Source organism: Arthrobacter sp. AOP29-A2-19, assembly GCF_058138025.1.
Genome location: NZ_CM176894.1, coordinates 1,182,949 through 1,236,420, shown reverse-complemented (window position 1 = coordinate 1,236,420; position 53,472 = coordinate 1,182,949). Strand labels below are relative to the sequence as shown.

59 protein-coding genes and 1 pseudogene (2 of these 60 cut by a window edge) are annotated in these 53,472 nt (G+C 66.2%); 37 read left to right on the top strand and 23 right to left on the bottom strand.

All coding sequences use genetic code 11. From position 1 onward, the window contains the following. The 4 genes from AC3ZJJ_RS05675 to AC3ZJJ_RS05660 form a co-directional block, all read right to left on the bottom strand. On the bottom strand, positions 1-546 hold the 5' portion of the coding sequence (locus AC3ZJJ_RS05675; RefSeq protein ID WP_489894367.1) for an AAA family ATPase. The gene continues 267 nt to the left of window position 1, outside the view; the window shows 546 of its 813 coding nt (coding positions 1-546); the start codon lies at positions 544-546; the stop codon falls past the left edge of the window. Further along, positions 543-1,949, bottom strand: a complete 1,407-nt coding sequence (locus tag AC3ZJJ_RS05670) for a transposase (protein ID WP_489894365.1) — start codon at positions 1,947-1,949, stop codon at positions 543-545. Before AC3ZJJ_RS05670 ends, AC3ZJJ_RS05675 begins: the two co-directional genes overlap by 4 nt. Before the next feature lie 62 nt (positions 1,950-2,011). Further along, positions 2,012-2,626: a recombinase family protein gene (locus AC3ZJJ_RS05665; RefSeq protein ID WP_489894364.1), complete on the bottom strand. Its 615-nt coding sequence runs from the start codon at positions 2,624-2,626 to the stop codon at positions 2,012-2,014. Positions 2,627-2,773: 147 nt separating this feature from the next. Then, positions 2,774-3,946: a glycosyltransferase gene (locus tag AC3ZJJ_RS05660; protein ID WP_489894362.1), complete on the bottom strand. Its 1,173-nt coding sequence runs from the start codon at positions 3,944-3,946 to the stop codon at positions 2,774-2,776. Positions 3,947-4,098: 152 nt separating this feature from the next. On the opposite strand from AC3ZJJ_RS05660, the gene AC3ZJJ_RS05655 reads away from it, so the two are divergent. The 8 genes from AC3ZJJ_RS05655 (at position 4,099) to AC3ZJJ_RS05620 (ending at position 12,057) form a co-directional block, all read left to right on the top strand. After that, positions 4,099-4,809, top strand: coding sequence for a TetR/AcrR family transcriptional regulator C-terminal domain-containing protein (locus AC3ZJJ_RS05655; RefSeq protein ID WP_489894360.1), 711 nt, complete (start codon positions 4,099-4,101; stop codon positions 4,807-4,809). A gap of 141 nt (positions 4,810-4,950) precedes the next feature. Then, positions 4,951-5,514, top strand: coding sequence for a recombinase family protein (locus AC3ZJJ_RS05650; protein ID WP_489894358.1), 564 nt, complete (start codon positions 4,951-4,953; stop codon positions 5,512-5,514). Positions 5,515-5,846: 332 nt separating this feature from the next. Further along, on the top strand, positions 5,847-6,464 hold the full coding sequence (locus AC3ZJJ_RS05645) for a recombinase family protein (protein WP_489894356.1): 618 nt from the start codon (positions 5,847-5,849) through the stop codon (positions 6,462-6,464). Between the two features lie 62 nt (positions 6,465-6,526). Next, positions 6,527-7,867 (top strand): hypothetical protein, encoded by a 1,341-nt coding sequence (locus AC3ZJJ_RS05640; RefSeq protein WP_489894354.1) that lies wholly within the window; start codon positions 6,527-6,529, stop codon positions 7,865-7,867. Positions 7,868-8,980: 1,113 nt separating this feature from the next. Further along, the gene (locus AC3ZJJ_RS05635) at positions 8,981-9,550 is read left to right on the top strand and encodes a DapH/DapD/GlmU-related protein (RefSeq protein WP_489894352.1); all 570 of its coding nucleotides are present in this window, start codon (positions 8,981-8,983) and stop codon (positions 9,548-9,550) included. A 189-nt stretch (positions 9,551-9,739) separates the two neighbouring features. Further along, entirely contained in the window at positions 9,740-10,471 is a 732-nt protein-coding gene (locus AC3ZJJ_RS05630) for a DUF72 domain-containing protein (protein WP_489894350.1), read from the top strand. A 337-nt stretch (positions 10,472-10,808) separates the two neighbouring features. Next, entirely contained in the window at positions 10,809-11,555 is a 747-nt protein-coding gene (locus AC3ZJJ_RS05625; RefSeq protein ID WP_489894348.1) for an AfsR/SARP family transcriptional regulator, read from the top strand. Positions 11,556-11,763: 208 nt separating this feature from the next. Then, on the top strand, positions 11,764-12,057 hold the full coding sequence (locus AC3ZJJ_RS05620; protein WP_489894346.1) for a hypothetical protein: 294 nt from the start codon (positions 11,764-11,766) through the stop codon (positions 12,055-12,057). Positions 12,058-12,205: 148 nt separating this feature from the next. Here the strand turns inward: AC3ZJJ_RS05620 and AC3ZJJ_RS05615 are convergent, their stop codons facing one another. Continuing rightward, entirely contained in the window at positions 12,206-13,144 is a 939-nt protein-coding gene (locus AC3ZJJ_RS05615; protein WP_489894344.1) for an Fpg/Nei family DNA glycosylase, read from the bottom strand. 549 nt (positions 13,145-13,693) lie between these two features. Between AC3ZJJ_RS05615 and AC3ZJJ_RS05610 the strand changes: the two genes are divergently transcribed. Continuing rightward, positions 13,694-14,437: a GAF domain-containing protein gene (locus AC3ZJJ_RS05610; protein ID WP_489894342.1), complete on the top strand. Its 744-nt coding sequence runs from the start codon at positions 13,694-13,696 to the stop codon at positions 14,435-14,437. A 225-nt stretch (positions 14,438-14,662) separates the two neighbouring features. Beyond that, positions 14,663-14,950 carry a hypothetical protein gene (locus AC3ZJJ_RS05605; RefSeq protein WP_489894340.1) on the top strand — a complete coding sequence of 96 codons (288 nt, stop codon included), beginning with the start codon at positions 14,663-14,665 and terminating at the stop codon, positions 14,948-14,950. A 481-nt stretch (positions 14,951-15,431) separates the two neighbouring features. On the opposite strand, the gene AC3ZJJ_RS05600 is transcribed toward AC3ZJJ_RS05605, so the two are convergent. After that, on the bottom strand, positions 15,432-15,668 hold the full coding sequence (locus AC3ZJJ_RS05600; protein ID WP_489894338.1) for a hypothetical protein: 237 nt from the start codon (positions 15,666-15,668) through the stop codon (positions 15,432-15,434). Between the two features lie 779 nt (positions 15,669-16,447). On the opposite strand from AC3ZJJ_RS05600, the gene AC3ZJJ_RS05595 reads away from it, so the two are divergent. Continuing rightward, positions 16,448-16,672: a helix-turn-helix domain-containing protein gene (locus tag AC3ZJJ_RS05595; protein WP_489894336.1), complete on the top strand. Its 225-nt coding sequence runs from the start codon at positions 16,448-16,450 to the stop codon at positions 16,670-16,672. A gap of 242 nt (positions 16,673-16,914) precedes the next feature. Beyond that, positions 16,915-17,208, top strand: a complete 294-nt coding sequence (locus AC3ZJJ_RS05590; protein WP_489894334.1) for a hypothetical protein — start codon at positions 16,915-16,917, stop codon at positions 17,206-17,208. A 385-nt stretch (positions 17,209-17,593) separates the two neighbouring features. On the opposite strand, the gene AC3ZJJ_RS05585 is transcribed toward AC3ZJJ_RS05590, so the two are convergent. Beyond that, positions 17,594-18,682 (bottom strand): MBL fold metallo-hydrolase, encoded by a 1,089-nt coding sequence (locus tag AC3ZJJ_RS05585; RefSeq protein ID WP_489894332.1) that lies wholly within the window; start codon positions 18,680-18,682, stop codon positions 17,594-17,596. A gap of 301 nt (positions 18,683-18,983) precedes the next feature. On the opposite strand from AC3ZJJ_RS05585, the pseudogene AC3ZJJ_RS05580 reads away from it, so the two are divergent. After that, a pseudogene (locus tag AC3ZJJ_RS05580) lies at positions 18,984-19,136 on the top strand (L-ribulose-5-phosphate 4-epimerase); the annotation flags it as partial. Positions 19,137-19,455: 319 nt separating this feature from the next. On the opposite strand, the gene AC3ZJJ_RS05575 reads toward AC3ZJJ_RS05580, so the two are convergent. Then, entirely contained in the window at positions 19,456-20,247 is a 792-nt protein-coding gene (locus AC3ZJJ_RS05575) for a CPBP family intramembrane glutamic endopeptidase (protein WP_489894330.1), read from the bottom strand. Positions 20,248-20,578: 331 nt separating this feature from the next. Between AC3ZJJ_RS05575 and AC3ZJJ_RS05570 the strand changes: the two genes are divergently transcribed. The 7 genes from AC3ZJJ_RS05570 (at position 20,579) to chcB2 (ending at position 28,364) form a co-directional block, all read left to right on the top strand. Beyond that, on the top strand, positions 20,579-21,364 hold the full coding sequence (locus AC3ZJJ_RS05570; protein ID WP_489894328.1) for an IclR family transcriptional regulator: 786 nt from the start codon (positions 20,579-20,581) through the stop codon (positions 21,362-21,364). Positions 21,365-21,468: 104 nt separating this feature from the next. Beyond that, the gene (locus AC3ZJJ_RS05565; RefSeq protein ID WP_489894326.1) at positions 21,469-22,230 is read left to right on the top strand and encodes an SDR family NAD(P)-dependent oxidoreductase; all 762 of its coding nucleotides are present in this window, start codon (positions 21,469-21,471) and stop codon (positions 22,228-22,230) included. Positions 22,231-22,308: 78 nt separating this feature from the next. After that, entirely contained in the window at positions 22,309-23,985 is a 1,677-nt protein-coding gene (gene chcC1 / locus AC3ZJJ_RS05560) for a 4-oxocyclohexanecarboxylate 2-dehydrogenase (protein ID WP_489894324.1), read from the top strand. Continuing rightward, positions 23,982-24,311, top strand: coding sequence for a Dabb family protein (locus AC3ZJJ_RS05555; protein WP_489894322.1), 330 nt, complete (start codon positions 23,982-23,984; stop codon positions 24,309-24,311). Before chcC1 ends, AC3ZJJ_RS05555 begins: the two co-directional genes overlap by 4 nt. 9 nt (positions 24,312-24,320) lie before the next feature. Further along, a complete protein-coding gene (locus AC3ZJJ_RS05550; RefSeq protein WP_489894320.1) occupies positions 24,321-25,697 on the top strand; it encodes an MFS transporter in 1,377 nt (458 codons plus the stop codon). A 113-nt stretch (positions 25,698-25,810) separates the two neighbouring features. Next, entirely contained in the window at positions 25,811-27,559 is a 1,749-nt protein-coding gene (chcC2, locus tag AC3ZJJ_RS05545) for a 4-oxocyclohex-2-ene-1-carboxylate 5-dehydrogenase (protein ID WP_489894318.1), read from the top strand. 61 nt (positions 27,560-27,620) lie between these two features. Next, complete coding sequence (chcB2, locus tag AC3ZJJ_RS05540) at positions 27,621-28,364, top strand: cis-4-hydroxycyclohexanecarboxylate dehydrogenase (RefSeq protein ID WP_489894316.1); 744 nt, start codon at positions 27,621-27,623, stop codon at positions 28,362-28,364. 107 nt (positions 28,365-28,471) lie between these two features. On the opposite strand, the gene AC3ZJJ_RS05535 is transcribed toward chcB2, so the two are convergent. From AC3ZJJ_RS05535 to AC3ZJJ_RS05520, 4 genes are all read right to left on the bottom strand, one after another. Beyond that, positions 28,472-28,798, bottom strand: coding sequence for a 2Fe-2S iron-sulfur cluster-binding protein (locus AC3ZJJ_RS05535; RefSeq protein ID WP_489894314.1), 327 nt, complete (start codon positions 28,796-28,798; stop codon positions 28,472-28,474). Positions 28,799-28,828: 30 nt separating this feature from the next. Next, on the bottom strand, positions 28,829-30,106 hold the full coding sequence (locus AC3ZJJ_RS05530; RefSeq protein WP_489894312.1) for an NAD(P)/FAD-dependent oxidoreductase: 1,278 nt from the start codon (positions 30,104-30,106) through the stop codon (positions 28,829-28,831). Then, positions 30,099-31,364 carry a cytochrome P450 gene (locus AC3ZJJ_RS05525; RefSeq protein WP_489894310.1) on the bottom strand — a complete coding sequence of 422 codons (1,266 nt, stop codon included), beginning with the start codon at positions 31,362-31,364 and terminating at the stop codon, positions 30,099-30,101. Before AC3ZJJ_RS05525 ends, AC3ZJJ_RS05530 begins: the two co-directional genes overlap by 8 nt. A gap of 218 nt (positions 31,365-31,582) precedes the next feature. Beyond that, positions 31,583-32,362, bottom strand: coding sequence for an IclR family transcriptional regulator (locus AC3ZJJ_RS05520; protein WP_489894308.1), 780 nt, complete (start codon positions 32,360-32,362; stop codon positions 31,583-31,585). 265 nt (positions 32,363-32,627) lie between these two features. Between AC3ZJJ_RS05520 and AC3ZJJ_RS05515 the strand changes: the two genes are divergently transcribed. Both AC3ZJJ_RS05515 and AC3ZJJ_RS05510 read left to right on the top strand, forming a co-directional pair. After that, positions 32,628-33,899 carry a 4-hydroxybenzoate 3-monooxygenase gene (locus tag AC3ZJJ_RS05515; protein WP_489894306.1) on the top strand — a complete coding sequence of 424 codons (1,272 nt, stop codon included), beginning with the start codon at positions 32,628-32,630 and terminating at the stop codon, positions 33,897-33,899. A gap of 634 nt (positions 33,900-34,533) precedes the next feature. Then, positions 34,534-34,926 carry a nuclear transport factor 2 family protein gene (locus tag AC3ZJJ_RS05510; RefSeq protein ID WP_489894304.1) on the top strand — a complete coding sequence of 131 codons (393 nt, stop codon included), beginning with the start codon at positions 34,534-34,536 and terminating at the stop codon, positions 34,924-34,926. Between the two features lie 29 nt (positions 34,927-34,955). Here the strand turns inward: AC3ZJJ_RS05510 and AC3ZJJ_RS05505 are convergent, their stop codons facing one another. Beyond that, positions 34,956-35,357 carry a phosphotransferase gene (locus AC3ZJJ_RS05505; protein WP_489894302.1) on the bottom strand — a complete coding sequence of 134 codons (402 nt, stop codon included), beginning with the start codon at positions 35,355-35,357 and terminating at the stop codon, positions 34,956-34,958. Between the two features lie 451 nt (positions 35,358-35,808). Between AC3ZJJ_RS05505 and AC3ZJJ_RS05500 the strand changes: the two genes are divergently transcribed. Together AC3ZJJ_RS05500 and AC3ZJJ_RS05495 are read left to right on the top strand one after the other, a co-directional pair. Then, on the top strand, positions 35,809-36,333 hold the full coding sequence (locus tag AC3ZJJ_RS05500; RefSeq protein ID WP_489894300.1) for a tetratricopeptide repeat protein: 525 nt from the start codon (positions 35,809-35,811) through the stop codon (positions 36,331-36,333). Positions 36,334-36,469: 136 nt separating this feature from the next. Then, positions 36,470-36,802, top strand: a complete 333-nt coding sequence (locus AC3ZJJ_RS05495) for a hypothetical protein (RefSeq protein WP_489894299.1) — start codon at positions 36,470-36,472, stop codon at positions 36,800-36,802. 142 nt (positions 36,803-36,944) lie between these two features. On the opposite strand, the gene AC3ZJJ_RS05490 is transcribed toward AC3ZJJ_RS05495, so the two are convergent. Continuing rightward, on the bottom strand, positions 36,945-37,253 hold the full coding sequence (locus AC3ZJJ_RS05490; protein WP_489894297.1) for a hypothetical protein: 309 nt from the start codon (positions 37,251-37,253) through the stop codon (positions 36,945-36,947). Between the two features lie 262 nt (positions 37,254-37,515). Between AC3ZJJ_RS05490 and AC3ZJJ_RS05485 the strand changes: the two genes are divergently transcribed. Next, positions 37,516-37,878 carry an iron chaperone gene (locus tag AC3ZJJ_RS05485; RefSeq protein ID WP_489894295.1) on the top strand — a complete coding sequence of 121 codons (363 nt, stop codon included), beginning with the start codon at positions 37,516-37,518 and terminating at the stop codon, positions 37,876-37,878. 1,077 nt (positions 37,879-38,955) lie between these two features. On the opposite strand, the gene AC3ZJJ_RS05480 is transcribed toward AC3ZJJ_RS05485, so the two are convergent. Beyond that, on the bottom strand, positions 38,956-39,309 hold the full coding sequence (locus AC3ZJJ_RS05480; protein ID WP_489894293.1) for a transglycosylase family protein: 354 nt from the start codon (positions 39,307-39,309) through the stop codon (positions 38,956-38,958). Between the two features lie 442 nt (positions 39,310-39,751). Here AC3ZJJ_RS05480 and AC3ZJJ_RS05475 point away from each other — a divergent pair, with 442 nt between their 5' ends. The 5 genes from AC3ZJJ_RS05475 to AC3ZJJ_RS05455 all read left to right on the top strand — a co-directional run bounded on the left by AC3ZJJ_RS05475 (position 39,752) and on the right by AC3ZJJ_RS05455 (position 43,665). Continuing rightward, entirely contained in the window at positions 39,752-40,351 is a 600-nt protein-coding gene (locus AC3ZJJ_RS05475; RefSeq protein WP_489894291.1) for a hypothetical protein, read from the top strand. Positions 40,352-40,440: 89 nt separating this feature from the next. Next, positions 40,441-40,989: a GNAT family N-acetyltransferase gene (locus tag AC3ZJJ_RS05470; protein ID WP_489894289.1), complete on the top strand. Its 549-nt coding sequence runs from the start codon at positions 40,441-40,443 to the stop codon at positions 40,987-40,989. A 243-nt stretch (positions 40,990-41,232) separates the two neighbouring features. Next, positions 41,233-41,757: a pyridoxine/pyridoxamine 5'-phosphate oxidase gene (locus tag AC3ZJJ_RS05465; protein WP_489894287.1), complete on the top strand. Its 525-nt coding sequence runs from the start codon at positions 41,233-41,235 to the stop codon at positions 41,755-41,757. Between the two features lie 69 nt (positions 41,758-41,826). After that, the gene (locus tag AC3ZJJ_RS05460) at positions 41,827-43,023 is read left to right on the top strand and encodes an ArsB/NhaD family transporter (RefSeq protein WP_489894285.1); all 1,197 of its coding nucleotides are present in this window, start codon (positions 41,827-41,829) and stop codon (positions 43,021-43,023) included. Positions 43,024-43,110: 87 nt separating this feature from the next. After that, entirely contained in the window at positions 43,111-43,665 is a 555-nt protein-coding gene (locus tag AC3ZJJ_RS05455; RefSeq protein ID WP_489894283.1) for a hypothetical protein, read from the top strand. Between the two features lie 350 nt (positions 43,666-44,015). On the opposite strand, the gene AC3ZJJ_RS05450 is transcribed toward AC3ZJJ_RS05455, so the two are convergent. Beyond that, entirely contained in the window at positions 44,016-44,429 is a 414-nt protein-coding gene (locus AC3ZJJ_RS05450; protein WP_489894281.1) for a hypothetical protein, read from the bottom strand. 135 nt (positions 44,430-44,564) lie between these two features. Beyond that, positions 44,565-45,803 carry a glutaminase gene (locus AC3ZJJ_RS05445; protein ID WP_489894279.1) on the bottom strand — a complete coding sequence of 413 codons (1,239 nt, stop codon included), beginning with the start codon at positions 45,801-45,803 and terminating at the stop codon, positions 44,565-44,567. Between the two features lie 367 nt (positions 45,804-46,170). Between AC3ZJJ_RS05445 and AC3ZJJ_RS05440 the strand changes: the two genes are divergently transcribed. Further along, a complete protein-coding gene (locus AC3ZJJ_RS05440; protein WP_489894277.1) occupies positions 46,171-46,413 on the top strand; it encodes a hypothetical protein in 243 nt (80 codons plus the stop codon). Between the two features lie 78 nt (positions 46,414-46,491). Here the strand turns inward: AC3ZJJ_RS05440 and AC3ZJJ_RS05435 are convergent, their stop codons facing one another. Beyond that, positions 46,492-46,614, bottom strand: coding sequence for a hypothetical protein (locus AC3ZJJ_RS05435; protein ID WP_489894275.1), 123 nt, complete (start codon positions 46,612-46,614; stop codon positions 46,492-46,494). A gap of 288 nt (positions 46,615-46,902) precedes the next feature. On the opposite strand from AC3ZJJ_RS05435, the gene AC3ZJJ_RS05430 reads away from it, so the two are divergent. Together AC3ZJJ_RS05430 and AC3ZJJ_RS05425 are read left to right on the top strand one after the other, a co-directional pair. After that, complete coding sequence (locus tag AC3ZJJ_RS05430) at positions 46,903-47,376, top strand: AAA family ATPase (protein ID WP_489894273.1); 474 nt, start codon at positions 46,903-46,905, stop codon at positions 47,374-47,376. 125 nt (positions 47,377-47,501) lie between these two features. Further along, on the top strand, positions 47,502-47,849 hold the full coding sequence (locus AC3ZJJ_RS05425; protein ID WP_489894271.1) for a hypothetical protein: 348 nt from the start codon (positions 47,502-47,504) through the stop codon (positions 47,847-47,849). A 118-nt stretch (positions 47,850-47,967) separates the two neighbouring features. Here the strand turns inward: AC3ZJJ_RS05425 and AC3ZJJ_RS05420 are convergent, their stop codons facing one another. Next, positions 47,968-49,467: an APC family permease gene (locus AC3ZJJ_RS05420; RefSeq protein WP_489894269.1), complete on the bottom strand. Its 1,500-nt coding sequence runs from the start codon at positions 49,465-49,467 to the stop codon at positions 47,968-47,970. Positions 49,468-49,714: 247 nt separating this feature from the next. On the opposite strand from AC3ZJJ_RS05420, the gene AC3ZJJ_RS05415 reads away from it, so the two are divergent. The 3 genes from AC3ZJJ_RS05415 (at position 49,715) to AC3ZJJ_RS05405 (ending at position 51,103) form a co-directional block, all read left to right on the top strand. Further along, positions 49,715-50,410 carry a class I SAM-dependent methyltransferase gene (locus tag AC3ZJJ_RS05415; RefSeq protein WP_489894267.1) on the top strand — a complete coding sequence of 232 codons (696 nt, stop codon included), beginning with the start codon at positions 49,715-49,717 and terminating at the stop codon, positions 50,408-50,410. A gap of 70 nt (positions 50,411-50,480) precedes the next feature. After that, positions 50,481-50,633 (top strand): hypothetical protein, encoded by a 153-nt coding sequence (locus tag AC3ZJJ_RS05410; protein ID WP_489894265.1) that lies wholly within the window; start codon positions 50,481-50,483, stop codon positions 50,631-50,633. Between the two features lie 191 nt (positions 50,634-50,824). Continuing rightward, the gene (locus AC3ZJJ_RS05405) at positions 50,825-51,103 is read left to right on the top strand and encodes a hypothetical protein (RefSeq protein WP_489894263.1); all 279 of its coding nucleotides are present in this window, start codon (positions 50,825-50,827) and stop codon (positions 51,101-51,103) included. Here the strand turns inward: AC3ZJJ_RS05405 and AC3ZJJ_RS05400 are convergent. The 4 genes from AC3ZJJ_RS05400 to AC3ZJJ_RS05385 form a co-directional block, all read right to left on the bottom strand. Further along, positions 51,100-51,393, bottom strand: a complete 294-nt coding sequence (locus AC3ZJJ_RS05400) for a hypothetical protein (protein WP_489894261.1) — start codon at positions 51,391-51,393, stop codon at positions 51,100-51,102. The genes AC3ZJJ_RS05405 and AC3ZJJ_RS05400 overlap by 4 nt on opposite strands. Positions 51,394-51,631: 238 nt before the next feature. Beyond that, complete coding sequence (locus AC3ZJJ_RS05395) at positions 51,632-51,820, bottom strand: hypothetical protein (protein WP_489894259.1); 189 nt, start codon at positions 51,818-51,820, stop codon at positions 51,632-51,634. 32 nt (positions 51,821-51,852) lie between these two features. After that, a complete protein-coding gene (locus tag AC3ZJJ_RS05390; RefSeq protein WP_489894257.1) occupies positions 51,853-52,428 on the bottom strand; it encodes a Clp protease N-terminal domain-containing protein in 576 nt (191 codons plus the stop codon). A 4-nt stretch (positions 52,429-52,432) separates the two neighbouring features. Then, positions 52,433-52,648, bottom strand: a complete 216-nt coding sequence (locus AC3ZJJ_RS05385; protein WP_489894255.1) for a helix-turn-helix domain-containing protein — start codon at positions 52,646-52,648, stop codon at positions 52,433-52,435. Positions 52,649-52,837: 189 nt separating this feature from the next. On the opposite strand from AC3ZJJ_RS05385, the gene AC3ZJJ_RS05380 reads away from it, so the two are divergent. Further along, on the top strand, positions 52,838-53,472 hold the 5' portion of the coding sequence (locus AC3ZJJ_RS05380) for a hypothetical protein (RefSeq protein ID WP_489894253.1). Its footprint extends 442 nt past the window's final position; the window shows 635 of its 1,077 coding nt (coding positions 1-635); it begins with the start codon at positions 52,838-52,840; the stop codon falls past the right edge of the window.

Here is a 53,472-nt window from a genome sequence, read left to right as displayed (position 1 = left end):
GAAGCCGACCCTGCTGTAGAGCTGCGCGTAGCGGCTGAACCATTTTTCGATTCCTGGCATGCCGATGAGGATCAGGGCTATGTTGTCCCGGTCGTAGCGGTCACGCAGGAGTTCCAGCGCCGTGGCGTTTAGCCGCTCGGATTCGTCAATGATGAGCAGCTCCACATGCTTGCCGGTGCGGGTGGGTGGTCCTGTCTTCTTGCCGATCTTTTCCAGATGCTGGTCAACGCAGATCGATACGCGGGTGCTGATGTGCTCGAGTTCGGCTTGGATCTGTTTGGGCGAGGTGAGCACGGCAGGGGTGTAGAAGACGGTGCGTGCCCGGGCCAGCGCTGCGTAGATCTGGTAGTCAGAGTCGTCCCGGGGACCCCACTGTTCCAGGAGGTTCTCTGCCTTGTGCCAGTTTGCGTAGCGCCTGGCGGAGAGGGTCTTGCCGATTCCGGCCTGGCCGTAGCAGATGCCGATGGTGTGCTGGCGGCGCACCGCGTCCGCGAACTCCGCGAACCGGCGGTGCTCTTTCGTGGCGATCAAAATCGGTGCAGTCATTGGCCGTCCTCCAGGTAGGTGCGTAGCTTTGGGCGCTTCTTGGGTTGATCAACAGCGTCCGGGGCGGGGGTCGGTTTCGCTGATGCCAGGTCCGGCAGGTGCCGGGCCACGACGGCGATGCGCTGGTTGATTTGTCCGCGCAGTTCCCGGCGGCGGGCCGATCGCGCGGCCTGGATGTCTTTCAAAGTGAGAGTGGAGGTTTCGTGGTCAGGGTCCACGGCCCTGCAGATGAACTGGTTCTTGTGGAAGACGCGGATCTCGGTGATGTCCCGCGGGTCGTAGCGGACAACGACGGGTTCCCGGACGTAGGCGGCCAGGAGTGGCGAGACGTATCTGAGCCCCTGGAAGTGCACGCCGTCGCGGTGGACGATCCGGGGTTTGGCCACGGTCAGCAGCAATAGATTCAGTTCGTCCATGGTTGCCGGGAGCCGGGGCAGCCAGCCGTCGCCTACCCAGGCATGATGCGGGGTGTCTTTGATCTCGGGGTGCTCGCGTTGGTGGTAGTTCTCCGTGATGAAATGGCAGATGGCCGTGTCTAGCTCTTTGAGGGTCAGCACCGGTGCCGGAGGCGGGTGTCCGCGGGTCAGGTGTCCGGGCAGTTCGGTCAACAGCTCGGTATTCACGCTGCCGAAGAACCGTTCGATCTTGCCCCGCCCCTGGGGTCTGGCAATGGTTGAGTAGATGATTTCGAAGTGCAGGTCCTTCGCCGTCTGGGCCAGATGGTTGCTGGTGAAATCCGACCCATGGTCGACGTAGAGGGTGTCGGGGATCCCGCACATGGGCCACTCTGCCCGGGCTTTGGGCCAGATGGCCTGTCGCAGTGCCAGCGCGGTGTTCATGGCTGACGGTGCTCCGAGGAAGAGCATGTAGCCGCAGACTGCGCGGGAGTAGTCGTCAAGGATCGTGGTGAGCCACGGGCGGCCGGGCTTCAGGTTCGCGTCCAGGACGAGGATGTCCAGTTCGGTGTGGTCTGCCTGCCAGATGGCGTTGGCGCGTTTAGCTCGGTGCCGCCAGGCCAGTTCATAGGTGTCCCGGTAGGCGACCGCTCCCTGCTGCGCGAGTGTCTTCATGCCGGGGTCAAGGCCCGTGGCGATTGAACGGACCGTGCTGTATGAGAGCGGCGGCCAGTCGTGGTCGGCGGCGACGCGGTTGGCCTTGCGGGCGATGGTGGCCAGGGGCAGGCGCGGTTTCAGGAGAGCCAGACCTTCGACAAGTGCGACCAGCTCGGGAGTGCTCCTGCGTTGGGTGGTCCCGCGGTTTGCTGTGGCGAGTCCGGCGATGCCGCCGCGTTTGTGCGCGGCGTGCCAGCGCTGCAGTGTCCTCAGTCCTATGCCTTTGAGTGCGGCGAGGGTCGTCAACGGCACACCGTCTTCGATATGCCGGCACAGGATTTGCCAGCGCATCAATGCCGTCTGCTCAGGCGTGGAGGCAGCATCCCCCGTCGGGGTACTGCTGCCTCCGACAGTCACCGGACCGTGTTCTCTGTTGCGGGTGACCGCCGCCGCCGCGGCGCAGCAGGGACCGGCTCGCGCCGGAGCGCGCGGTACACGGTGGCGCGGCTGACGCCGAGGACCTCACCGATCTTCTCAACCGTCATCTCCTGCTGCTCGTAAAGCCGTCGTGCAGTCCGGAGTTTGTCCTTGGTCAGCAGTGCGGGCCTGCCGCCGGAGCGCCCGCGTGCCCGTGCTGCCTGAAGGCCCGCGTTGGTCCGTTCACGGATCAGATCCCGTTCGAACTCTGCCAGTGCGGCGAATACGTGGAAGACGAGCCGCCCACCTGACGACGTGGTATCGATCGCTTCCTGCAGTGAGCGAAATCCGATGCCGCGTTCCTGCAGGCCACCCAGCTGGTCAATCAAGTGCCGGATGGATCGGCCGAGGCGATCCAGCCTCCATACGACCAGCGTGTCCCCGGGCCGGAGCTGGTCCAGGACCTTCGTCAATTCCGGGCGGGACTCCAGGGAGCCGGACGCCGTGTCCGTGAAGATGCGGTAGCAGCCGGCCGCCTTCAACGCGTCCTGCTGGAGGGCCGCGTCCTGGTCCGCGGTCGATACCCGGGCGTAGCCCAACAGATGTCCCATGCGCGCAAATGTACCAATACCCGTCAACCATGGGAAGAACCGCAACATAGAAACCGACACTGGGTTTCGCTACAAAATTCGGGAGTGCACCGAATCTTTTGAACGCGCTTGGTTGTTTGTAGCAGAAACGGTCGTTTTTGGAACGCGCTACATCTGCTTCGCGGCGGTCCGCAGCGCTGTCGCGACGGGCGCGGTTCCGTCTTCCGTTGCGAGCATTGCTGCCAGTTGGCGTGCTCGTGCGGCGTAGGTCGGCGTCGTGGTGGCCTGCGTGATGGCGTCGGCCAGCCGTTCGGTGGTGAGTTCCTTGTAGGGGACCGGTTGCGGGCCCCCGCCGAGGGACGTGATCCGTGCGGCCCAGAACGGTTGGTCCGTATATATCGGCACGCTGACCGTCGGCACGCCGGCGCGCAGCCCCGCCGCGGCGGTCCCCGCTCCGGCGTGGTGGACGACAGCGGCCATCTGGGGGAACAGCCATTCGTGCGGAACAGCACCGATGCTGATGGCATCGGGCCCGGCGACACCCTGTACGCCCTGCAGTACCGCGCGAACCCCGGCACGGTGCGCGGCGTCGAGCATGAATTCTGCATCCAGGGCCGCACTGCTACCAAAGCCGATGAACACCGGGGGCGGTCCATCCGCGAGGAATTCGACCAGCTCCGCAGGTGGCTGCCAGCCCGGCTCAACTTCCGACCACCAGTAGCCGGTCATGGTGAGCCCGGATCGCCAGTCCGCCGGGCGCGGGAATACGGTGGGGCTGATGCCGTGGAGAACGGGACTGTTGGTTTTCCTTCGGGTACGGTCGGATGCGGACCGGGCCTTTTTGGGTAGGCCGAGCATCTGGCGGATGCGGGCGCTCGGGGCGTCATAGGGTGCTTTCCCAGCGGATATTAGAGACCCGAGCAGTTTGTTTCCGACCGAGCCGAGGCTGCGGGCCGATCCCAGGGTCACGGGCGGATAGGCGGTGCTTGGTTCGATCGGCTGCAGGTGGGCACCGATGGCGGGGACACCGACGGCCTCCGCAACATCGTAGGCATAGGGGGCGATCGCGTTGGCCAGGATCACGTCGGTGCCGGCCTCGGCCGCGGCAAGGGTGCCGGTCGCGGCCAGGTCCATGTAGTCACCGAGTTCGCGCATATACCTGCGCAGATCCGCGCCCGTGGCCTTCTTCCCCGGCGCGGCGGGGCTGACCAAGTGGCTCATATCTCCGGGTAATTCGCGGTGCTCACACCCGGCTGCGGTGACCAGCGGGGCATACGCGGCATTCGCCGCGATTGCGACGTCATAGCCCAGGGCTTGAAGTCTGCTGCCGAGCCCGGCCATCGGGGCGACATCCCCTCGGGTCCCTGGCGTAATCATTAGTACCCGCATAACATTCCTCATTCCGCTTGACTGCGATCACCGTTCGCAATCAAGAATATAGTGGAATAGGTACGGAACCTAACCCAGGCAGCTAGACGAAAGGCGGAACAGGTATGCCCTCTCATGACCGCGTTGATATCTGGCTGCGGCCGGAGCGTTCCGGTGTCGGGCCGAAACCGGAGCACTCACGCGCGGGGATTGCCGCGGCGGCGATCGATATCGCCGACCGGGACGGCCTGACGGCGGTGTCCATCCGACGAGTGGCCGCCGGCATCGGAGCCGGCGGGGCGTCCTTGTACCGGTATCTGAAATCCCACGACGAGCTCATCGAACTCATCGTTGACACGGTCAGTAGTGAATACGACCTTGACCCCTCCGATGAACCACCACCGATGCAGCTGCTGAATCTGGCACGGCAAGGCCGGGCCATTATGCACCGGCACCCGTGGCTGGCTCCGCTGCTGCTGACCCGGCCTTCAATGGGCCCCAATGCTCTCCGATATCTGGAGCGTGCCTTGTCGGCAATGGAGCCGGTGGACATGCCAGGGCCCGCCAAGCTGCAGACCGTGGCCATGATGACGGCCATCACCTCCGCATTTGTACAAAATGAGCTGGCATCAGCCGACAGCTCCGGGACGGGCCTCGACGGGGCGAACGCGCGCCTGCAGTACCTCTCCGATGTAGTCCAGTCCGGGAATTACCCGTTCCTGGCGGGCGCACTCACCGGGCAACACGACCCCGAGAGACCAGAAGAAGTGTTCAACAGCGTCATCACCAATTACCTGGCGGGCGTGGGCCTTCCAGCCGCCGTCGGTTCCGGCTGAGGGCACCTGAACCGCCAAACCGAGCTGTGGAAGAACCGCCATTCTGAATCAACAGTCACATGATTGGATGGGCGCGTCGTGTTCCATAGGCCGTGTCCGAGAGCTATGTGCAGTCACGGACGTTCGAGGTACAGTTTCGGCATGGCATCTGTCGGTTACGCCCGCGTCTCGACGCGGGAGCAGAATCTCGATGGTCAGACCGACGCGCTCAAGGCCGCGGGCTGCGAGAAACTCTTCATCGAGCACGCCTCCGGTGTCCTGGCGAAACGGCCGGCGCTTGACGACGCACTGGACTACCTGCGCGCCGGGGACACACTGGTGGTGACGAAGCTCGACCGGCTCGGCCGCTCCGTGCGGAACCTGAAGGAAGTCGTCGACGGGCTCGAGCGGCAGGGCATCGGCCTGAAGGCGCTCTCGCAGGGCATTGATACGACGACCCCGGGCGGGCGGTTGTTCTTCCACATGCTTGCGGCGATCGCGGAGTTCGAACACGACCTCATCGTGGAGCGCACGAAGGACGGACTGGCCGCGGCCCGGGCCCGCGGCCGCAAGGGCGGGGGCCGGTTCAAGATGACCCCCACGAAAGCCCGGCAGGCGCGGGCGATGTATGACGAGAAGACCTACACGGTGCAGCAGATCGCCGAAACGTTCGGGGTCTCCCGCGGCACCATCTACCGCCATCTCGGCGAAGACGCCAAGGCCTAGAGACGACCGAGCGGAGTGCGGCGCAACGTCAAGGACAAGGTCGACACACTTACTCCAGAACCCGTCGACGCCGCCCTGGAAACACTCCTCACCGGACACTAACCGCTGCCAGAAGAACGCCACTTATCGTGGCGACTCACAACTGAAGCGCGACGCCAGTCAAGCTTTCTCGAATGTCGGGATAACAACAGCTTTTTGAGACACGCTCTCCGGGCTGGTCGCGTCGAGGATCCGTGCCGGAAAGACGGGGTTGACACTGTCTCGGAAAATCGTCTCGCCGCAAATTGTCTCAACCACACCCATCCAGGGGTTTTTCGAGGCAGAATGGCGGGATGAGGCAATTGGGATACACGCGCGTGAGTACGTCAACCCAGGACGCGCAGCTGCAGCTCGACGCACTGCTCAAGGTCGGTGTGCAGAAGCGCGACGTGTTCGCGGACGTGACCTCCGGGAGCAAGACGGCGATCGACCGCCCGGGCATGAAGAAGCTCCTGGACTACGCCCAGGCGGGCGACACCGTTGTCGTGTGGCGGGTGGACCGGCTGGGCCGTTCCCTGATCGACGTGTTGAACACCGTGAACCTTTTGCGCGAGTGTGGGGTGCAGGTCAGGTCCATATCGGACGGGATTGACCCGGCGACCTCGACCGGGCGGTTGATGCTGAACATGCTGGCCACCCTGGCGGAGTACGAGCGCGAGTTGATTGTCGAGCGCGTCAATGCCGGGATCGCCGCCGCCCGTCACGGTGGCACGCGCTTTGGCCGGCCGCTCTCGGATCCGGCGGTGATCGCCGACAAGCTTGTGGTCGTCGCGGAGGCCCGCGCGAAGGGACGCACCGCCGAGGACGCGGCCCGCCTCGTGGGATGGAGCCGGGCGACGCTCTACCGCCACCAACAAGCCCTCACCGGCCGCGACCGCGAAGCAGCCTCCATCAGTCAGGATGAAACCTAAGGCCCCACACCAGACAACGAGCGAAGACAGTCGGAAGCAGATCATCACCGAAGATGGGACTCATGGACATCAACCATCCGCCCATAGGCGAACGCCAGCGTAGATCCATCCTGGAAGCCATAAGAGCTGGTGGCGATACTACTGAGAAGCACTATCTTGAGGTCAAGAGCACGCTTGACCTCACATCCAAACAGGATTGTGCCAAAGTGGCCAAGTTCATTCTTGGCGCGGCTAATCGATCCCCTGAGATGGCCGCTAGAGCATTCGGTGGGTATGCCGTTATGGTGATCGGCGCTCAACAAGGCTTGCATACGGGCGTTCGCAAAGGCGTTGAAATCCTTGAGCTCGAACACAAGATCACCAAATACCTTGGCCAAGACGGGCCCGTTTGGGATCTAGAGCGTGAACAGGCGGACGAGGAAGCCAACGAAGTGCTGTTCCTCTTGGTATATCCCCCAGAGGAAGGCCATCCTCCTTTCGCTTGTCGAGCGGAATTCCAAGGCACCAACCCTTCTGGATCTCTAGGCGACGGGGACATTTATGTGCGTTCCCAAGGGCAAACGAGGAAGGCGAGATCGGCAGACATTGACGCTTTGACCAAACGGGTTCTACAAAAGGGTCTTCCTGCGCCGGATTTCGGGATCAGCATTTCGGGAAACGCCTTTCATATCGAGCCGTCGAAAGCCCATCTAGAAAGGGTAATAACCCACCAAATTGAACAGGCGCGCGAAAAATATGTTCACCCCCCGGAAGCTACCTCCGAATTTGGTGACGCCTTTGATGCACACGTCCTTCTGCGCTCGATTTATAAAGGTCCCACCGGTGGACTCTCCGTCGAAGCATTCGAGCGAGCAGCCGCCCGATGGACCAGCAATTTTAGAAGCTCCTGGCCGAGCATCTTGAATACCTTGGCGGGAGGGGTGCTCCCCTGCGTCACCATAGACGTTGTGAATGCTGAGTCTGTTTTCCTCGAAGCAGTGCGAGTCGACTTAACGTTTGAGAATGCGATTGGCTTGGATCCTACCGATTCCGAAAGCTTGAGCCTCTCCGATCTGATTCCACCGGTAATAAAGAAAGCACGGGACCCGTTCAGTCTCGAAATCCCAACCTTCATCCCGCCCCCACTCCTGAATCGGGGCACGTATCCACTGTCGTGGGAAAACGGTCAAAACGAAGTCCGAGTCACCGTTGAATTGGAACATCTTCGTCCAGGTACCCCGTGGGTCAGCGACGGTGATGACTTCGTTGTTCTAGCTAGATCAACCGCGGTACCTGTGAAGTGGCGCGCAACCGCTCGCGGCTTTCATCGAGCGTTTGAAGGTGAATTGCTAGTATCAGTCGACGAGACACATGACTTTCAGTCGCTGCTTCGGCTCCTTCCGAATGAGAAACGCCGGCGGTAGCAAACACATTTGATCTATAGCACGTCGACAAGCTCAGAGGCGTTTCCGTCCGCACCTTGTGGCGTCTCTTTTGACCCTCGTTTTGGGACGAAAGCTCCATACAGGCCAAAGTTCCTCAAACACTCCGTTGCGGAGTGTTCCAGCCTCGAGAGACTGGGACGTCCCCACTTCGACGGCAGTAAGCAGGGAAATTTCTCCCGGTTTTCAGGACCACGTTGTGGCCTACCCAGCGTCTAGTCGGCCTGATCCCTTACCGCAGAGACCTCACTCGCGATTGATTGTTGACCTCAACAACTAGACTCAACCAGCAGTGAGGCACATCAAACAGGGGGCTCAATACAGTGGTTACTGCAGTCAATCTGGAGGAGGACAAGAACGAGTTCTTAGGGGCTGTTCAAAACGTTCTCCATAACAGGTCAGCGGCAACTGAGGCCGACCTTGTAGGTGCGGCAGCATGCCAGCACCTTCGCCAGGGCCCGGCTTCTCTGGAGGAAGTACAGCTAGCGGTCAAGAAGACATGGCCGCGGTGTGCTGCATCCAGCGAACAAGTACTGGCAGCTCTCGAGGTAAGCCGTGACCTAGGACTCGTGGCTCAGGACGAAGGGCAAGGGTGGGTTCTCACCGCCAAAGGTCTGGAAGACATCACGCGACATGACGAATGGGTGTTTGGACTACGTGAAAGGACAGCAGCGGATATCCGTGTCCGAGCGCGACAGGGCCTCGGGGTCGAGCCCGACGCTGACGAAGCCAATCTATGGCTAGATGCCTTGGTAGCGGCGCTCGTTCCCTCCATTGAACAGTCGATTCAGGACCACCTCGGTTCTGCAAAATCCCTCATCGAGGGAAGCGTCATGCCCCGTCCTGCTAATACTGGTCCGGTACTCCAACGGCTCGAGGGCGTCAGCCCTAGGGTAGAAGTCGTTAAACTCCTCCAAGCGCTTGCCGTAAACGCATTGGACCCCTTGGACACATTCGGACTAGAGCTCGTCACTCACATCACTACGGGTAGCATCCTGCACTCATATGTTGCCGCAAGCCGCGCGTCCCGGGGCGCCTTGGATCTTTCTTCCCGGGCGCCGATGCTAGTAGACAGCCAACAAGAGAAAGGGCCCCATGGACCTCGACAATCTCCTGGAGGCGCTGAATACCGGCCAGACCATCACCGGGGACTCAGCGTTGCACCAGGTCATGCACCTCACCAGCCAGGACGCCCTGCGCATCACCGGCGAGCTCAACAGCGGATACCAGGAACCTGCCCGCGTGCGGGACCTGTTGGCCCGGCTCACGGGCAAGCCCGTCGACGAGACCGTGACGGTTTTCCCGCCCTTCTACTCCGACTTCGGGAAAAACATCTCCCTCGGCAAGCGCGTCTTCATTAACTCCGGATGCAAGTTCCAGGACCAGGGCGGAGTAGTGATCGGGGACGACTGCCTGATCGGGCACAACACCGTGCTGGCCACCCTCAACCACGACCTCGATCCATCCCACCGCGCGGACATGCACCCCGCCCCCATCACCATCGGACGCAACGTGTGGATCGGGGCCAACGCCATCGTCCTGCCGGGCGTGACCATCGGTGACAACGCCGTGGTGGCGGCCGCGTCCGTCGTGACGAAGGACGTTCCAGCCAATGCGATCGTCGTGGGCTCGCCAGCGCGAGTGTTGCGCTCCCTCTCCGGCTGAACCATATGTGCGCTCCTGCATGTCGCTGGAACCATCGAAGGATTGCGCAACAACGCCGATAATCGCGCATATGGCATTTGAGGTAAGGCCGCGATCGCTGCGGGTGGGCGACCAGATGGAATACTTCGGGGAGGGACACCGCATTGCCGGCAGCCGCTTCGTCCCAACACGGTTGGAGGTCGCGGTAAATTGAGCATCCGGATTGGCACGTCGGGTTGGAGTTACGCCCACTGGAACGACGTGCTCTACCCCGACGGCACTCCGGACCGGGACCGGCTCGGCCACTATGTCCGCCGTTTTGACACCGTCGAGCTGAACGCAAGCTTCTACCGCTGGCCCCGGGACCAGGTGTTCGCCGGATGGAGCCGCCGACTGCCCGACGATTTCGCCCTGTCCGTAAGGGCCCCGCGCGGGCTGACCCACGCAAAAAAGCTCTACGCGCCGGAGGCCTGGATCAAGCGAATCAAGTCGTCCTGGCACGCGTTGGCGGACAAGCGTGCCATCCTGCTTGTCCAGCTGCCGCCGGGCATGAAACGCGACGATGCCCGGCTCGGCTACTTCCTCGACCGGCTGCCCGAATGGATCCGGGTGGCGGTCGAGTTCCGCCACCCCAGCTGGGACCACCCCGACGTGTATTCCCTGCTCCGACACCATCGGGCCGCGTACTGCATCATGAGCGGCGCCAACCTGCCGTGCGTGCTCGCCCCCACCGCGCACTTCGTCTACGTGCGCATGCACGGACCAGACCACAACCACCTGTACGCGGGATCGTACTCGGATGCCGACCTGCACTGGTGGGCCGACAGGGCACGCGAATGGCAGGCGGACGGGAAGGACGTTTTCGTTTACTTCAACAACGACGGAGACGGCCACGCCGTGCGCAACGCCAGCACATTGCGCCGCCTGCTCGGCCAGGGCTGACGCGTGCAGCCCACCGCGATGACCATCCTCTTGCGTGATCCTGGTCCGTTCCAGCAGTCCTGGCCGCGAACGCGGCGTTGTTGGATCGATCGCCGATAACCGCGCATATGGAATGTGAATGCTCAGCAGCTGGGTTGACCTGAGCCGTGGGCGGGCGCAGGCCCCATCCCGGGCCGTGCAGCCAAGATCCGTAGTGGAGGGAGCACCTTAGGCAGGCGCGAGCGGTAATGTGCGTTTCCTAGGCCTACCTTCATGCCCGTGCCATGCTGAAAGTGGGAGCGGTCCGGGGCACGGCGCACGCCAGCGGCTGGCGCACTGCTCTTGCCTGGAGGCAATCGTGGTCGATATTCATTCGTGGCAACTGCAACTGCTGGGCTTCTGGCGGCTCGACGGCCGGGACGGCGCCGTGACGGTCACCTCCCGGCAGCAGCGCCTGATCGCCCTGCTGGCGCTGCAGGGCGACCTGCCGCGCGCCGCGCTGGCCGGGATCCTGTGGCCGGGAAGTTCCGAACGACGGGCCTCCGGCAGCCTCAGGGAAACCCTCTGGACGATCAACCACCAGCTCCCCGGACTGCTGGAGGAAAACGGCCGGACCGTGGCACTCGCCGCGGGCGTCGCGGTCGATGTCCACGAAATCCAACGGCAGACCGCCCAGCCAGGTCCGGAACGACCGGCAACGCACCGGGTCCGGCTCCTGGGCCTGCTGCGCGACGCCATCCTCCTTCCCGGCTGGTACGAGGAATGGGCGCTGACCGAACAGGACAGCCTCACCCGCCTGCGGATCGGCCTGCTCGAGGACCTCGCCGAGGAACTCCTCAAGGCCGAGGAGACCGCCCTCGCCACGGACGCCGCGCAGGGCGCCGTGGACCTTGACCCCTGGCGCGAACACGCCCTGGGCCTCTTGCTCCGCGCACACCGGGCCAACGGGGAGCACACCCGGGTCCTCCAACTGTACGAGGAGTTTTCCGCGCGACTGCGCGGCGAGTTCGGCGTCGACCCCTCGCAGGCACTCACGCGGCTCGCGAGACGATCCCGCGACGACGGACGCCTGGGAACCGACACACGGCGGCCCGCGGGGCGGTGAAGCCATGCCGTCCGGCACCGCACGCAGGGGACCGGTTCCGCCCCTGGGCCCGGGCCCCGCGCCCGGAGGCACGAGCCAGGCGGCACGAGCCGCGCACAGGGGATTTCCGTTCGCTCCATGCCTGTCCACCAGGCTCGTCCGAGACGCACACTGGCCCCGGGAGAACACGCATCCCGGTACCGGCTCCAAGAGGCAGGGGGCGTGTGCGATGGACGACACGGAGAGGTGGCAGCGCAAGACGCTGCTGCGCGCCCTCTACGGAGCGTTCATCGGCTACGGCGACCCGTGGACCGCCTACCGGGATCTGGGCGGAACCGTGGGCGAGCGGGAGGTCGAAGCGCACATCTACGGGCTGTTCTCCCTCCCGACCCCGGAGCGGGACCTCCTGGCCGAGGCCGCGAACGGACTCGTCGACGCGCTTCCGTCGCTACCCCGCGCGGCCTACAGCAACGAACCCCGCCCGGCGCCCGAGCCCGGAACCTCGCCCTCGTCCCCGGAATAGGCACCGTCCCCGCACCGGCACGGTCCCGATCCCAGCGCGCTCCGGATCCCCCAGGCCAAGCGCGCGGTGTCCCCGCGCATGACCGGGAAGCCCGCGGCACGCAGGACCCGCACCCGGACAGCCCCCTCGAACGGCGCCGGAGCGGACCTCACCGTCTCCCGGGATCCGGATCCAGGGCACAAACACCCGCCCCGGCGATGCCCACCGGTCCCGGGTCCATCCGGGCGGGGCCCGGTTGGCACTGCGGGCACCAGAAGACATCCCGGTCGGCGGGTTTCCCGGACGGACCGGCCAGGGCCTCCGGCGCCATGGCCACCGTCACCGGTCCGGTGTCGTGCAGCGTGGAGGGCAGCGCGCCCAGGGCGTCCCGGGCGACCGTGGTCCCGCAGCGCGGGCACGGCAGCCCCGCCCTCCCGTACACCCAATACGGTTCGCCCTGCGGGGGCGGGGCGGTGAGGCGGCGGGCGCGGTCCCTGTTCGCGTGCAGGAGTTCGTGGGCGAGGTGGACCAGCCGCGGCAGGTCCGCCACTTCTCCGGTTCGGGTATGGGGGTGGGTGCGTGCCAGGAACAGCACCTCGGAGCGGTAGACGTCCCCGATCCCGGCCACGAGGCGCTGGTCCAGCAAGGCCAGCCCGATCGGGCGGTCCGGGTCCGACAGCAGGCGCCGGACGGCCTCGGCCGGGTCCCACGAATGCCCCAGCAGGTCCGGCCCCAAATGCGCGAAGGCCGCCTGCTCGTCCCGGGCGGGGAAAATGCGCAGGGACGGGAGACCGAACCCCACGGCCTGGAAGTCCGCGTGCCGCAACACGCACACGGCATGCGACGCCGGGGTCCTCGCCCGCTCCCCCGACGCGTAGACCTCCCACCGCCCCCCGAGGTCAAGGTTCGTGAGCAGGATCAGCGCCCCGACCCGGATGAGCACGTGCTTCCCGCGCGAGACCACCGACCCGACCCGGCACCCCGACAAATCCAGTGCCCTATGGGACGGGTCCCGGAAGGTACTGGACGCAAGCACCCGGCCCGCCAGTGCGGCATCGAGCCGCCGCGCCGCCTGGTAGACGGTGTCTCCCTCGATCACAGCAAGCACTCCCCGATCGTCGTGCCCCCAGGTGTATACCCTCCCACGGAATAGCCCGTCGTGGGGATGAATTCTCCGGTGAACGCTCCCCACCGGACGCGTGCGGGGAGCCCGGCACCGTGGGCCGCAATCCATCAACGTTGGCACCATGAAGTCAGAGCGTCCGGATGCTTTAGGCCCCGGGTTCGGTCAGCGGAAGATGAGGACCGCGGCGCGCGTACAGCGCGGGCCGTGCCGAACCCTTCCGGGTGCTGAACGAGATGGGCCGCGAATGGCGCACCACCTGGATCCGCCGGGGACCGCCGCATAGCCCTCCGGGTCCACCACGCCGGCCGTCCCCGGCGCCGCCAGCCACACCGCGAACCACCCCGATCGGCCCGCTACCGGTCCACGGTGCCCAAGCCCTGCCGTGAGAGGGCCGCCAGACCCAGGCTCCGGGGGCCGGCCCGGGGGTGGCGTTCGGCGCCGGGTTGGGGGTTGACTGGCCATGGACGGCAGCATGGGCCCCACGTGCCGCGCGGGCCCGTCCACTGCCACCGGAGAACAGGGAGGAACACCATGGACAACGCGCAGCACCCACCGTTGGATGCCGGGGCGGTCGCCGCGGCCCTCCAGGCCAGCATCCTCCACAGCACCGACGTCAACGGGTTCCTCGCCGACGTGGCCGCCCACGCCGCACAGACCATCGGCCACGGTGCCAAGCAGGCATCCTGCGGGATCACGCTCATCACCCGACAAAGGCTCGTCTCCGTCGCGAGCAGCGACACCCTGGCCCTCCACCTGGACGAGACGCAACACAAGATCGGCGCCGGACCGTGCCTGGCCGCCGCGCAGACCCACGCACCGATGAGCGTCACGGACACCCTCACCGAGACGCGGTGGCCCGGCTACCTCGCCTCGGTGTCCGACAGCGGGGTCCGGTCCATCCTCAGCATCCCGTTCGAGGTCGACGGCGACGCCTCCGGCGTCCTGAACCTCTACGCGACCGAACCCGACGCGTTTCCCGAACACCTGGCCTCCCGTGCGCTGGCATACGCCCGCCAGGCGTCGGTGTCCCTCCGGTTGGCGCTGCTGATCGCGGACCTGGCCCAAAGCAAGCGGGACGTCCTCGACGCCATCCAAACGCGCACCAACATCACACTCGCCCAGGGGATCCTCATGGCCCGGCACGGCTGCTCCCGGGAACGCGCGTACGCCCTGCTGCTCGAGGCCGGGACCGGTCCGGACACCACCCTCGCGGAAACCGCAGCGGTCATCATCGGCTCGATCGAGGACCCCAGGGACGCCACCGGCCCACCATAGCCCCGGGACGAAAACGCACCCCCAGCGACGGAGAACACGCGACATCCGCGGGGTGCGGCGCCTATACTTGGATGCCATCCCCGGCGCCGGAAACCGTGCCCACGGCAAGTGCGGCAGACCCCTCCGGCCCGAAGACACAAAGGGAGGCGCACCATGCCAAGCGGCTACCAGACCGCGACCAACCCCCCAAGCCCCCGCCCGCCCGGAAGGCCCGGCTAGGCGGCCATGGGCATCGACGCACGCGAGGCACAACAGCGCGCCGATCTCGCGGCAGCGCTCCGGGCCGCCTATATCGGCCCCGGAGAACTCTGGCTGCGCTACCTCGCCCGGGGAGGCTCGGTCGGGGAATACGAGGTGAACGCCTACCTGCAGGGCATGCTCTCGCTCCCCGCTTTCGAACGGGACCTGCTGGCCGACGCGGCCAACGAGCTGATCGACCAGATCCCGCCCCCGGCCCGCGCCCTGCACTCCCACGACAGCCGCATGTCCCGGGAGTCCCCACCGCCGCCGTGATCCCACGCGCCTGGCTGACATCCGCAGGCGGCCGCCACGGGCGTGCGCGCCGCCGGACGGCCGCCCCCCGGATCGGCCGGGTCATCATGGCGGCGTGGACCTCTACCGCCCGCGCGAGGGGTGGGACCGGTTCTTCGCCGTCGGCATCGTCCTGAAGGGTTTGGACGGAGTGGCGGAGACCGTTGGCGGTCCTCCTGCTCGTGCAAAAACGATCCCCACGACCTGCACTAGACCGTGGCACCAAATCCCGTGAACGCCTATAACGGCGCATAAGTCTTGACGGCGACCCCTCCGTTCTCAGCTGCCAAGTCGGCCGGAATAACGGGAACCATCCTGAATTGACACGTTTGATCAGCGGTCCTGACGTCATACTGGGGCGTACTTGAATCTGACGCTCTGATGCCTAAGCGCGCCATAGCCGCGGCATTCGATGCCGCCGCTTCTCCTGTGGTCTCTAGACCTACGTCTGCAGAGTGAGCGACTACTTCCTCGCCAAATCGTCCGCCACCCTGTGCAGGTCCTCGACCCACCCGGCGGAGCGGCTTGACGCCGCCAATTCGGTCTCGAAATTCCGCAGTGCCTCAGCAATGTCATTCAGAGCGGTGGAGATGTTGACCTTTACTTTGACATAGCCTTCGTCCGACCGGGGATCCTCGGCCGCTACCCGCAGCATCTCTGCTCCGGCCCGGACAACCAGCGCTGCCTCGTACTCGTTCATTGCTCAAGCCCCAAACTGGCTGTATTACAACGGCGTGGCCAGGAGGAACACTCCAACCACCTGTGTGGCCAGTCTAGAACTCCAACATGGCGAAGGTCGCGTGGGACCGGCCCCAGAACGATCAAACTCATCTCCACGCGAGACTCACGCCGGACCGTACACTCGAGGTCAAGGAATGCAAGCCCTCAAATCGACTTATCTGTCTCATCAAAGTTCAACAAGTGGCTTTGACGCGACGGGACAAACGAGACACGAAAGCGAGACCGTTTCGACGGCGGGATCCTGGCCCGCCCCGCCCTTCACGATGACTCCGAACAAAGGTCGTTGGAGCTGGCCCATTTGGCCTCGAACGCCGATAACGGCGCATATGGCGGGCTCGAAGCCTCGTATTCTCCCGTTGCCCACACACCGGGTCCACGGGCTTGACAACATCCGTCGCGGTTCGATTATCCTATTTGTTGCGTCCGCGCGGCTTCCCCCAAGCGCCGCCCGGATCGCCGGGGCCCCGCCTCACCCCCCAATGGGTGGGACCGCCGGCATCGGTTTCCCCAAGACCGATGCACCGCAGTTATGCGCCCCCCGCCCCGCAGGCGGGGGGCGCTCTGCCGGGAGGGGCCTCCGATATCGAAACCGACCCTTGACCTTCAGTACGTGTTGGCAAAACCTAGTGTTCGGGGACCGGGTGTGCTTGGGTTGGCTAACGGTGCTCCCGTGGACAAAGTTCTGGGTGCGTCTTTTGGTCCGTCGTGGGGACAACGGCTTTTCTGATTGGGGAATCAGTGGTGGATCTGCAGAAGTTTGCCCATGCCCAGTATCTGACGGTGGCCGAGGTCGCCGCAGCGATGCGGGTGTCGAAGATGACCGTGTACCGGTTGGTGCAGTCCGGGGAGCTCCCGGCGGTGCGGTTCGGGCGGTCCTACTGCGTGCCGGTTGCGGCGGTGGAGGAATATTTGGTCGCGGAGCAGCACGCGCCGGTTCAGCCCGACCACCCCGCGTCCGGCTGACGAGGGTCATTCGCGGGGTTAGGGCCGGTCGTTCCGGCCCTCCATAGCGGCCGTCCACGGTGCCCGGTGGGCGGGGGCCGGGTGTGGGCGGCGCTGTGCTGTGGGCGGGTGGAGCCGGTGCGCGGCCCGGGCCGTCCCCGGCCAGGCGTCCGGCGGGGGACGCTCCCTTGTCTGCCCACCGTTCTATGCGCGCGCCACAATGATTCCAGCGGAACGGGCTTCGAGACGGTGGGAGCGGAACAGTGGACATCTATGGGGACCTGCAGAGCAGGGCGCTGCTGGCGGCGCTGCGCGCATCGTTCATCGGCTACGGCGACCTATGGGTCGCCTACTTCGGCCTGGGCGGAAAGGCCAGGGAAACCGAAGTCGAGGCGTACCTTCAGGGGCTGCTGTCGCTGCCGTCCCTGGAGCGAGACCTCTTGGCCGAGGCGGCAAACGAGCTCATCGACGCCCTGCCCCCGCTTCCCCGCGCCGCCTACAGCGACGATCCTCGGTTGACTGCCCCGACGGGCATCTCCCCGCCGTCCCCGGACTAGGGCATGTTCAGGCGTCACGCACGGTGCACCGGCCCCTAGTCTCCCGCCCATGTGAGATCAGTTCGGTGTCCGCTTCCCGGCGATGCTCCTAACCGCAAGCCAAGGAGCACCAACGCCGATAATGGCGCATACGTCAGGGATTGACCTGCCGGTCACGACTCCGGGTAATGAGGGGCTCACCATCGTCCTGGGTCGGACCGGTGCCATTCGCATCGCGGCTTTTGCGAATCACACTTTCTGGACAGTGGGATTCGATTTCGGCCCGGGTTCCCCCAACGTCCGGGCCGCTCGTTCCCGCCAACCCCCAAGTGGCGGGAACTCGCACGTGGCTTTGGGCCGGCATGCGAGCACGCCCCCGCCGCATAGACCGGCGGGGGCGTTTCTCTTAGCCGATGGCGATTGCGTCGAGGTCCTCCCCGATGACCAGTTCGCCGGAGAAACCTGTGCCCGCCTTCTCCCATTCCTTGACCGGCCAGTTCCCGGGCACCAAATGGTTCAGCACGAGTTTCTTGACGCCAGCCCGCTCGGCGATCCCGCCGATGTCCTCAATGACGGTGTGGGCACCAATCAGGTGCTGGTATTCGGCCTCGGCGGCCTCGTCGCGCGGTTCGGGATGGCGCTGGGCGACCCACTGTGCCGCGATGGCCTCGTGCACGAGGATGTCCGAGCCCTGCGCCAGCTCGACAAGGTTCTCGCTGGGGCCGGTGTCCCCGGAGAACGTGACCGATCCGGTGTCCGTGTCGAAGCGGAACGCGAACGCCGGGAACACGGGGGCATGCTGAACGAGAGTGGCCGTTACCTTGACGCGGTCGTCCTCAAACACGTCGATCGGACGCATCCGGGGATGCGGATCCCCGTTGGGATCATCGATCAATCCGGCTGGCAGTTCGATGTCCCGGCCCACGAAGAAGTCCCGTGGCGGTGGATACCCGGAGTCGACGATGCGGTCGTTGAAGTCGGTGGCGAAGGTCGTGATCATCGCCTCGATCGTCTCGCGAGTCCCCGGCGTCGGGTTCCCCGGGTTCACGACCTGATCGGTCGGGATCTTCTCGCCCCTGTAGTTGACCGGCAACGCGCCGCGGTTACCAGGGCCAAAGATCTGCAGGACCCTATCCGGGATGGCCACGCCGTTCTGAAGACCGGTGCCAACCAGGTTGTACAAGTCCGAGATGTGGTCCGAATGGAGATGGGTGAGGAACACCGCGGACAGTGCGTCCAGCGGGCCCCGCATGTCCTTGTCCCACGTGCCCAGTCTGGCCTTCTTGATCTGTTTCCCCACGCCGTCGCCGGCATCCACGAGATAGTACTTGTCGCCCACGACGACTGCCGAGGCAACGCCCTCGCGATCCGAGTCGTTCCACCAGGGCGGCCCTCCACTGGTTCCCAGCAACACGAGGCGGTTGGCCGCGTCGGTGGTTAGGGGGACGCGGGCGCCGGCCGCTGCCGCGGGAGTCGCCCCGGTACCAACTGCCAACGGCCCTTTTTCCGGCGTGCAGGCGGTGACCGCCAGCGGTGCCAGGCCGAAGGCGGAGGCGAGGCCAAGGGCACGGCGTCGCGAGACCCCCTTCACAGGGTCAATGTTGGGACGCGATTCGGGCATGGGAAACACTCCAGTGTGTGTCGGGCATCATAAGTCGATGACCAGTATGGCCCCGGTCGGTCCGGGCCCGGACCCGATTTGTCCCTGTTACCCATACACAGTCAACGCCCATTGATCAGTCCGAAATATAAGTGCTAGACGCAGTGGATATCGGCGCTTTATGCGACGTCATCGGGCGTCGCGCGGGAAGGAGATCCCGTGCGTCCTGACGGCAGTGGCCGACGAGTTCGGCGGCCCGATCCCGGTGGGACCGTTCGCGATCATCGGCGACGCCTCGATCGGCCGGGGAATCGTGGAGACGCTCTCCGGACACCGCAGCCGCCCCGTGACGACCGGGTTCAGCGGAACCGCCCTTCCCCCAAAGTGGGCGTCCCGCCAGCGTCGGATCCACCAATGCCTAGGCAGATCATGCGCCCCCCACCCCATAGGCAGCGCGGGGGCGCTCTGCTGTCCGGGACCTTTCCTGGACGCGAAGGACGCGTATGGGCCCCGCGCCGGCGTGGGCTTCGGATGGTGCGCCGCACGCCCGTGGAGCGGTTTCCCACCTGGCCTACAGGCGCCGCACAACTCGGGTCCGTAGAGTCGTAGCTACCCCAACAGGTGCGAGTGATGACGAAGGCCCCGGTTCCCCCACCGGGGCCTTCACCCTACGTGCGCAGTATGGCGGCGACCACGCCCCAGCCGTTGACGATCAGGTGTGCGGCGATGATCAGTGTCAGGTTGCGGTATCGCCACCACAGCACGCCCACGAGGAGGCCGAACGAGCCTTGGGCGACGACGACGCGCGCCACGTCCAGAAACGGTTCTCCGGTCCCGTGCGAGCCCAGGTGCATCAGCGCGAAGGCCACCGATGTCAACGCGATGCCCGGCCACGGCCCGATGAGTGCCTCGAGCCGGGTCTGCAGCCACCGGCGGTAGAACAGCTCTTCGCCGACGCCGGCCGTTACCGCGGTCGCGAGGGCGGCAACGGCCACGAAGGCCGGGTCCATGCCCGCGAAGTCGAAGGACGGGTTCCACGGCGCGACCTGGGAGAGCAGCGTCCAAACGGCGACGACTGCGGCCGGCGCCCACCACCGCCACGCCGCCCGGTGAACCTCGAGGCGGACGGCGTCCCGGATCGCCAGGACAATCGCGGCTGGCACCAGCATGAGCAGGACGAGCTTCGCCAGAATGTACATTTCGCCCTGCACGCGCAGAAGGCCCACCGTCAGCGGAAAGGCCAGGGCGAGGCCCAGCAGGATCCCGGTGGTTGCCAGCAAGCGGTCGCGCCGCACCGCCACCGCCCGAAGCGCCGGTGGACGCCGCGGCAGTACCAGCGCCAACGCGATGCCTGCCAGCGCGGGCACCACGGTCACCCAGATGGGGACCGCGGGCGCTCCTGCATCGGAAGAGACGGGTGTCCCGGACGGGAACGCCACGACGACGACAATGAGACACACCGCGCCAAACATGGCACATGCGGCGACGAACCATCGCCCGATGCCCCGACCCCCTGAAACCTCGCGTGGGGGCTTCCGTGTGTCTTCCCGAATCTCCATGGACCCATTCTCCAGTGGATGCTATAAGGACTAGGTCCTTCCCGCGGGGCGCAAGATCCGTCCTGTCCCCCGACCGGGTCGCCCCCGATGCCTCGTTTTCTCAATGGCGAACGCCGATAGCGGCGCACATGACGAGCGGGACCCGGCAAATCGCATCGGTTGCGACAACCGGGTGGCGGGCGCGCCACCGAGGATGACTACCATTGGGCGGTAATCCTGAGGAGGAACAACAGTGGCCAATTCCGGATCGGGAGAATCGATCATCAGGCGCTTCGTGAGGGTCGCCAGCGCTTTCGACGACCGCCATTCCTCCATGAGTGTCGCAGAACTCGCGCGCAGGACCGGGCTGCCCGTGACCACCACCTACCGGCTGGTCAACGAACTGCTGCTCGAACGCCTCCTCGATCGCGAACCCAGCGGCGACGTCCACATCGGCACCCGGATGTGGGAACTGGCTTCCCGCGGTTCCAAGATGGTGAGCCTCCGCGAGGCCGCCCTCCCGTTCATGGAGGACGTCCAAGCCGTGGTCCAGCATGCAACCACCCTGGGCATCCTGGATTCCGACGAGGTCCTCTACATCGAGCGAATCGGCTCGCATGCGACCATCGTGGACATCTCGAAAATCGCCGGCCGCCTGCCGCTGCACGCGACCTCGTCCGGGCTGGTGCTGCTGGCCCATTCACCGTCCCGGTACCAGGAGGGCATCCTGGCCGGACCCCTGACCAAATTCACCGAGAACACCATCACCGGTCCAGCGATCCTCCGCCGGCACTTGGCCGAAATCAGGCAGCGCGGCTTCGCGGCCATGCCGGGGATAATCGTCCCGGAAACCACGGGTATCGCCGTGCCGGTCTTCGGGCCCGACAACACCGTCGTCGCGGCATTGAGCGTGATCGTGCCGCTGACGGAGGAGAACACCGCCGCGCGGGTGCCGGTCCTGATGGCCGGGGCCCGCGGCATTTCCAGGGCACTGGGCTGGTCCGGCGAGCTCAAGGGAGCCCTGCGCCAAAGCAATTGACGCCTCGGATTACCGTTCATTGGCAATCGTGTGGCTTGGCTCACTGCGCCACTGCCACTCTGGCTTAGGCAGCAAAGAGGCTGCTCGAGTCAAAGGAGCACTAGATGGACCGCACACAGGGTCGGGTGGCCGGGAAGACCGCCATCGTTACGGGGGGCCGCGGCGATTTGGGCAGCGCCACCGCCGCGCTGCTGGCCGAGCACGGTGCCAACGTCGCGAGCCTGGACGTTGCGGGCATTCCTTCCGCCGCGACGAACAAGAACATCAGCCAGTACGACGTCGACGTCACCAGCGAGGACAGCGTCGCCGAGGCCATCCGCCGGGTCCGCGACGATTTGGGCTCACCGGACATCCTGGTGAACGCCGCGGGCATCATCGGCCCCGCGGGCGCCTCCCACACCGCCTCGGTCTCGGACTTCGACACCATTTTCAACGTCAACGTCAAAGGCGTGTGGCTGATGACCAAGCACGCGGTCCCCGGCATGATCGAGAAGGGCGCCGGAAGCATCGTGAACTTCTCGTCCATCCACGGCATCACCGGCGGCAGGAACGTGCCGCTTTACCACGCGACCAAGGGCGCCGTTCGGCTGCTCAGCAAGTCCGACGCGGCGGCGTACGGCTTCCACGGCATCCGGGTCAACTCCATCCACCCCGGATCAATGGACACCCGGATGAGCCGCCGCTCGGCCGAGCAGTCCGAGATCGGCGCCGAGGCCTACTACAGGCAGCTGGTTGGCTCCAACCCGCTGCCCCGACAGGGCCAGCCGGACGAAATCGCCTACGGCGTGCTTTACCTGGCCTCGGACGAGTCCCGCTTCACCACCGGCTCCGAACTTGTCATCGACGGCGGCTACACCGCCGTCTGAACCGCACCACTCCCCCCAGGCAACCGGCAGCTCTACAGCCCTGCCCGCGGCGAGTTGGACAACTCTTGAAAGGCAAACATGAAAATCGTTAATGGTGCCGCATTGGACAGCTACGACGTCGTCGTCGTCGGGTCCGGCGCCGGCGCGCTGACGGCGGCCGCGACAGCCGCCCGCGCCGGCAAGTCCGTCGTCGTCCTGGAAAAGAGCCGGCTGTTGGGTGGGACATCGGCGGTCTCCGGCGGGATGCTGTGGGTGGCCGACAACCACCACGCCCGCGAGGCCGGCATCGCCGATTCCAAGGAAGCGGCCTCCGAATACGTCCGGGCCGTTGCCCGCGGACGCGGACGGCAAGAGCTCGTGGACGCCGCGCTGACCTTCGGGGACCAGATGCTCCGCTTCGTGGAGGAAGAATGCGGACTGCGCTTCATCTTCCTGACCAACTTTCCCGACTACCGCCAAGACCTGCCCGGCGCCGTGGAGGGCGGACGCACCGTGGAGCCGGAGCTGTTCAACAGCAGAGAAGCCCTGGGGCACCTCACGGCGCATGTCCGCACGGACGGCCGAGCACCGTTCACCATGCAGGAATACGAAAGCTGGGGAGCCTTCACCAAGTTCCCCTGGGACGAACTGAACCAGCGCCAGTCCGAGGGGTTGGTGGCCAAGGGCCAGGCCCTGGTCTCGATGCTCCTGGCCAGCCTGGTCCGGGATGGTGCCACCCTCGTCACCGGGGCACGCGGTAACCGCCTGCTCAGCGACGACGGCCGGGTAACCGGCGTCGAACTGGAAACCGGCGAGGTTATCCGGGCGAAGGACGGCGTCGTCCTGGCCACCGGCGGGTTCGAATGGGACAAGGCGCTGGCCGACTCGATGCTGTCCTCGCGGCTGCACACCATGTGCTCCCCGCCCTCGAACACCGGCGACGGGCTGCGGATGTCCCAGCGCATCGGCGGACAGACCCGCGGAACCCGCGAAGCGTGGTGGGCCCCGATGTCCATCACCGGCGACCTGCGCGACGGGACGCCGGTGGGCACGCTGCTGCGCTTCGAGCGCCAGGGTCCGGGATCCATCATGGTGAACCGGCACGGCCGCCGCTTCGCCAACGAATCCCAGAACTACAACGACCTGGCCCGCTCCCTGCAGTCCTGGGACTCCGCGGGAAACCAGACGTTGAACACGCCGGCCCACGTGGTCTTGGACCACACCTACCTGCAGCGCTACGGGATCCTTGCCCACCGCGCCGGCCTGCCGACCCCCGACTACCTGGTCGAAGCCCCCACCCTGGCGGAGCTGGCCGGGAAAATCGGCGTCCCCGCCGAGAACCTGGCCGCCACTGTGGAGCGCTTCAACACCTACGCGGTCAAGGGCGAGGACCCGGACTTCGGACGCGGCGAATCAGCGTACGACAAGTATTGGGGCGACGACGACTGCCCGTGGCCCAACCCGTCGCTCGGACCCCTGCAGACCGGCCCGTTCTACGCCCTGGAAGTGGTCAACGGCGCCTTCGGAACCAACGGCGGAGTGGTCACCGACGGGTCCGCCCGCGTGCTCGACGTGGACAACCAGCCGATCGAGGGGCTCTACGCGGCCGGCAACACCACCGAAAACGCCTACGCCGCCGGGTACCCCGGTGCCGGCGCCACGCTCGGTCCGATCATGACCATGGGCTACCTGGCCGGCCGCGCCCTCGCCGGCCAGGATCCCGCCGCCCACACGCCGGCCGGGCAGGTCGGCGAACTCGCGGGGGTGGACGGATGATCCGCCACACCGTCCTCTTCAAGTTCAAGCCGGACTTCCCTCCCGCCGACAGGCGGGCGTGGATCGCCGGACTCGACAGGATGGCCGGAAACATCCCCGGCATGCTGCGCCTGACCCACGGCCAGGACGTGCTCGGCGCGGAACGCTCGTTCGACTACGCGATCGTCGCGGACTTCGAACGGATCGAGGACATCGCGGTGTACAACACGCACCCCCTGCACGAGCCGCTCAAGGCGTATTCCTTCCCCAACAGCGAGCAGATCCTTTCGGTCGACTTCCACCTCGGCGCCCCCGAACCGGCTCCCATCCAGACAACTCAGTCCTAGGAGACACGCATGGACACCGCAACCCACACAAACCCGGCGCCACGCAAGACCCCCGGGAAGGCCGCCCTGGCGTCCTACTTGGGCAGCACGCTGGAGTACTACGACTTCTTCATCTACGGCACCGCCGCCGCACTCGTGTTCCCGCACCTCTTCTTCCCGTCCGAGGATCCCGCGATCGGGCTGATCGGCTCCCTTGCCACCTTCGGCGTCGCCTATGTGGCGCGACCGGTCGGCGGACTGGTCATGGGACACTTCGGCGACAAGCTGGGCCGAAAGAAGATCCTGCTGCTCACGCTGGGAATCATGGGCCTCGCGTCGCTCGGCATTGGTTTCCTCCCCACCTACGAGCAGGTCGGCGTGTGGGCCCCGATCCTGCTGGTGGCCGGCCGCCTGGCCCAGGGATTCTCCGCCGGAGCCGAGTCCGCCGGCGCTTCCACCCTCACCCTGGAACACTCGCCGGACGGAAAGCGTGCCTTCTTCACCAGCTTCGTGATGATGGGCTACGCCTCCGGAATGGTTCTGGCGACCCTTGTCTTCATCCCGGTCACGGCCCTGCCGCAGGAAGCCATGATGGCCTGGGGCTGGCGCATCCCGTTCTGGCTCTCCATCCTGGTCCTCGCCGTCGCCTACTGGGTCCGCACCCACCTGGACGAAACACCGGTCTTCGAGGACGCCCAGGACAATAACCAGGTCGCCCCGATGCCCGTCAAGGAGGTTCTGAAGTTCCAGGCGCCGGACGTGCTCCGGGTCGTGGGGATGTCCATCCAGGTCGTGATGCAGACGATCTTCACCGTCTTCGGCCTCGCCTACGCCACCTCGGCCGCAGGCTTCGACCGGACATCCATCCTGACCGTCAACGCCGTCGCGATCGGCCTGTCGATGTTCGTCATACCGTTCACCGCGAAGCTCGCGGACCGGATCGGACGCCGCCCGCTGCTGCTGACCGCGGCGATCGGCACCGGAGCCACGATCTTCGTGTACTTCCTGGCGCTGTCATCCGGGAACATCGTGCTTGTCTTCCTGGCGGCATTCCTTAACATGACCCTGCTGTACTCCTGCTACAACGGCGTCTGGTGCGCCTTCGTCTCCGAGCAGTTCGCTACCCCGGTGCGCTACACCGGCATGGCGCTAGGCAACCAGCTCGGACTGGTCCTGGCGGGCTTCGCGCCGATGATCGCCAGCGTGCTGATGACCCCGGGCGCCACCGGCTGGGTGCCCGTGGCTGTCTTCGCCGCGGCCTGCATGCTGATCGCCGCGGCCTGCGTGTTCTTCTCCCGCGAGACCTATAGGACGCCGATCGAGGAGCTCGGGGCGCCCTACCTCGAAGGAACCGCGCTCCGCCGGGCACGGGTCGCAGAGCGGAAGCTGGCCGCCCCCGCCCCGTAGGGCGCCGTTGGCCCGGGCCCGGCACCCGGGCCAACGCGTACGCCACACGACCGAAACCGGTCCCAAGACCACAGCAACCGCGAAGCGCCACCGCTTCGCCCAAAGGAGCACACATGAGCACCAAGCCAATCGAATGCGACGTCCTCGTCGTGGGATCCGGCGCGGCGGGTATGACCGCGGCGCTGAAGGCAGCAAGCCAGGGCCTGAGCGTCGTCGTCGCCGAGAAGGACAAGTACCTCGGGGGGACGACAGCGATCTCTGCCGGCTGGGCCTGGCTCCCGGGCAACAAGCAGGGGGTCGCCGAGGGCGACACCCGCCAAGAGGTGGAAACCTACCTGAGGGCGATCGCCCCGGACACCTACAAGACGACCCGGGTGGAGACCTTCCTGGACGGCGTCCCCGAGGCCGTCTCCTTCCTGGAGCAGGACACCGCTGTGGAGTTCACCTACCCGCCGGCGGCCCCGGACTACCAGATGGACCAGCCCGGGGCGAGGCTCTCGGGCCGGGCGATCATTCCGAAGGACACCGACGCGCGGATCCTCGGCGAGGACCGGCTGCGCATGCAGCCCTACATGTCCTCCTACACCGTCTACGGCTACATGCCCCAGGTGGGTGCGAACATGTACCACGTCACCCACGCCAACCAGTCGCTGAAGTCCTTCGCCTACCTCACGGGCAAGGTCGCGCGCACCTGGATCGACACGCTCATCTACCGGCGCGGGGTGCTGCGCACCAACGGAAACGCGCTGATGACCCTGATGGTGGCCTCCGCCAAGGACGCCGGGGTGCGCTTGTGGACGGAGGCCCCCGTCCAGGCCCTGGTCCGCGACGCCGAGGGAGCGGTCGACGGGGCGATCCTGGGGGGCAAACACCCCGTGACGGTGCACGCGAAGGTCGGCGTCATCCTCGCCTCCGGCGGGTTCACCGGGCACACCGAGCTGCGGAAGAAGCACTTCCCCCACGATCCCGACGGCACCAACCACGTCACCCCGACCATCGGCCACGACGGCGACGCGTGGGAGCTGACCAAGGAGCTCGGCGGGCACATCGACGATTCCCCCCACAGCCCCGGCTCCTGGGCCCCGATCACGGTCTTCAAGTTCCTGCGCAACGGCAAGCAGCGCGTCTTCCCCCACCTGCGCGCCATCGGCCTGCCGGGGCTGATCGCCGTTGACCGGCACGGGAAACGCTTCGGCAACGAGGCCCTGTCCTACCACGACTTCGGCCGGCAGATGCTTGAGCACAACCGCGGGGAGAAGGACACCTACGCGTGGCTGGTCGGGGACGCGAAGACCATGCGCAAGTACGGCCTGGGCTACGCCAAGCCCTGGCCCGTCCCGCGGGCCTACAACTACTGGATCGACTACCTCGTCAAGGGCGACACCCTTGAGGACCTCGCCGGGAAGCTAGGCGTTCCCGCCGATAGTCTCCGCGCAACCCTCACGGAGTTCAACGCCGACGCCCTCCGGGGCGAGGACACAAGGTTCGGCCGGGGCTCCACGGAGTACAACCACTTCCGCGGCGATAAGGACCACACGCCCAACCCAAACCTCGCCCCGCTGGACAAGGCGCCGTACTACGCCGCCAAGATGCGCATGGGAGACCTGGGCGCCTTCGCCGGGCTCGACGTGGACGACGACTCCCGGGTCCTGGACCTGCAGGGGAACCCCATTCCCGGCGTGCTGGCGGTGGGGGCCGCGGCCGCCTCCGTCTTCGGCGGCGGATACCCCGGCTACGGCTCCCACATCGGACCGGCCATCGTCTTCGGCTACCGCGCCGGGCGCGACATCGCCGCCTTCGCCGCGCGGCAAACCGTACCCGCCGCGGCCGGCACGGCACCAGGGACAACGACCCCGGCCTGACCGGGATGCCGGAAGTGCATCCACAAGCACGACGACCGAACGTGGCAGAGCGGAGAGAACCATGGAGCTGCGGGACAAGGTCGCGGTCGTCACCGGGGCGGCCTCGGGGATAGGCCGCGCGATCGCCGAGGTGTTCGCCGCCGAGGGCGCCGCCGTCGTCATCGGCGACCTCGCCCCGGGGGCCGAGGACGTCGCCGCAGGCATCAAGGGGGCGGGCGGCCGCGCGCTGTTCGTGCGCACCGACGTGACGGACGAGGAGTCGGTCGCGGCCCTGATGGCCGCGGCCGTCGCAGCGTTCGGCGGCCTGGACGTGCTCGTGGCCAACGCCGGGATCGCCGAGAAGAAGGCTCCGGTGCACGAGATGGTCCTGGACGACTGGCAGAAGGTTATCGACATCAACCTCACCGGCGTCGCCCTGTCGAACAAGCACGCCATCGCCCACATGCTTGAGCATGCGGGCGGGGCGATCGTGAACATGGGCTCGATCCTGGCCCACGTGGGCCAGGCGAACTCCACGGCGTACTCGGCGGCCAAGGCGGGAGTCGTGAACTTCACCCGGTCCACGGCCGTCACGTACGCCCGACAGGGCATCCGGGTCAACGCCATCTCGCCTGGCTATGTCCACACACCGCTGGTCGCGGGACTTCCGGCGGACGTGCGGGAGGGCATGGTCGACAAGCAGCCGATCGGCCGACTGGCCGAGCCGGAGGAGATCGCGCAGGTCGCGCTTTTCCTGGCCTCGGGGCGCTCCTCTTTCGTGACCGGCACGTGCGTGCACGCCGACGGCGGCTACACCGCACTCTGAGACCCCCCGGGAGCGGGGCCGGGAGCGGGAGCGTCCGGCACAGAAGCGCACAGTGCCCCGTCGCCCTTTCGGGCGACGGGGCACTGTGCGTGTGGTGCGGCGGGGGTTCAGTCCTCTTCGGGGGCGAGGGTGACCGTCATGCCGTCGAGTCGGTCCTCGAACTCGACCTGGCAGGAGAGGCGCGAGCAGTCCTCCTGGAAGCCTTCCGCGTCCACGAGCAGCTCGGACTCGTCCTCGCTGCGTTCGCCCAGGCTCGCGACAATGTCCCGGTCCATGAAAACGTGGCAGGTCGCGCAGGAGGCCGTGCCCCCGCAGGACGCGAGCACGGGGAGGTCGTTGTCCCGCAGGGCCTCCATCAGGCTCTGTTCCCGTTCCCAGCCCACCGGGTGGTGTTGGCCGTCACGATCGATCACGTTCAGGGTGTTGTTGCTCATCGGTGCTCTTTTCTCTGAGGTGGGGGTAGATCAGACCAGCGCTGTGGCGGTCTCGGGGCCGGTCGGCCGGAGGTCCGCGCCAATCACGGCGTCCTCGAGCTTGATGCCCGGATCGGCGACCAGGTCCGGATCCAGCGGCCGGCCCGCGGGGATCAGTTTCTTGGCGGGGCGGAAGTCGGCCAGGCCGCCTACGGTGTCGACGGCGGACAGGCGGCCCCCGCGAAGGTAGACCACGGAAAACCTGCCCGATTGGGGGTCGCCGCGCACGATGGCCTCGTCGTCAGGGTGCATGACGCCGGCCGTCTGCAGGCGCACACCGTGCTGGACGGTCCAGAACCAGGGCACTTCCGCCGGCTTGTCGTCATGGTGCAGGATGTCGCTGACCACGGACTCGGCCTGGGCGGCCGCGTTCTGGATGGATTCCAGTCTTTGGCTCGTGCCGCTGAACGGGCTGGTGGACCGCGTGACGTCACCGACGGCGTGGATGAGGGGGTCGCTTGTGCGGCACCGCTCGTCGACGAGAACGCCGTCCTGGCAGGCGAGTCCGGCGGCTTCCGCCAGCTCCTGGTTGGGCAGCACTCCGATCCCGGCGACGACGACGTCGGCCCCGAAGGTTCGTCCGTCCGCGGTGAGGACCCGCTCGACGCGTTCCTCGCCCTGCAGTTCGGTCACGGCCGCACCGAACTCCAGCCGTACGCCGCGGGAGCGGTGGAGGCGTTCGAAGAAGGCGGACACCGGCGGGGAGGTCACACGTTTCATGACCCGGTCCTGGAACTCCAGCACCGTGACCTCGCAGCCGTTCTTCAGGGCCGCGGCGGCCACTTCCATCCCGATGAAGCCGGCTCCGATGACCACCACCCGCGCGCCGGCGACCAGGGACCGCTTGATGGCCAGCCCGTCCCGGTGGGTGCGCAGCGCGAGCACGCCATCGAGGTCCGCGCCCGGCACGGGCAGGTCGCGGGCCCGGGAGCCGGTGGCCAGCACGAGCCGGTGGTAGGGGCGTCGGCTGCCGTCCGCGAAGACGACGGCGCGGCCCGGCCGGTCGATCGAAACGACGGCCTGCCCCGCCGCCCGCTCTATGTCCTTGGCCCCGTAGTAGTCCTCGTTGCGCAGCAGGGCGGTCCGTTCCCCGGCGCCCGGCACCAGCAGGTCCTTCGACAGGGGCGGCCGCTCGTAGGGGGCGTCATCCTGGGCGTCCAGGAGGACAATCCCTCCCAACCAGCCGCGGCTCCGGAGGCCCGCGGCGACGGCGACGCCGCCGTGCCCGGAGCCGACGATGACGATGGGATCCGTGGCGCGCTCAGTCATTGTGCGCCTCCAGAACGACGTGCAGGCGGTGGGGACCGGCGTTGGCGAGGTTGTTGCCGCGGACCCATTCGATCTCGCGCGCCGGATCCAGGGTGATCTTGTCCAGGCGCCGGGCGAAGACCTCGGCGGTGACCATGGTCTCCAGCCGGGCCAGGGGCTGGCCCAGGCAACTGTGCACGCCGTGGCCAAAGCCCAGCGACTTGCCGTTGTCGTGGTCGATGTCGAACGAGTCGCCGTCCTCGAAGAGGTCCCGGCTGGCGGAGGCGTTGAGCAGGCGGACGATGCTGCCCGCGGGGATGGTTGTTCCCGCGACCTCCACTTCCTCGGTGGTGATGCGGCTGGCGCGGTGGACCGCGCCGCTGTGGCGGGCCAGCTCGTCGGCGAACTTTCCGGCATCCTCCGGATTCCCGCGCACACGCTCGAGCAGGGCGGGCTGCTCCGCGTAGATGCGGAACGCGTTCGCGAGCAGGATCGTGGTCGTGTCGTGCCCGGCGATGAAGACGAACGAGCACAGCTCCTTGGCCTCCTGCTCGGTGAGGAGGTCCTCGTCCTTCCACATCCGGGCTATGTGGCCGCCCATGGACGGGCTCCGCTCGGCGTAGAGGCGCTCCAAGGTGTCCTTGAGGTAGGCCCAGAACTCGTGGGCGCTGTCCTCGTCGGTGCCCGTGCCCTGGGCGTTGCGTGCGAGGCGGCCGAAGTAGGAGAAGGTCTCGTCGGACCAGAACTTCATCTTCTCGTAGTCCTCGGCCGGAACATCCAGGAGCGCGGAGATCGTGGCCATGCTCAACTGGATCGCGTAGTCCTCCACGACCTCGCCGCCGCCCTTTGCGAGGAGGTCGTCGAGGAGCTTGTTCGCGGTCTCCCGCACCCGATCCTCGAACAGTTTGATCGCCTTGGGGGTGAACGCGGTGGCCACGATCTTGCGCAGGCGGGCGTGGTTCGGCGCGTCGAACAGGACCAGGAACGTCATCGGCGGAGGGGAAACCACCTCCGAGGAGAAGATCTTCGGCGCGCGGAAGGCCTTGCGCACGTCCTCGTAGCGGGAGATGAAGTAGACGTCGGAGACCGGCGACCAACACCGCAGGACCGGCGCGTTCGCCCGCATCCAGGCGTAGTGCGCGTAGGGGTCCTCCTGGGATCCGTCGTCGACGACCTTGAAGGGCTCCATGCCCTCGGGCCAGTCCAGTTCGTGGGAATAGGGTGGAGAGCCCTCGTCGCTGCGCGGAAGTGGCGTCTCGAGCGTCGTTGCTGCGGACATCAGGTGCCTTTCGTGTGGGGGCTCAGGCTCCGTCGCTGGGCCGCGAGGAGCTGAAGAGAGCCGGAAAACAGGCGAGGCGGAACCGACGCGAGCATCGTGCGGGGCTGGGACCCAAAGCATCCGGCGACCCGTCAAGCGATCCGCGCCTCGCTTCCCACTGTGAGGGGCATCACGGGAGAGGCGGGCTCCGCTTCCATTGAACGGAATAAACCGCGCGGTTAGACGCCTTCGCCCAGGAAGGTCTGCCGCGCGCGGACGAGAGTCCGGGAGATGCCATGGGATGCAGTGAGCAGGGAGGGCACGATCAGCCGCACCTCAGCTCCTTCCCGCGGCACGATGGCACTGAGCGCCGCAACGACCGTGCGCTCGGCACCGAAGACGGGGACGGCGATGCCCAGCCACTCGGAGACCCCGATGCCCGGCAGGGCGACGAATCCCCGGCGCCTGACCTCCGCAAGATGCCGGCGGATGAGGCCGGGGTCGGTCGGGGTTTCGTCCGTGACCTTCTCCATGCGCCCCGCCAGAAAAACCTCTTGGAACTCCGGGGAGGAATGGGCCAAGAGCACCAGCCCCGGCGAACAGGCGTTGAGCGGAAGGCGGTCGGTGATCCGTGCCGCGTCCAGGACCGAGTCCGGGGCCGACATCCGTTCCACATAGAGGGCGGAGTTCCCATCCAGCACCGCAAGCGTGGTGTGCTGGTGGACGACCGAGAGGACATCGTCCATGAACGGCAACGCAGCCTCCCGCACGTTCATGGCCGCCAGCGACCTGGTGGAGATCTCCCACATACGCAACCCGATCCGCACCCCGCCGGAGTCCTCCCGGCGAAGCAGGCCGTAGCCCACGAGTTCCTCGACCAAACGGTGCGTGGTGGACAGGGGCAACGCCGCCCGGGCGGCCAGGCGAGACAAGGTCATGGTTGGCCGGTCGCGGTCGAAGGCCTCCAGAACGCGGACGACCCGGCCAATTACCGAGTCCCCGCTGCGGGAATTCGCCATGCCGCCTCCCTTTCGCGTCGAACGACTCCAACACCGACCGTCCCGCCAGCCATAACGGAGGTCGACGCGCCCCACCAAGGGTCCACGGCCGCCTCGTGCCGAGCATCCCCGGAGCTGCTCCCGAACGCTTTCACACTCAGGTGCTCCGGTCCCCTGAGCGGGGAATCCCTGGCAACTATACCCATTGAATGGAAGTTGGGTGGCGGTCGTCACAGATGTGTCCCGACACTGGACGCAACCTTATCCACACCAGCAGGAGTACTCCATGAGCGCAGAGCGCACCGTTCTCACCACCCCGGTCGGCATCGTCGGCGGCGGCCCAGCCGGGCTGATGCTTGCGCACCTCCTCCACCGCGCGGGCATCGACAGCATCGTCGTCGAGAAGCGCGACAGGGACACCATCCACCACACACACCGGGCGGGCATCCTCGAGGCCGACACCGTCCGGATGCTCACCGACTCCGGCGTCGCCGGGCGGGTCCTGACCGAGGGGCACGAACACGAGGGCGCCATCCTGCGCGTCCAGGGCGAAAGCCACCGCATCGACTTCAAGAAGCTCGTCGGCGAATCCGTCTGGCTCTACCCGCAGAACGAGGTGTTCTGGGACCTGGCCGCGGCCCGGGAGCGCGACGGCGGTGACGTCCGCTGGTCCGTCAGCGACACCGAGGTCCTCGACCTGACGACCGGTACGCCGAAGATCCGCTTCACCGACGCGGCGGGCGAGGACTTCGAGATCCGCTGCGAAATCCTCGTCGGCGCCGACGGCTCGCAGGGCATCAGCAAATGGGCTATCCCCCAAGAGGAGCGCACCGACAACTTCATCGAGTATCCCTTCGCCTGGTTCGGCATCCTCACCGAGGCCCCGCCCAGCGCGCCGGAGTTGATCTACTCCAACTCCGAACACGGCTTCGCTCTGATCTCCCAGCGCAGCGCGAACGTGCAGCGGATGTACTTCCAGTGCGACCCCGAGGAGAACGTCGACGACTGGGACGAGGAGCGGATCTGGGCCGAGCTGCAGCGCCGGGTCGACGGCCCGGACGGGTTCCGGCTCGTGCGCGGGCCGATCTTCGAGAAGACCGTGCTGAAGTTCCGCTCCTACGTGTGCGAGCCGCTGCGCCACGGCAACCTTTTCCTCGTGGGGGACGCCGGGCACACGGTGCCCCCAACCGGGGCCAAGGGTCTCAACCTCGCCTTCTGCGACGTCCGCGTGCTCGCCCCGGCACTCATCGAATACTTCCGCACCGGCAACGACTCCGGGCTGGCCGGGTACTCCGCCACGGCACTGGAGCGCGTGTGGAAGGCACAGAACTTCTCCTACTGGGCCACCAATCTCATGCACACCCAGCCGGGGGAAAATCCCTTCAACCAGAAGCGCCGGTTCGGCGAATTCAAGGCAATCACAGGGTCCGAGCGCGGCGCCTCCTATTTCGCGGAGTCCTACACGGGCTGGCCCGAAACCCGCACCCAGGCGCACCGGAAAACTACTGAGGGCGAGCAGCGTCCATTCCTCGACTCGATAGCCGTGCTGCCCTCGTGACCGATCCCACAACCCCTCAAACCAACCCGTCGCGCCAGGAGGGCAGCTCACTTCCCACACCGTTCTCCGGTGGCGAATGGGGCCGCCCTCACCGCCACCGGCCACCACCGGATTCAAACAACAGTTCCACAGCGGATATACCGTAGGAGATGCCATGTCCACCGATACAGACCAGCGAACAGCAAAGCCGCCAAGAGTGGAGGGGCTGGATACCGGCGCAGCGCCGACCGAACAGGATCACGACCATGGTGAACTGATTTGTTCGCCATGGATGGGACTGCACTACGGCCAGGGGTAATTCGGGTAGGGCAACATGGTTGAACGTCGCACCGGCCCCGGCGAACTTCTCCGCGGTCTTCCCGCAAACCAAAACAGCCGGTCCAAGATAATCATGAAGCAACCACTCCGCCCGTTACACAGCCGGAATGGACCAATGCCGGGCAACGCCGGAAACCAGTGCCGGCGGGGCCCTTCGACCCCCGGTGCGGGCCGGGGTTGCGTGTGGAACACGACGTTGATGCGGGCGGATGGAACCGTGAGTCGGATGCGAGACGTTGGGCGGCGCGAGGGATTGATCGTTGCGGTCAGAACGACGCCGTTGAGTTATTCCGCGTTCTGATGCCAAGCTCGGTGGGTGACAGTCGAAAGAGAAGTGTTGAAGGCAGCGCAAGCGCGAGCCCAGGCTATGGGAAGCGGAGACGCCGAGGGGCTGCGGAACCTCCTACATCCAGCATTCAGCTGGATCTCTCACAAGTGGGAACATTTCAACCGGGATGCCTATCTCCGCTCCAATACAGGAGGCTCCACCAGCTGGCACGGGCAAGAGCTGCATCAGCCGGAGATCAGCGTTATAGATCGAACCGCGGTTCTTACCTGTGTAGTGACGGACGACGTCTCGATTCAAAACCACCGGAGAACATTTCGCATGCCGATGACCCAGGTCTGGGTGAACGAAAGTGATCGGTGGCTACTACTTGCTGGGCATGCCGGCCCGCTAATGGATGCCGCCGGGAAAGTTCTCAACTGAAAGTCTTGAGAGCGACTGATGGCGATTCCTCAGACCGTATTCAGGTCCCCTAAAGCGGCTTGAAGGTTGCGGTCGACTCCGTGCGCCAACATGCTCTGGTACGTTTTGTCACCGTTGGCGGCCACCTTGCTGATGACGTCCAGTTGGCTCTGAACGCGTTGCCGAACGAGTTCGAGGACGTCGTTGGTCGTTCCGTCCCATCCGTAGGCGCCGAGGAAAATGGCCAGACGGTCCCGACGCTCTCCAAAGGCTCGGAACCCTTCTTCCAAGACGAGACGCCGGGCGTGGAGCGGCACCCAGGAGAATGCGACCCAGGCCAGGTCCTCGGCGCGCGTGGTTGGGCCGGCCATGTCCCAGTCAACGAAGCCCACCAGCCCATCCGTGTTCCAGACCGCGTTGTAGGGTGCCGCGTCGTTGTGCCCGACGATCATTCCCGGTTCCCATGCTTTGCCCTCGCGCCACCGCGCCCCTGCCGGGGGTACGAAGTCGGTGACCGAGCGGTGATAGCGCCGGAGCCAGTCACCCACAACTTGGAGCGCTTCAACGCTGTGGACCCACCGTGGCCAGGGGCGGGCGCCGCCGATCGTTATGCCATCGAGAAAACCTAGGACCTCGCGGCCCTGCGCGTCGGTACCGAGGGACCGGGGCGCACCGGCGAATCCCACTGACTCCAGATGGTGCAAGAGCGCGTTCACGGCCGGCGATCAGGAGCCGGAAACCCGGCGCACCGTTCCGTCGATCAGGTGGGCGCCGCCGTCGAATCCACCGTCCAATCTCCCGCTCATGCTGCCAGCCTCCCACGCCCGCCACTTCGCCCCGTGTTTGTGCGGGACAAAACTTCGTTTGGACACCTCGTGGCTGAACGCATGCCATGCTGAGAGGATGACGGACGCGACATGGGATCGGAAGATTGACCGCTTCTACGAGCAAGAGTTCGATGAATCGGATCCGGGGGGCTCGATTCAGAAGATGCAGGCACTCGTTGCGGAACGTCCGGAAGGCGACGCGGCCGCACTCTTTGAGTTGGGCGGAGTGCACGATTCTCTCGGACTCGAAGAGGAAGCCATCCGGTTGTACCGTGACGCGATCGCGGCGGGGCTCGAGGGGGAACGCGCGACCCGCGTGATGATTCAGCTGGCAAGCACGCTGCGCAACGTTGGCGCCTCGGCGGAAGCGGTCTCTATGCTCGAATCAATGCCGGCGGCAGGCGCCGACGAAGCGCCACGCCAAGCTTTTCTCGCACTCGCTCTTTACGACGAGGGCCGCTTCGGGGACGCGCTGCGGACGGCCCTGAATGCCCTCATACCTACCCTGCATGTTTACAGACGATCCCTTGCGGCGTATGCCGAGGAGCTCCCCGGGACGGTCAAGCCGGAGGAGACCACGGTGAAAGGCCGGCCTGCTTAAGTCTCGATGGCCTGCCTTTCGAGCGACCATCCAAGAGCGGCCCAACCTCACTGGCCCCGATCTCGACTCACCGGAGATCCGCAAGACACCCTCGACCCTGCCGGTGCGTTAGGGGAAACAGCCAAGGGAGACGCGCATGGAAAACGGCTTGATTCACCTGGTCGACTTCATTGGTGCAATGCGTGTGGCCAAAAACGGAAACATGGTTGTGGCGACGGTCCACGAGGCCGGTCACGGTGTGAAGCCTGTCTACGATGTGCGTGCCCGGACGCCCGAGGGCACATTTGAGCTTTCGACGGATGGATTCAGGACGTCGTACAGGCCGGCAGACGGTCAGATCCTCTCCAGCGAGGGCGGCAGCCGCTCCCGCATGGCGTACCGCCCCCACTTCCCGATGACGCCCGTCGTGCTCGCCATGTTCAGCCCGCTGGACTTGCCGTCGGGGTTGTCCTTGAAATGCGCTATCTAGGCAATAATCACCTGACGACGGATGTCCGGACGGTGCCCGACATGCCTTCGCCGTAAGGGGAGGACGCCGGGCGCGTCTAGGTGCCGAGATCGCACGGTAGGGGGATGGAGTCGGCTGCGGCGTGGCTATTGTGGCACAAGGGTTACGTGGCCACCACACCGTATTCACGGAGTTCCAACCTGGTGGCTCCATCGGGTGCCAGCTCAAGCGCCTCCATTATGTGGACAGAGAACAGCCTCAGCGGTCCGTCGAGTGAGTCGAAGAGGCCGCTCGAGTCGGTGCGCTGCACTGCCTCAAGTATCTCCGCCAAGCCGGCGTCGAAGACGAAGCGCCGCCCGTCGCGGCCAACGATCGAGACTCTGCTGAGGGGATCAAAACCGTCGGTTTCGAGGTCTCCGTCCTCGGAGGTCATCCGTCGCAGGTCCGAAACGAATTTCTCGTAGTCTCGCATAGCTTGCTCCCATCGGCGTGACACTCAAGGGTGAGCAAAGACTAGCGCTGTCTCGCTTTCCCAACTCGACACTCCTCATCGCGGGACGGCACAACGCGATACGGCCCTCCCCTGACACCTCACGGATGACGCTGCCCAGCAACCGGACCGCGCTAATCCAGTGTGCAATCCTTTCCACAGGAACCGAAGCAAGATACCAGTCGACGGCGGTCGTTGTAGGCTCAAATCCCGAGTCAACAGAGGACTGCGCTAGCCTCGTGCCATGGGTGAAAAAGCGAAGAGTGTCGAAGAGTATCTCAGTGCGCTCGACCCCGCCTACCGAGCCGAACTCGAACGGATCCGCGCCCTCGTAACGCAGCTCGTCCCGGACGCCGAGGAGACGATGAGCTATGGGATGCCGACGCTAAAATATAGGAACCGGGCGCTGGTCTATCTCACCGCATCCAAGAGGCATCTGAGCTTCTACCCCTCCTCATGGGCGATCGAGGAGCTGAAGGACCAGCTCAAGGACTACAAGACCACCGAACACGCGATTCGATTTACGTTGGACAAGACCTTGCCCAGCCGCCTTGTCGAGGACCTTGTTCGCGTGCACATGCGCGAAATTGACGCCAACAGGCAATAAGCCGCGGGCGTCCTATGTTCCGGCATCGTGGTCGCAGCAATGGCCAACCTGATCGGCGCAGCCACGCAAATCGTGCACTGCAGGCCCAGATATTGGTCGCCAGCACGTCACCTCGGCCGACTAAGACTACGCGTTGCGCACTCACCCGCAGGGCGGTGCCGACTTGGCAGACCCAATCACACCGTCTCCTAACCATTGCCCGAGGCCGCAGGGCCTGAATACTCTGAGGCGTCTCAAAACGCACCAGCCAGGGGAACGAATGACCGAACGAGCATCGCCTGCCGCCCGCGCACTCCTGCCCGGCCTCGGCCTGTGGATCATCGCAGGCGTCCTCGCGCTCCTCGCCGCGGCACGTGGACCCTTCGGCGGGTTCTCAATGATGGACCTTGCCGCGCGGGTCGTCGCCCTGGCGGCGGTGGTCTACAGCCTGCGCGCAATTGCGCGCCGCGCCGGATCGCAAGGTCGTAGACGACGTCGGAGCCGGACCTGCCGCGACCTATGCGTCGGCGTCAGCTCCCAAGGAAAACAACTTCTGACGCTTCCAAGCTCGGCTTCATCCGCTCACACAGGCAGCACCAACATCCGGCTAGACGTTCCCCGCCACTCGTCCGGGGAGCCGATCGCCAGGTTCTGCCGAACCACCGCCGTGGCCACCTACCGAGAGGTGCCCGCACAAGTGGGCGGGACATGACGCGACCCGGCTTCGGAGAGGCGGTCTACACCGGACCAACAATCCAGCGGAGATCCTCGCCGTCGAACTGGCAGGGGCCCGGAACCTCGAGGTAAGGGAAGCGTGCGCCTGGACGCTGAAGGACGGCGACCTCATGCTCTACCTTTGGTCCGCCGCGATGGCCAAACGCGACAAGAAAAACGCGGACCTCGTCGAGGGCCTCTCCCCCAGGCAGACGGGTTCGTCATCTAGCCCGGCCAGTAGGCGGGCGTCGCCGTGATGGCCGAGATCCAAGACCGCGCCCAGCCAGCAGGTGCGCACCAGCTCTTGGTTCGCTACGTTTCCAACGGGCGGGAATATTCAGAGGTAATCTACGTGTCCCACAAGTTGGAGCCCAACGGCTCCGGTTAGCGGTAGCCGAGTTTGCGGGAGCAGGTGGGCCAGGCTCCCCAACCCTGTTTGGCGAGTACCTTCTTGGCGATCTTGATTTGGGTGGCCTTCGACGCGCGGTGCGGGTAGCCCTTCCCTCCGTAGGCTTTCCAGGTTCGCAGGTTGAACTGAAGACCTCCGTAGTGTCCGTTGCCGGTGTTGATGGACCAGCGGCCCCCGGACTCGCACTTGGCGATCTTGTTCCACTGGGTTGCGGTGGCTCGCGCGGCTTCCGCGGACGGGGCTGTGGCGAGTCCCGAGCCGCCGGCGATGCCGAGGGCGAGCGTCAGAACGGCGGTGATGGTCAAGAGTCTGGCGATGGTTTTCCGCATGGGTGGTGCTCCTCGATGTCGGGGACAGGGACGGCGCGACGGCAGCAGTCAACGGTTGCTGCCGTCACATTGCTCTTGGCGCGCACGGGACATGGGCCGGTTCAGCCCTGACATCGGCGCAGCTGTTTGCCGCGTTCGGCGGCGCCCCGGAGCCGGGCGTGGTGTAGACCCATTACGAGCGGTACCCGCATAGGACGTCCGCCTCCGGTGTGTGCCGGGCGAACCATCAGGTCTTCGAGCGAGTGTAGTTGAACCGCGCTGCTACCCTCGCGTAGGCCCCCGACCCGGCTGACGAAGCGCACTTGCGTGAACGCATGGGCAGTCTCGGCAACCTGCCGGCGCACGATCGGACGCGCGAGGGCCGTGACTGGTATAGGGTCGCTCGGGTCTGGAACAAGCATTGCGACTGGGGGCGGGAAATTCCTTGGACCTGTTGGGCGGCATGAGCCGCGACGAGCTCCGCATCTGGTCTTGCGCCGCGGTGGCCATCTTCACATTCGCGGCCGGCCTCTGGCGCCCGCGCGGACTTCACTGGACCGCGCTGGGTTCCGTTCTGCTTTTCGCTGCCCTCAACGCAAGCGCCGGGGTCTACGTCCTGCACCATTTCCGTGACCCTCGCTGGTCCGCGGGCGGAGAGCCCCCGCTGAGTGCTCCGTCGCTGGCGGGGACACCAGTGGTGGGACAGTTTCTGGGCCCCCTGGACGTCGCGCTCAACGGGGTGGTCGGCAGCGTGAATGAATTCTTGGCTTTCAAGCAGGCGCTTCCCGTTGCGCTCGATTTCCTCGCCGTGTCCGGCTGGGCGCTGCTGGTGTCGTTCCCGCTTGCCATACTTGCCGCCGCCATCAGCCACGCCTTGGGCAAGCGTCGAAAAGCGGACTTCGAAAGATTCCGTGCCACCGTTGACACGCTCAAGGATGAACTCGAGCAGGTCAAGCGGCAGATCTCCACCTTGCATTCCGCCGACACAACGCACTCGCCGGGCGCCGAGATGTCTGGCGGCGCCCGGCGGATCGTGGATCGTGGCCAGAATCAACCGTCCTAACGGCGCGCTGCACATCGAGTGCGGTCGGCGGCCGGTCGGCCCAATGGCAACCGATCCAGGGACATGGAGCCCATTGTTACTGTGGGCGAATGACATCCCTGGAACTGCGCTGGACAACCCAGCTCACCGACAATGATTACGCGGACATGGCCCGGCTCTTCGACAGCGAATACGCCCACGTCCACGGTCCGTGGAATCCGAAGGACGGCTACGGGTACGCCAGCGGCGAATTGCACTCCTTAGCCCGGGTCGACGGCGACCTGGTCGGGTACGCCGCTGCGGAACGTCGCTTCGTGGGTGTGGGAACCGGCGAGGTCGTTGTGTTGGGCATCGGCGGGGTCGTCACCGCGGCCCCTGCCCGCGGCCAAGGCATCGGCCGCCAAGTGATCGCCTCTCTTCAGGGCGCCATGCAAAGTTCAGCGCGAGCCGACTTCGGCCTGCTTGGCTGCCGGCCAGAGGTCGTGCCCTTCTACCAGTCGTGCGGCTTCAGCCTCATCGAAGCTGTTATCCGGGACGTCTCTCCCGGCGATGCCAAGACCGTCGTTGAGAGTGACGGCCCAACCCTGGTCTGTTCCGGCACCCGGCCAGTCGAGGCTTGGCCCCAGGGCATCGTTGATCTTCGCGGATTGCCTTGGTAGAAACTGCTGCGGACTTCCGCCGCGGTGGGTAGCGAACCAAGGTTCGGGACGGTCACACGGCGAGCGCGCGAGGAACGGATTCCCCGATGCAACCGCAGGAACCACGATTGGCGGGGTTGCGCCAACGCGAAGGAGGGCAATGACGCTACTCATCCCGCAGATGCCACGGCAGCCGTTGCCTCCGCGCGGCGCCGTCGTCCTATCCCTTGGCCAACCGGAAGCGGGCGCATGTAGGTTAGGCGAATGAGTGAATCCTTTCGTGATTTCTTGCGCCGACTCCCGGACTTTCCCGATAGTCTTCCGGAATTCGACGCCGCGACCGCGCCGGAGGACCCCGCCTCCCTGTTCCGCACCTGGATCAAGGAGGCGGCGGCCGCCGGGGTGAGGCAGCCGCACGCCTGCAGCCTCGCGACCGTCGGCTCGCAAGGACAGCCGTCGTCCAGGATGGTCCTTCTCAAGGACATCGATGCCGAGGGCTGGCATATCGCCACATCACGAGTCTCCCGCAAGGGAGCAGAGTTGGCCGCCAACCCGCGAGCCGCCTTGAACTTCTTCTGGGCGCAACAGGGACGCCAGGTTCGGGTCGTCGGGAATGTCGTTGAGCTGTCCTCGGAAGCCTCCGCAGCCGATTGGCGCGGCAGACCTGCGCACGATGGCCAGGACAATCCCGACTGGCAACTGTATGCCGTGTCACCGCAGGAGATCGAGTTTTGGCAGGGACGCCATGACCGCAAGCACATAAGACATACCTATCGACCCCGGGGCTGACGAAGTCCCCTCACCCCAATCGCGGCCAGGATTGGTGGGCCGGCCGCACGTCGGGCATACAATCCGTCCATGCGTCTAGCAATCATTGGGGCGGTCCTGCTCGTCGCCGGCGTGGGGGCGGTGGCAACGGGCACCTTGCCGCAAGCCGAACTTGCGGCGCTGATCGGCCGCGTCGCTCCCATCCTGATGTTCGCTGCCGCGATGACGGTCGTGACCGAGCTGGCCAGCGTGGCCGGCGTTTTTCTCTGGGCTGCCCGCAGGTTCCGGCATTGGGGCCGCGGGCGCAGCGTCGTTCTGTGGATGTTCCTGGCGGTTTTCGCTGCACTCTGCACCATTTTCCTGTCCCTGGACACCACTGCGGTCCTGTTGACACCGATAGTCGTCATCGTGACCCGTCAGGCTGGCCTGCCGGTGCTGCCCTTCGCGCTGACGACGGTGTGGCTGGCGAACACCGCGAGCCTGCTCTTGCCCATTTCCAACCTGACGAACCTCTTGGCCCAGCACAGCTTGGGTGGCATCAGCCCGGCCGCATTCGCGGCCCTGATGTGGGGCGCGTCCCTCGCCGCCATACTCGTACCGCTGGGCTTCGTCGCCGTGGTCTTCCGCCGCGACCTACGCAAGCGCTATCCGCGAATACCGGTCGCCCCGATCCGAACCAACCCAACGACCGGCACGTCGCCGACTCCGAACTCCGATCGTGTACTGCTCGCCGGCAGCTCTATCGTGCTCGTCCTGCTGCTGCCGGCGCTGGTGTCCGGGATCCCCGTCTGGATTCCCGCGCTGGCGGCCGCGCTCCTCTTGGCACTGTTGTTCGCCCTCCGGCTTCCACGAGCGCTCAAGCCGTGGTTGGTCCCGTGGCCGCTGTTGCTGTTCGCCTCCGGCCTCTTTCTGGTCATGGAAACCGCACGCCATCTCGGCGCGCCCGCAGGCTTGGACCAGCTTGCGGGACAAGGTCAGACCCCCGCGGACCTCCTGCGGCTGGCGGCGGTCGGCGCGGTCGGTTCGAATCTTACGAACAACGTGCCCGCCTACCTGTTGGCCGAACCCTTGGCCGAGACGCCGCGACGCCTGGCCGCGTTGCTGATAGGTGTCAATGCCGGTCCGCTGATCACACCTTGGGCGTCACTTGCCACGCTGCTCTGGCACGATCGGCTCACCCGAATGAATGTCCTCATTACGTGGAGGGGCTACGCCCTCTTCGGCCTCGTCGTCGCGCCCCTGACGGTGATTGCCTCGGTGGCCGCCCTGGTGGCCACCGGTCCGTGAGGTGTCCGGCAGCGGGTTGGGGACAATCGGGCCAGAATAGAGAGCAGCGGCCCGGATCCCCGGCGCCCCGGGAGAAGGGCACGGCACATGCTCAGCCTGCAGGACATCGACCAAATCATTCTCAACGGAGGCATCGTTGTGGACACGGTAGGCGAGAAAATCGGCTCCGTGGAGCAAATCTTCACCGGCGGCGACTCCGGCGAGCCGGTCTTCGTCACCGTGCGAACGGGCTTGTTCGGCATGTCCGAGTCTTTCGCGCCGCTGGCCGGGGCGATACTCGAGGAATCCGTGATCAGGCTCGCCTACGTCAAGGACGCGGTAAAAAACGGACCCCGCATCGACAGCGAGCTCGGCACCATCACGGAGGCCCAGGAGCGGGAACTCTACGACTACTACGGGCTCGCGGTTGGCGCCTCCGACATGGAAGGCGACCCCTCAGCCCTCGCCGAAGAGCCTTCGCCGGGCGCACGCCCGGTGTCTGGGGTAGCCGCGCAGGAGCCCCCTCATCCTCATCCCCTTGGCGGCCCGCCGCGGCTGCCGCACCTACACAAGCATGTGCCCCCTCCCCGAGCGCATGGACCAGGTCCGACGCCACCTCACCACCCGCCTCGCCATCCACGGGACCCCGGGTCCAGGCCGTAGCACCAGCCGTTCCGGGAACCATGCCAGCGGAGCAACCCGAGGGGAGGCCGCTGCCCAAGGAGTACGCGGAGTCCGGCGGCAGACGTGGACCCCAGCGGCGCCCGCCCTCCGGCCAGCCCCTGCGCAGTGCTTGGCATCCTCACCAGAACGTGCGGCGGCGCTGTCGGCGACGCGCAGGGGGCCGGTGCCGGAATCGGAACAAGGGACCGGATGCTGCGCCCGGCTTCAACCGAAGTGATCGGCAGCGAAGTCTCGCTCCGGCGTGAGGGGCCGTTGGCGCTGCCAGTGTGCCCATAAGGATGGACACGCCGAGCTCCAGCCGGTGCGTCCAGTGGTCCGCTCAGGGCCGCCTATGCGGCAGGAGCGGCTGTCTCCTCGCCCCGCGCCAACAGTCGCCGCATACCGCCGCGCGAAAGCATAAGAATGATGATCAAGGCGGTCACCGGGAGGAAACCACCGAGCTGGACGGATTCGCCGAAGACAATCGCGACCAGTTCCAGCACCAGCAGCTTGCTCCCTGGGAGCACAAGCACCAGCGCGACGACGCTCACGGCCCGGATCGCAAAGGTCTCCCCCGTCCGGATGCGATCCGCTACCCCCTTCTTGACCCAGAGCACGATCTCCAGGACCACCTTGAGCAGGACGGCCGTCAGTAGCGCCAACAAGAACGTCTCCGAAATGACGGCCGGGAAGAGTTGGATAAAGACGCCGAGAACGACGAGATAGACGAGGACATCCACGAGATCGATCGGTCGGATCCGCATCCGCAGAGTGTATCGGCCCGACCGACGCTCCAACCAGAGGGCGGATGGACACGCTGTCGATCGAGGCGGCGCCAATTTTTGACGTCCACCAGCGTGCCCTCTTCGACGTGAGCGAGCCACCCTCCGCGGGCTGACTCAGGCCCGGGTCTCGGGGTAGCTGCCGTCGCCAAGGTCGGGATCGGGCAGGGTCCCGGCGGGGTCCACAAGGGAGACCGGACGACCATCGAGGCGCACGCGGCGCAGTCCCTCGAGCACCACACGGCGCCCGACGTCGGTGAAGTGGTCCACCCGCGTGGTGTCGAGGACCACCCTGCCGGCACCGACGTCGTTGGAGAGTTGCTCGACGACCACTTCCGCGTCGGTGAAATCCACGGCTCCCTGAAGCTCGTAGACGGTCCGGTCTCCCTCGAGGCGCACGTCCCGCACGGGAGTTGATCGGCCCCGCGAGGGCTGCATCAGGTGCATGCCCATGTCCCGCGAGAGGCGCTCGAACATCTTGACGCCGCGCACGCTGTTGCCATGGGAGTCGAGCCGTGGCGACACCGCGCCGATGCCGACCTGCCCGGGAAGGGCGCCGATCAGCCCGCCGGCAACGCCGCTCTTCGCGGGGATGCCGACGGTGGTCAGCCAGCTGCCCGCGGCGTCGTACATGCCCGATCCCGCCATCACCGCCAACGTGTGGCGGGCCGTCGCGGCATCGACCACGCGCTCCCCGGTCACCGGTTGCACGCCCCCGCAAGCGAGGGTGGCGGCCATCACCGACAGGTCGGTCGCCGTCACCATGATGGAGCATTGGCGGGTGTAGCCGTCCACGACGTCGTGCGCGCCGCCCGAGATGACGCCGTACGTTCGCAGCATGTGAGCGATCGCGAAGTTCCTGTCAGCCGTGGCCATTTCCGACTCGTAGACCGCGCGGTCCACTGCGAGGGCACGGCCCGCGAGACGCGAGAAGAAGTCCAGGACCCGCTCCACGCGCGCGTCCTCGTCGGCCTCCTCCCCCACCAGCAGTTGATGGGTCGCGATCGCACCGGCGTTGATCATCGGGTTCTTCGGCCGGTGGGTGCCGGTCTCGAGCGAAAGCTCGTTGAAGGCCTCGCCGGAGGGCTCGACTCCAACCGTCCGCAGGACCCGCTCCAGTCCACGGTCCATGATTGCCGCCGCGTAGGCGAACGGCTTCGAGATCGACTGGATCGAGAACTCCACGTTCGCGTCGCCTGCCGCATGCGTGTGCCCGTTCACGGTGGTCAGCGCGATGGCGAGCGTTTCTTCGGATGCCTCGGCGAGTTGGGGAATGTAGTCCGCGACGGCCCCGCCGTCGGCTCCTCGGACGGCGTCGACCACTTCAAGGAGGTAATCGGGAACCGGCGACTTCATGGCGGACTCTCCTTCGATTCGGCCCGGACTCCATACGGCGGGTCCTACTGTGTCCGGACACGCGGCGACCAGCGCGCTAGATCGGGCATTGACAGCCTAGCCGAACCAAGAATTGAGAACGGTTCCCCGCTGCTCCCCTGCACGCGCCAAGGGATCAAGGGACCAAGGGATCAAGGGATCAAGGGATCAAGGGATCACAGCAAAGGCACAGGTTTGTGCTAAGTGGGTGCTATTCGGCCGTGTCTAGCTTGTGCCATGAAGTATCAGCCGACGCAGATTTGGGTGAACAAGCATGCACATTGTCAAAACGCTTCATCGTCCGGCCAACGAACGGCGCCACGCGCAACCCTCTAGGGTTGGAGCCGAAATGCCTCGGGAAAGGGGCCGACAACCGAACTACCTGGGCCCCGGACGGATCTTCACCGTCTGCATGGTGCTCTACGCCGTCGGGGTGCTGACGTTCGGAATATACATGCTGCAGACGCTGGGCGACTTGACGATCCTTGCCTTTGCCTTGGTCAGCGCGCCGATCGCCGGACTGGTGGCCTGGGAGCACGAGCGCCAGTACCGGCGGGCGCCCGCCCGGCGACGCCAGCGCGGAGAAGACTGACCGACGCCGGCGCATGGTCCTCGGTTCGGCCCTTCCCTGTCGGCGCTGCGGCGCTCACAACACCGCCGGGCCGTCGCCTCACAGAAAGAGGGCGACCGATCCCGAAAGCACGGCCAGCAGTCCGGCCACGACCACCAGACCGATCACTACGGTCAAGACTCCGATGACGGCCAGACGGACCAATGTTCTCAGCTCGTTCATGTCAGCAACCCCTCCGACGTTTCACGACCACTGCCGCCATGCCGGCCCTCCGTTTTCCCGATTGATCCCCGGTGTGTGGGCGCACGCCCACACACTCCAGTGGAACCCAAGGTTGGGCGTTTAAGGATCCACCACACCGGTCGTTACTCACCCGGAATGATCCGTCGCCAGGCGACATCCTCCGGCCCATCCACGTGTCCCCACCGAGGGGCGGTCCAACGGACGTTCAAGGGCCCTTGTTCCGACCGCCGTGGCGAGACCAAACCGAAAGCGGGTAGCGTCGCGGGCATGGCACGCGTCCTTATCACCGGAATGTCTGGCGCAGGGAAGTCCACCCTCTTGGACGAGCTTGCTCGACGCGGGTACCAGACCGTCGACACCGACTACGACGGATGGACCACGTCCGACGACGGATGGGACCGCGCCCGGATGTCCGCCCTGCTCGCCGGTGCGCCCGACGTCGTTGTCTCCGGCACGGTCGCCAACCAGGGCCGGTTCTACGACCGGTTCGATCACATCGTCCTCCTCAGCGCCCCAATCGATGTGCTCATCGACCGCGTGAGGACCAGGAACAACAACCCCTACGGCCATTCCGAGGTCGAGCAGACGAGGATCCGGAACCATGTCCGAGACATCGAACCCCAGCTCCGCGCCGGCGCGACCCTGGAACTCGACGCGCGCCGCGCGGTCCCGGAACTCGCCGACGTGATCGCGCGTCTCACGGCCCCGACCCGTCCGCCCAGGAGTCCGCTTCCCCGCTAGTCTCCGTGCGCCGAGCCGAGCTCCGGGACATGGAGCCGACTCGGGACCCCGACGAGCCACCCCCACTTGTCGGCGCCGCGGGATAGCCTGAGGGCTCGGACTCGACATCTCCAGGGGGATAACGAATGACTGAACGACCCAAACCTCTCGCCGGCATGCTCCTTCTCGCGATTGCGATGTGGGCCGTCGCCGGGCCGATCGGCCTGTTCGCGGCCGCCATCTACACCCGGAACGGCGGAGGCTTCATCGTGCTGATCGCGGTACTCGTGAGCCTCACCGCCTTCGTCCTCGGCGTCATCGCCGCATACCGTGCCGCGTCCGCGCTCGACTTCATCGTGGATTCCATCCCGCAGCCGGTCATCGAGGCGACCTTGGACTCCGGCGCCAGTAGCACGTACCTGACGCCCGGCGCGGTCACGCCCATCCCCGCCCAACGGAACGCGCCGGAGTCCGCCACGACCGCGACGAACTAGAGCCGCGGCCGGCCCAGCCTGACCCGGCACGTGCGCGTAGGACGGGCGCCATTGTCGAGTGCGTGGCGGGCGCGGGCTGGAGGCGCCGTGCGCCCGAGCGCTCCCCCCGGTCCAACGGTCACGCCCGGCTATCCGGCGGCCGCGGCGTGACCTGACCGTCCCTCGAGTCCTTCCGCCGTCCGGGTGTACCCGGGCCGGCATTGGTCTTCCTGGTTATCAGCCACGTGACGAACCACAGGAGAACACCGATGGCCATCAGGCCCCCGGCCACCTGGTATTGGACGGGATCCCGGCCCACCCACGGTCCGGCGAGGAAGGCGCACAACAGTGCCGCCACCAGCGGCAGTTGTCCCGGCGACGTGAAAAACACCTTGCGGTGGGGATCCCTCTTGCGGCGAAGCACAACGCAGACCACGTTCACCAAGGTGAATACGCACAGCAGCAGGAACGCCGTCGTGCCGGACAGGTTGGCGACGATGTTGCTGTCCGGGTCGCTGCTGACGTACCAGATCAGTCCCAGCGCGAGGACGGTGGAGAACGCGATGCCGGCCCACGGCGTCCGCCGCCCCGGCAGCACCTTCCCCAACGGGCGGGGCAGCACGTCCTGGCGGGCCATGCCATAGATCAGGCGGCTCGCCATCAGCATGTTGATCAGTGCGGTGTTGGCCACCGCGAAGACCGCGAGGAACGGGAAGATCTTGTCGATCGGGAAGTCCGGGGAGCCCTTGTGAACGACCTCCAGGAGGGCGGCGCCCTCCGCTTCCCTGATCCCCTGAAGCTCGGTGGGCGAAAGCACGCTGACCACGGAGACCGCAACCAGCATGTACAGCAACACCGCGATGCCGAGTCCGGTCAGCATCGTCCGCGGGAAGATCCTTTCCGGATCCTTGGTCTCCTCAACCATGTTCACCGAGTCCTCGAAGCCGACCATCGCAAAAAAGGCTATGGAGGTCGCCGCGGTGACCGCCAAGAACAACCCCTTGTCCTGCGAGTCGTTGAAGACGACGATCTCCTCCAGGTTGCCGGTTCCCTGCGCCATCGCGTAGAAGCCGACCCCGATGACGATGCACAGGGCGATCAGCTCGACCAAGGTCAGCACAACGTTGAACTTCACGCTCTCGCCCACGCCGCGCAGGTTGATCACCGCCAGCAGGAGCATAAAGCCGAGTGCGACCGCGGTGACAACACCGCGTTCGGGCATGTCCATCCAGCCGTTGATCTCCAGGCCACCGAAGAAGTTTTGGGCGAGGACGTTCGCGGATGTCGAGGCACTGGTGATGCCTGAACAGACGACGGCGAACGCGACCAGAAAGGTGACGAAATGAATCCCGAACGCCTTGTGCGTATAGAGTGCCGCGCCGGCCGCCTGGGGGTACTGGGTCACCAGTTCCAGATAGGAGAAGGCCGTCAGGGTAGCGACGACGAAGGCGAGCAGGAAAGGCAGCCAGACTATGCCGCCGACGGTGCCGGCCATCGTCCCGGTCACCGCGTAGACGCCGGCGCCGAGGATGTCACCGACGATGAAAAGTAACAGGAGTTTGGGCCCGAGGACCCGCTTCAGCTCGGGTTCCCCGCCCTCGGGAGTGGCGTCGGAGACTTCGTCGGACGTGGTGCTCATGGCTGACCTCCACAGCGGATACACGAATCCTGAGAACTGCAGTTGGCCCCCGTCATGGAGGCGCCCTACCTCACCTTGGTCCCCAAGCCACAATTTGGCAACACCCGTGCGACGCCCTCCCGCCCCGGCGCCGAGGCACACAGGCTGGCGTGGCCCTCACCGGCCGCCGTCGTATCCCCGCGTACCGTTGTGACCCATGCCGAAGTGCGGCGCAGTTGCCCGCGTTCACTCCAGAAGCGAGGTCCCAATGAAGGTCAACGACTATGACAGCTTCGCCGAGAGCTACTCCGTTGAGAACGAGTCCAGCCTCCTCAACGGCTACTACGAACGGCCCGCGATGATCGAGCTCGCCGGGAACGTCGACGGCCGCCGCATCCTCGACGCCGGGTGCGGCTCGGGGCCCCTGTCCGCGGCGCTGCGTGATGGGGGCGCCATTGTGACCGGTTTCGACTCCAGCGCGGCGATGGTGGAACTGGCGAGGCGGAGGCTCGGCGCGGATGCGGCGCTGAGCGTCGGCGATCTCGGCCAACCACTCCCCTACGCCGACGGCGCGTTCGACGACGTGGTGGCATCGCTTGTCCTGCACTACCTTCGCGACTGGACGGAGCCACTTGCCGAGCTGCGGCGCGTCCTTGCGCCGGGTGGCCGCCTCATCCTGTCCGTCAACCACCCCATGGTCTACAGCTTCAACCATCCGGGCACCGACTACTTCGCCATCACGCGGTATTCGGAGGACTACGTCTTCAGCGGGCAGGACGCGGTCCTGACGTTCTGGCACCGGCCGCTGCACGCAATGACGGACGCGTTCACCGAGGCGGGATTCCGCATTGCGGTCGTCAGCGAACCGCCCGCCTCCGCGGACGCGCCCCGCGAACTCTTTCCGCCCCACCTCGGCGACCGGACGGCATTCTTGAGCTTCATCTTTTTCGTCCTGGAAGCGTAGCGGGCCGGCCGGATCCGAGCGGGCGGACGCCGTTGCTCGTCCCCCCGGCGGTTGTGGCTGCCCGGCGACCATGCTGGACGCTAGCCTCATGGTCTGCGCCATGCTCCTCGCGCTCGCGGGCGCCGCCGTCGTGTTCGTTGCACGCCACCGGCTCTCCGTGCGACGCGACCCCAAGCCATTCGATCCGGCGCCGCAGGAGAGTCGGGCCAACCCGCCGCCGTAGTTGGCTCAGCGAGGACGCTCATCCGGTTCCGTCCCTTTCCGCGACGGATGGCTGCCCGGACAATGCTCGACCATGACGGCTGGCGATGTCCTCCCTTGGGCGGGTTCCGCGGCTGAGTAGCTCCGATAGGGTGAAACGACCGCTCGCGGCGTTCCGAATGGCGCCCATTGGGCCCAACGGGAAGGCACCACATGCCGGGATGGACAGACGCGATCGCTTGGGGCGCCCGAGCCACGTCCGTGGAGCAATCCACTGGTGGCCGCGAAATACTGGTGGGCATCGTCTTCGGCACCCTACTGGTTGCCGCCGCTGTGTGGCTCGTTGTTTCGGGACGGAGGGATCCCCGGCGAAAGTCCGGCTCCCACGAGGAACACCGAATCGCAAGGGAGGCCCACCAGCAGCGGCCCGAGCAGAAGGCCGTGGCGGACACGCTCAGCAAGAACCACGTGCGCTTCGGGAAGACCTTCTAGCTGGGCGCCGCCCCGCCGGCCAGACTGGCACGGATCCGGTCCACCTCGGATGCCAGCATGCCGCGTTGGTCTCCCAGCCATCGGCGCACCTGCATGTCGAGTATTGCTTGGCACACGAGATCGTCGAAACCGAAGTGGTCTCCAAGCCGCGCGCGGGCTTCGTCCACGCTCTTGGCCCGCTCCACGATGTGGAAAACCTCTTCCCGCCGATCCTGGGCCTCGCCTATGCCGTCCGAGTCGACCACGCGAAGCGCGATGCAGATGTTCTCAACGCTGTTGGCGGTGCACAACCGGTAGTCTCCGGGGCGGATGGTGTCCGGGATGCCGTGTCCGGGCCGGGACCCCCGACGCAGATGTCGACCCAGCCCTTGCCCACGCCATGCCGCGGCGCCGGGATCGTCCTGTCCGGCGCCACGGGGCCCGTCACGCCACAGCCGGCGAGCATGGCGCCGAGGCATACGCCCATGACACCTATCGGCCCCGGCTTCCGGCCCGCGTTGGAGGAGAATCCGACCACGTACGTCCGGATCAACGCGGAGTTGTGTCGGGCTTCTCCCGGACGATCCCGTGCAGAGGCGTGTCGCTGCGCTGGAGTTCGGCCAGTGCGTCGGCGACGCCCCTCCGGACCGCGCCGCGAACGATTCCCGAGATGATGTAGGAGAAGATCGCAAGAAAAACGACCGTGAGAACCAGGCTGTTGAGTCCCGTGGCATCCATACGGCCAGCCTAGCGCGGCCAGCGGGTGCCCTTTAGGGCACCGAGTCCATGGAGCCTTTGATTCTCGCCTCCAGTGACTTCGGCACGGTGTGCCGGGCAATCAGCGACATGGCCGCGGGGTCCGCTTCGCGCAGCACCCCCAAGAGGATGTGTTCCACTCCGATGTAGCCGTCCTTGCGCTCCATCGACGCGCGCAGGCTGCATTCGAGTACTGCTTTAGCTCCGCGGCTGAACGGCATGTGCCCGCCTCCGCGTGAGCCGAAGAGCCCTCGTCGCGGGGCCGGTCCGGCCGCGTCCAGGGCGCCGGGACCGAATTGCGCATCCACGGCGCTCCGGACGGCATGGAGGTCAACGCCGACGGACTCGAGCGCGAGGGCGTCTTCCTGACCAAGGTCCGGGTTCATGGTCTGCACCTCCGCGCGCAGCCGGTCGGCGGTCAAGCCGGACTCGGACAATACGCCGGCCACCGGCAAACCTGAGGTTTCGGCCGCGGTGACCGCGCCGAGCAGCACGTGCACCGGAAGAATCCGCACGGCGCCCAGTGCGCGTCCGACCTCCTTTGCCGTGACGACGCTTTGGCGGGCCTGCGGCGTAAACCGTTCGAACATGACCTCACTTCACTTTCCGGTTGTATTTCTGATGCACCGCTTGCTTGCTGACGCCGAGTTCATCGGCAATCGCCTGCCACGACCAGCCCTGTGCGCGGGCATTGCCGACCTGGACGGCCTCCAGTCGGTCGCGGAGCCGGCCCAGTGCGACGACGGCCCTCAGTCCCGTCGCGGGATCCGGGCTGGCCGCCATCGCGGCGATCGGGGAATGATCTTTCATACGCGTCAATATAAGTTGACGCGCGTCGGATGTCAATGCAAGTTGACAAGGAGAACATCCGTGGCCGGTGGCGTGCGGACGAGCGGGCCGGCCCTCGACTCCTGGATGTCTCCGATCGACAGGATCTTCCCGTCTATCCGGGGTTTTCCGATCCCCTCGTGAACGGCATGCGGGTGCAAGGATGATGGCATGACGACAAACGCGGAGGCGCTTCTCAGCGGGCCCAGGGGGCGCCGCCTGTGTCTGGAACTCGCACGGGCGCTGGATGCGGACATCGACATCGCCGTGTTCTGCCTGGGGTACGACCTCGATCCGGGCCGCGGGACATCGAGGGTCACAGCCACGTCAGACGACGACGGCGCGCCGACTCGCGAGCATGCCACCGTCGAGCAGTTGATGTCAGCGCTCTCGTCCCTCGACCCGGCCAGCCTCGGAGAGGACCGGATCAGTGCCGCCCTCGAGCGGTCGGTCCAATCGGCGGCTTACTGGCAGCGCCCCGACGGGGAGGACACGCTCGCTGGCGTCCCCGGCGTCATGTCCGCCCTCTCCCCACTTGCGGAACGGGTCGTTGGCACACAATCCACGCAGTGGTGGGGAAAACCGCGCCGGGACGAGCAATGGGCCATCAACTGGCGACACTCCGATGCCCCGGTGGCCCCGCCAAAGGAACCGCTCGAGATCTTGGCCGCGTGGGCACGAGGCGTGCGCGCGGAGGAGGCGCAGGCCGCCCGCGAACACCCGCACGACCCCGCAGCCGATTGCACGGGATCGTGGTGGTCTATTCCGGCAGGGGTTTTCCAGACCGTCGGGCAGATCCCGTCCGG

What these genes read in the sequence shown, in the direction of transcription:
- AC3ZJJ_RS05440 (WP_489894277.1), top strand. Translation starts at nt 46,171, where the DNA reads ATGCCTCGGGAAAGGGGCCGACAACCGAACTACCTGGGCCCCGGACGG.
- AC3ZJJ_RS05530 (WP_489894312.1), bottom strand. Translation starts at nt 30,106, where the DNA reads ATGACTGAGCGCGCCACGGATCCCATCGTCATCGTCGGCTCCGGGCAC.
- AC3ZJJ_RS05475 (WP_489894291.1), top strand. Translation starts at nt 39,752, where the DNA reads ATGAGCCGCGACGAGCTCCGCATCTGGTCTTGCGCCGCGGTGGCCATC.
- AC3ZJJ_RS05435 (WP_489894275.1), bottom strand. Translation starts at nt 46,614, where the DNA reads ATGAACGAGCTGAGAACATTGGTCCGTCTGGCCGTCATCGGAGTCTTG.
- AC3ZJJ_RS05605 (WP_489894340.1), top strand. Translation starts at nt 14,663, where the DNA reads ATGGGCATCGACGCACGCGAGGCACAACAGCGCGCCGATCTCGCGGCA.
- AC3ZJJ_RS05415 (WP_489894267.1), top strand. Translation starts at nt 49,715, where the DNA reads ATGAAGGTCAACGACTATGACAGCTTCGCCGAGAGCTACTCCGTTGAG.
- chcC1 (WP_489894324.1), top strand. Translation starts at nt 22,309, where the DNA reads ATGAAAATCGTTAATGGTGCCGCATTGGACAGCTACGACGTCGTCGTC.
- AC3ZJJ_RS05555 (WP_489894322.1), top strand. Translation starts at nt 23,982, where the DNA reads ATGATCCGCCACACCGTCCTCTTCAAGTTCAAGCCGGACTTCCCTCCC.
- AC3ZJJ_RS05665 (WP_489894364.1), bottom strand. Translation starts at nt 2,626, where the DNA reads ATGGGACATCTGTTGGGCTACGCCCGGGTATCGACCGCGGACCAGGAC.
- AC3ZJJ_RS05565 (WP_489894326.1), top strand. Translation starts at nt 21,469, where the DNA reads ATGGACCGCACACAGGGTCGGGTGGCCGGGAAGACCGCCATCGTTACG.
- AC3ZJJ_RS05470 (WP_489894289.1), top strand. Translation starts at nt 40,441, where the DNA reads ATGACATCCCTGGAACTGCGCTGGACAACCCAGCTCACCGACAATGAT.
- AC3ZJJ_RS05500 (WP_489894300.1), top strand. Translation starts at nt 35,809, where the DNA reads ATGACGGACGCGACATGGGATCGGAAGATTGACCGCTTCTACGAGCAA.
- AC3ZJJ_RS05455 (WP_489894283.1), top strand. Translation starts at nt 43,111, where the DNA reads ATGCTCAGCCTGCAGGACATCGACCAAATCATTCTCAACGGAGGCATC.
- AC3ZJJ_RS05425 (WP_489894271.1), top strand. Translation starts at nt 47,502, where the DNA reads ATGACTGAACGACCCAAACCTCTCGCCGGCATGCTCCTTCTCGCGATT.
- AC3ZJJ_RS05655 (WP_489894360.1), top strand. Translation starts at nt 4,099, where the DNA reads ATGCCCTCTCATGACCGCGTTGATATCTGGCTGCGGCCGGAGCGTTCC.
- AC3ZJJ_RS05495 (WP_489894299.1), top strand. Translation starts at nt 36,470, where the DNA reads ATGGAAAACGGCTTGATTCACCTGGTCGACTTCATTGGTGCAATGCGT.
- AC3ZJJ_RS05610 (WP_489894342.1), top strand. Translation starts at nt 13,694, where the DNA reads ATGGACAACGCGCAGCACCCACCGTTGGATGCCGGGGCGGTCGCCGCG.
- AC3ZJJ_RS05645 (WP_489894356.1), top strand. Translation starts at nt 5,847, where the DNA reads ATGAGGCAATTGGGATACACGCGCGTGAGTACGTCAACCCAGGACGCG.
- AC3ZJJ_RS05445 (WP_489894279.1), bottom strand. Translation starts at nt 45,803, where the DNA reads ATGAAGTCGCCGGTTCCCGATTACCTCCTTGAAGTGGTCGACGCCGTC.
- AC3ZJJ_RS05535 (WP_489894314.1), bottom strand. Translation starts at nt 28,798, where the DNA reads ATGAGCAACAACACCCTGAACGTGATCGATCGTGACGGCCAACACCAC.
- AC3ZJJ_RS05410 (WP_489894265.1), top strand. Translation starts at nt 50,481, where the DNA reads ATGCTGGACGCTAGCCTCATGGTCTGCGCCATGCTCCTCGCGCTCGCG.
- AC3ZJJ_RS05395 (WP_489894259.1), bottom strand. Translation starts at nt 51,820, where the DNA reads ATGGATGCCACGGGACTCAACAGCCTGGTTCTCACGGTCGTTTTTCTT.
- AC3ZJJ_RS05515 (WP_489894306.1), top strand. Translation starts at nt 32,628, where the DNA reads ATGAGCGCAGAGCGCACCGTTCTCACCACCCCGGTCGGCATCGTCGGC.
- AC3ZJJ_RS05485 (WP_489894295.1), top strand. Translation starts at nt 37,516, where the DNA reads ATGGGTGAAAAAGCGAAGAGTGTCGAAGAGTATCTCAGTGCGCTCGAC.
- AC3ZJJ_RS05670 (WP_489894365.1), bottom strand. Translation starts at nt 1,949, where the DNA reads ATGCGCTGGCAAATCCTGTGCCGGCATATCGAAGACGGTGTGCCGTTG.
- AC3ZJJ_RS05505 (WP_489894302.1), bottom strand. Translation starts at nt 35,357, where the DNA reads ATGATCGTCGGGCACAACGACGCGGCACCCTACAACGCGGTCTGGAAC.
- AC3ZJJ_RS05490 (WP_489894297.1), bottom strand. Translation starts at nt 37,253, where the DNA reads ATGCGAGACTACGAGAAATTCGTTTCGGACCTGCGACGGATGACCTCC.
- AC3ZJJ_RS05525 (WP_489894310.1), bottom strand. Translation starts at nt 31,364, where the DNA reads ATGTCCGCAGCAACGACGCTCGAGACGCCACTTCCGCGCAGCGACGAG.
- AC3ZJJ_RS05480 (WP_489894293.1), bottom strand. Translation starts at nt 39,309, where the DNA reads ATGCGGAAAACCATCGCCAGACTCTTGACCATCACCGCCGTTCTGACG.
- AC3ZJJ_RS05430 (WP_489894273.1), top strand. Translation starts at nt 46,903, where the DNA reads ATGGCACGCGTCCTTATCACCGGAATGTCTGGCGCAGGGAAGTCCACC.
- AC3ZJJ_RS05450 (WP_489894281.1), bottom strand. Translation starts at nt 44,429, where the DNA reads ATGCGGATCCGACCGATCGATCTCGTGGATGTCCTCGTCTATCTCGTC.
- AC3ZJJ_RS05650 (WP_489894358.1), top strand. Translation starts at nt 4,951, where the DNA reads ATGGCATCTGTCGGTTACGCCCGCGTCTCGACGCGGGAGCAGAATCTC.
- AC3ZJJ_RS05520 (WP_489894308.1), bottom strand. Translation starts at nt 32,362, where the DNA reads ATGGCGAATTCCCGCAGCGGGGACTCGGTAATTGGCCGGGTCGTCCGC.
- AC3ZJJ_RS05420 (WP_489894269.1), bottom strand. Translation starts at nt 49,467, where the DNA reads ATGAGCACCACGTCCGACGAAGTCTCCGACGCCACTCCCGAGGGCGGG.
- AC3ZJJ_RS05385 (WP_489894255.1), bottom strand. Translation starts at nt 52,648, where the DNA reads ATGAAAGATCATTCCCCGATCGCCGCGATGGCGGCCAGCCCGGATCCC.
- AC3ZJJ_RS05460 (WP_489894285.1), top strand. Translation starts at nt 41,827, where the DNA reads ATGCGTCTAGCAATCATTGGGGCGGTCCTGCTCGTCGCCGGCGTGGGG.
- AC3ZJJ_RS05640 (WP_489894354.1), top strand. Translation starts at nt 6,527, where the DNA reads ATGGACATCAACCATCCGCCCATAGGCGAACGCCAGCGTAGATCCATC.
- AC3ZJJ_RS05635 (WP_489894352.1), top strand. Translation starts at nt 8,981, where the DNA reads ATGGACCTCGACAATCTCCTGGAGGCGCTGAATACCGGCCAGACCATC.
- AC3ZJJ_RS05600 (WP_489894338.1), bottom strand. Translation starts at nt 15,668, where the DNA reads ATGAACGAGTACGAGGCAGCGCTGGTTGTCCGGGCCGGAGCAGAGATG.
- AC3ZJJ_RS05465 (WP_489894287.1), top strand. Translation starts at nt 41,233, where the DNA reads ATGAGTGAATCCTTTCGTGATTTCTTGCGCCGACTCCCGGACTTTCCC.
- AC3ZJJ_RS05390 (WP_489894257.1), bottom strand. Translation starts at nt 52,428, where the DNA reads ATGTTCGAACGGTTTACGCCGCAGGCCCGCCAAAGCGTCGTCACGGCA.
- chcB2 (WP_489894316.1), top strand. Translation starts at nt 27,621, where the DNA reads ATGGAGCTGCGGGACAAGGTCGCGGTCGTCACCGGGGCGGCCTCGGGG.
- AC3ZJJ_RS05550 (WP_489894320.1), top strand. Translation starts at nt 24,321, where the DNA reads ATGGACACCGCAACCCACACAAACCCGGCGCCACGCAAGACCCCCGGG.
- AC3ZJJ_RS05620 (WP_489894346.1), top strand. Translation starts at nt 11,764, where the DNA reads ATGGACGACACGGAGAGGTGGCAGCGCAAGACGCTGCTGCGCGCCCTC.
- AC3ZJJ_RS05405 (WP_489894263.1), top strand. Translation starts at nt 50,825, where the DNA reads ATGCCGGGATGGACAGACGCGATCGCTTGGGGCGCCCGAGCCACGTCC.
- chcC2 (WP_489894318.1), top strand. Translation starts at nt 25,811, where the DNA reads ATGAGCACCAAGCCAATCGAATGCGACGTCCTCGTCGTGGGATCCGGC.
- AC3ZJJ_RS05660 (WP_489894362.1), bottom strand. Translation starts at nt 3,946, where the DNA reads ATGGCCGGGCTCGGCAGCAGACTTCAAGCCCTGGGCTATGACGTCGCA.